The organism is Olivibacter sp. SA151 (assembly GCF_054130995.1).
The window spans coordinates 1,845,487-1,903,157 of the sequence record NZ_CP096391.1 but is presented as its reverse complement, the minus strand read 5'-3'; the positions used below and the strand labels follow the sequence as shown (position 1 = coordinate 1,903,157).

General features: G+C 42.9%; 53 protein-coding genes (1 of these 53 running past the window's edge). 23 read left to right on the top strand and 30 right to left on the bottom strand.

The genetic code is table 11. The annotated features are described in order from the left end of the window. The 3 genes in view from M1D52_RS07650 to M1D52_RS07640 are tightly spaced (at most 51 nt apart) and all read right to left on the bottom strand, a layout consistent with a single transcriptional unit that may run on beyond the window. Positions 1-328: the 5' portion of an arsenate reductase ArsC gene (locus tag M1D52_RS07650; protein ID WP_437365514.1), read on the bottom strand. The gene continues 110 nt to the left of window position 1, outside the view; the window shows 328 of its 438 coding nt (coding positions 1-328); the start codon lies at positions 326-328; its stop codon lies beyond the left edge, outside the window. A gap of 51 nt (positions 329-379) precedes the next feature. Next, positions 380-943 (bottom strand): DUF6428 family protein, encoded by a 564-nt coding sequence (locus M1D52_RS07645; protein WP_437365512.1) that lies wholly within the window; start codon positions 941-943, stop codon positions 380-382. Positions 944-980: 37 nt separating this feature from the next. Then, positions 981-1,310: an ArsR/SmtB family transcription factor gene (locus M1D52_RS07640; RefSeq protein WP_013667996.1), complete on the bottom strand. Its 330-nt coding sequence runs from the start codon at positions 1,308-1,310 to the stop codon at positions 981-983. A gap of 957 nt (positions 1,311-2,267) precedes the next feature. On the opposite strand from M1D52_RS07640, the gene M1D52_RS07635 reads away from it, so the two are divergent. Beyond that, positions 2,268-3,272, top strand: coding sequence for a terpene synthase family protein (locus tag M1D52_RS07635; protein ID WP_437365510.1), 1,005 nt, complete (start codon positions 2,268-2,270; stop codon positions 3,270-3,272). A gap of 165 nt (positions 3,273-3,437) precedes the next feature. On the opposite strand, the gene M1D52_RS07630 is transcribed toward M1D52_RS07635, so the two are convergent. From M1D52_RS07630 to vapB, 3 genes are all read right to left on the bottom strand, one after another. Then, positions 3,438-5,081 (bottom strand): 2,6-beta-D-fructofuranosidase, encoded by a 1,644-nt coding sequence (locus M1D52_RS07630; RefSeq protein ID WP_437392078.1) that lies wholly within the window; start codon positions 5,079-5,081, stop codon positions 3,438-3,440. 40 nt (positions 5,082-5,121) lie between these two features. Beyond that, positions 5,122-6,030 (bottom strand): carbohydrate kinase family protein, encoded by a 909-nt coding sequence (locus tag M1D52_RS07625; protein ID WP_437392077.1) that lies wholly within the window; start codon positions 6,028-6,030, stop codon positions 5,122-5,124. Positions 6,031-6,710: 680 nt separating this feature from the next. After that, positions 6,711-6,914: a type II toxin-antitoxin system VapB family antitoxin gene (vapB, locus tag M1D52_RS07620; RefSeq protein ID WP_149106057.1), complete on the bottom strand. Its 204-nt coding sequence runs from the start codon at positions 6,912-6,914 to the stop codon at positions 6,711-6,713. 392 nt (positions 6,915-7,306) lie between these two features. Between vapB and M1D52_RS07615 the strand changes: the two genes are divergently transcribed. From M1D52_RS07615 to M1D52_RS07605, 3 genes are all read left to right on the top strand, one after another. Next, on the top strand, positions 7,307-8,539 hold the full coding sequence (locus M1D52_RS07615; protein WP_437392075.1) for a thioredoxin family protein: 1,233 nt from the start codon (positions 7,307-7,309) through the stop codon (positions 8,537-8,539). 406 nt (positions 8,540-8,945) lie between these two features. Next, positions 8,946-9,821: an SDR family oxidoreductase gene (locus tag M1D52_RS07610; protein ID WP_437392073.1), complete on the top strand. Its 876-nt coding sequence runs from the start codon at positions 8,946-8,948 to the stop codon at positions 9,819-9,821. A gap of 72 nt (positions 9,822-9,893) precedes the next feature. Beyond that, the gene (locus tag M1D52_RS07605) at positions 9,894-10,820 is read left to right on the top strand and encodes a helix-turn-helix domain-containing protein (protein ID WP_437392071.1); all 927 of its coding nucleotides are present in this window, start codon (positions 9,894-9,896) and stop codon (positions 10,818-10,820) included. Positions 10,821-10,974: 154 nt separating this feature from the next. On the opposite strand, the gene M1D52_RS07600 is transcribed toward M1D52_RS07605, so the two are convergent. The 6 genes from M1D52_RS07600 to M1D52_RS07575 form a co-directional block, all read right to left on the bottom strand. Beyond that, positions 10,975-12,297 (bottom strand): sugar porter family MFS transporter, encoded by a 1,323-nt coding sequence (locus tag M1D52_RS07600; protein WP_437366431.1) that lies wholly within the window; start codon positions 12,295-12,297, stop codon positions 10,975-10,977. A gap of 11 nt (positions 12,298-12,308) precedes the next feature. After that, the gene (locus M1D52_RS07595) at positions 12,309-13,172 is read right to left on the bottom strand and encodes an ROK family protein (protein WP_437392070.1); all 864 of its coding nucleotides are present in this window, start codon (positions 13,170-13,172) and stop codon (positions 12,309-12,311) included. 37 nt (positions 13,173-13,209) lie between these two features. Beyond that, positions 13,210-14,367: a glycoside hydrolase family 130 protein gene (locus M1D52_RS07590; RefSeq protein WP_130856698.1), complete on the bottom strand. Its 1,158-nt coding sequence runs from the start codon at positions 14,365-14,367 to the stop codon at positions 13,210-13,212. Between the two features lie 38 nt (positions 14,368-14,405). Then, positions 14,406-15,887 carry a RagB/SusD family nutrient uptake outer membrane protein gene (locus M1D52_RS07585; RefSeq protein ID WP_130856697.1) on the bottom strand — a complete coding sequence of 494 codons (1,482 nt, stop codon included), beginning with the start codon at positions 15,885-15,887 and terminating at the stop codon, positions 14,406-14,408. Positions 15,888-15,983: 96 nt separating this feature from the next. Then, positions 15,984-19,100 carry a SusC/RagA family TonB-linked outer membrane protein gene (locus M1D52_RS07580; RefSeq protein WP_437392067.1) on the bottom strand — a complete coding sequence of 1,039 codons (3,117 nt, stop codon included), beginning with the start codon at positions 19,098-19,100 and terminating at the stop codon, positions 15,984-15,986. 141 nt (positions 19,101-19,241) lie between these two features. Next, complete coding sequence (locus M1D52_RS07575) at positions 19,242-20,279, bottom strand: LacI family DNA-binding transcriptional regulator (RefSeq protein WP_013668014.1); 1,038 nt, start codon at positions 20,277-20,279, stop codon at positions 19,242-19,244. Between the two features lie 215 nt (positions 20,280-20,494). Between M1D52_RS07575 and M1D52_RS07570 the strand changes: the two genes are divergently transcribed. From M1D52_RS07570 to M1D52_RS07550, 5 genes are all read left to right on the top strand, one after another. Beyond that, entirely contained in the window at positions 20,495-21,787 is a 1,293-nt protein-coding gene (locus M1D52_RS07570) for a sensor histidine kinase (protein ID WP_437392066.1), read from the top strand. 148 nt (positions 21,788-21,935) lie between these two features. Beyond that, entirely contained in the window at positions 21,936-22,784 is an 849-nt protein-coding gene (locus tag M1D52_RS07565; protein ID WP_165447005.1) for a transporter, read from the top strand. Between the two features lie 297 nt (positions 22,785-23,081). Beyond that, positions 23,082-23,297 carry a hypothetical protein gene (locus M1D52_RS07560; RefSeq protein ID WP_130856692.1) on the top strand — a complete coding sequence of 72 codons (216 nt, stop codon included), beginning with the start codon at positions 23,082-23,084 and terminating at the stop codon, positions 23,295-23,297. Continuing rightward, the gene (locus M1D52_RS07555; RefSeq protein WP_437392064.1) at positions 23,291-23,581 is read left to right on the top strand and encodes a type II toxin-antitoxin system RelE/ParE family toxin; all 291 of its coding nucleotides are present in this window, start codon (positions 23,291-23,293) and stop codon (positions 23,579-23,581) included. Before M1D52_RS07560 ends, M1D52_RS07555 begins: the two co-directional genes overlap by 7 nt. A gap of 461 nt (positions 23,582-24,042) precedes the next feature. Then, positions 24,043-25,131: a serine hydrolase domain-containing protein gene (locus tag M1D52_RS07550; protein ID WP_437392062.1), complete on the top strand. Its 1,089-nt coding sequence runs from the start codon at positions 24,043-24,045 to the stop codon at positions 25,129-25,131. A 28-nt stretch (positions 25,132-25,159) separates the two neighbouring features. Here the strand turns inward: M1D52_RS07550 and M1D52_RS07545 are convergent, their stop codons facing one another. The 4 genes from M1D52_RS07545 to M1D52_RS07530 all read right to left on the bottom strand — a co-directional run bounded on the left by M1D52_RS07545 (position 25,160) and on the right by M1D52_RS07530 (position 29,648). Further along, complete coding sequence (locus tag M1D52_RS07545) at positions 25,160-25,660, bottom strand: GNAT family N-acetyltransferase (protein ID WP_437392060.1); 501 nt, start codon at positions 25,658-25,660, stop codon at positions 25,160-25,162. Between the two features lie 549 nt (positions 25,661-26,209). Then, positions 26,210-27,022 carry a DUF4249 domain-containing protein gene (locus M1D52_RS07540; protein ID WP_437392058.1) on the bottom strand — a complete coding sequence of 271 codons (813 nt, stop codon included), beginning with the start codon at positions 27,020-27,022 and terminating at the stop codon, positions 26,210-26,212. Between the two features lie 17 nt (positions 27,023-27,039). Next, on the bottom strand, positions 27,040-29,364 hold the full coding sequence (locus M1D52_RS07535; protein ID WP_437392057.1) for a TonB-dependent receptor: 2,325 nt from the start codon (positions 29,362-29,364) through the stop codon (positions 27,040-27,042). Positions 29,365-29,423: 59 nt separating this feature from the next. Then, positions 29,424-29,648, bottom strand: coding sequence for a hypothetical protein (locus M1D52_RS07530; RefSeq protein ID WP_130856679.1), 225 nt, complete (start codon positions 29,646-29,648; stop codon positions 29,424-29,426). Between the two features lie 302 nt (positions 29,649-29,950). Between M1D52_RS07530 and M1D52_RS07525 the strand changes: the two genes are divergently transcribed. Together M1D52_RS07525 and M1D52_RS07520 are read left to right on the top strand one after the other, a co-directional pair. Then, on the top strand, positions 29,951-31,027 hold the full coding sequence (locus M1D52_RS07525) for a sensor histidine kinase (RefSeq protein ID WP_437392056.1): 1,077 nt from the start codon (positions 29,951-29,953) through the stop codon (positions 31,025-31,027). Then, the gene (locus M1D52_RS07520; RefSeq protein ID WP_437392054.1) at positions 31,024-31,740 is read left to right on the top strand and encodes a LytR/AlgR family response regulator transcription factor; all 717 of its coding nucleotides are present in this window, start codon (positions 31,024-31,026) and stop codon (positions 31,738-31,740) included. Before M1D52_RS07525 ends, M1D52_RS07520 begins: the two co-directional genes overlap by 4 nt. A gap of 104 nt (positions 31,741-31,844) precedes the next feature. Here M1D52_RS07520 and M1D52_RS07515 read toward each other — a convergent pair whose 3' ends face one another. Then, positions 31,845-32,942 (bottom strand): Fic family protein, encoded by a 1,098-nt coding sequence (locus tag M1D52_RS07515; RefSeq protein WP_437392052.1) that lies wholly within the window; start codon positions 32,940-32,942, stop codon positions 31,845-31,847. A gap of 574 nt (positions 32,943-33,516) precedes the next feature. Between M1D52_RS07515 and M1D52_RS07510 the strand changes: the two genes are divergently transcribed. The 5 genes from M1D52_RS07510 (at position 33,517) to M1D52_RS07490 (ending at position 39,265) form a co-directional block, all read left to right on the top strand. Then, on the top strand, positions 33,517-34,095 hold the full coding sequence (locus M1D52_RS07510; RefSeq protein ID WP_130856675.1) for a Crp/Fnr family transcriptional regulator: 579 nt from the start codon (positions 33,517-33,519) through the stop codon (positions 34,093-34,095). Between the two features lie 384 nt (positions 34,096-34,479). Further along, complete coding sequence (locus M1D52_RS07505; protein WP_149106072.1) at positions 34,480-35,169, top strand: hydrolase; 690 nt, start codon at positions 34,480-34,482, stop codon at positions 35,167-35,169. Positions 35,170-35,226: 57 nt separating this feature from the next. After that, complete coding sequence (locus M1D52_RS07500; protein ID WP_437392051.1) at positions 35,227-37,002, top strand: amidohydrolase; 1,776 nt, start codon at positions 35,227-35,229, stop codon at positions 37,000-37,002. Positions 37,003-37,045: 43 nt separating this feature from the next. Next, positions 37,046-38,410, top strand: a complete 1,365-nt coding sequence (locus tag M1D52_RS07495; protein ID WP_437392049.1) for an alginate export family protein — start codon at positions 37,046-37,048, stop codon at positions 38,408-38,410. Between the two features lie 99 nt (positions 38,411-38,509). After that, positions 38,510-39,265: a M17 family peptidase N-terminal domain-containing protein gene (locus M1D52_RS07490; protein WP_437392048.1), complete on the top strand. Its 756-nt coding sequence runs from the start codon at positions 38,510-38,512 to the stop codon at positions 39,263-39,265. A gap of 344 nt (positions 39,266-39,609) precedes the next feature. Here M1D52_RS07490 and M1D52_RS07485 read toward each other — a convergent pair whose 3' ends face one another. The 9 genes from M1D52_RS07485 to M1D52_RS07445 form a co-directional block, all read right to left on the bottom strand. Then, entirely contained in the window at positions 39,610-39,831 is a 222-nt protein-coding gene (locus M1D52_RS07485; protein ID WP_437392046.1) for a hypothetical protein, read from the bottom strand. A 55-nt stretch (positions 39,832-39,886) separates the two neighbouring features. Further along, entirely contained in the window at positions 39,887-40,108 is a 222-nt protein-coding gene (locus M1D52_RS07480) for a hypothetical protein (RefSeq protein ID WP_130856670.1), read from the bottom strand. A 172-nt stretch (positions 40,109-40,280) separates the two neighbouring features. Next, complete coding sequence (locus M1D52_RS07475) at positions 40,281-40,724, bottom strand: DUF5675 family protein (protein WP_437392045.1); 444 nt, start codon at positions 40,722-40,724, stop codon at positions 40,281-40,283. A 263-nt stretch (positions 40,725-40,987) separates the two neighbouring features. Next, positions 40,988-41,539 carry a DUF6266 family protein gene (locus tag M1D52_RS07470; protein WP_437392044.1) on the bottom strand — a complete coding sequence of 184 codons (552 nt, stop codon included), beginning with the start codon at positions 41,537-41,539 and terminating at the stop codon, positions 40,988-40,990. A gap of 50 nt (positions 41,540-41,589) precedes the next feature. After that, positions 41,590-42,234: a DUF6266 family protein gene (locus M1D52_RS07465; RefSeq protein ID WP_437392043.1), complete on the bottom strand. Its 645-nt coding sequence runs from the start codon at positions 42,232-42,234 to the stop codon at positions 41,590-41,592. A 429-nt stretch (positions 42,235-42,663) separates the two neighbouring features. Further along, complete coding sequence (locus tag M1D52_RS07460; RefSeq protein ID WP_437392042.1) at positions 42,664-42,972, bottom strand: MerR family transcriptional regulator; 309 nt, start codon at positions 42,970-42,972, stop codon at positions 42,664-42,666. Between the two features lie 46 nt (positions 42,973-43,018). After that, positions 43,019-43,615, bottom strand: a complete 597-nt coding sequence (locus tag M1D52_RS07455) for a hypothetical protein (protein ID WP_013668125.1) — start codon at positions 43,613-43,615, stop codon at positions 43,019-43,021. 4 nt (positions 43,616-43,619) lie between these two features. Next, complete coding sequence (locus M1D52_RS07450; RefSeq protein ID WP_437392040.1) at positions 43,620-44,438, bottom strand: LytR/AlgR family response regulator transcription factor; 819 nt, start codon at positions 44,436-44,438, stop codon at positions 43,620-43,622. Then, entirely contained in the window at positions 44,435-45,472 is a 1,038-nt protein-coding gene (locus M1D52_RS07445) for a hypothetical protein (RefSeq protein ID WP_437392039.1), read from the bottom strand. Before M1D52_RS07445 ends, M1D52_RS07450 begins: the two co-directional genes overlap by 4 nt. Before the next feature lie 512 nt (positions 45,473-45,984). Between M1D52_RS07445 and M1D52_RS07440 the strand changes: the two genes are divergently transcribed. Beyond that, positions 45,985-46,593, top strand: coding sequence for a Crp/Fnr family transcriptional regulator (locus M1D52_RS07440; protein WP_289552046.1), 609 nt, complete (start codon positions 45,985-45,987; stop codon positions 46,591-46,593). Between the two features lie 216 nt (positions 46,594-46,809). Beyond that, positions 46,810-47,085 (top strand): hypothetical protein, encoded by a 276-nt coding sequence (locus M1D52_RS07435; RefSeq protein WP_437392036.1) that lies wholly within the window; start codon positions 46,810-46,812, stop codon positions 47,083-47,085. Positions 47,086-47,148: 63 nt separating this feature from the next. Here the strand turns inward: M1D52_RS07435 and M1D52_RS07430 are convergent, their stop codons facing one another. The 4 genes from M1D52_RS07430 to M1D52_RS07415 form a co-directional block, all read right to left on the bottom strand. Next, positions 47,149-48,501: a RagB/SusD family nutrient uptake outer membrane protein gene (locus M1D52_RS07430; RefSeq protein WP_013668131.1), complete on the bottom strand. Its 1,353-nt coding sequence runs from the start codon at positions 48,499-48,501 to the stop codon at positions 47,149-47,151. Between the two features lie 23 nt (positions 48,502-48,524). Then, entirely contained in the window at positions 48,525-51,752 is a 3,228-nt protein-coding gene (locus M1D52_RS07425) for a SusC/RagA family TonB-linked outer membrane protein (protein ID WP_437392034.1), read from the bottom strand. A gap of 24 nt (positions 51,753-51,776) precedes the next feature. Continuing rightward, a complete protein-coding gene (locus M1D52_RS07420; RefSeq protein WP_437392033.1) occupies positions 51,777-53,684 on the bottom strand; it encodes a TlpA family protein disulfide reductase in 1,908 nt (635 codons plus the stop codon). A gap of 280 nt (positions 53,685-53,964) precedes the next feature. After that, on the bottom strand, positions 53,965-54,105 hold the full coding sequence (locus M1D52_RS07415; protein WP_437392032.1) for a hypothetical protein: 141 nt from the start codon (positions 54,103-54,105) through the stop codon (positions 53,965-53,967). A 319-nt stretch (positions 54,106-54,424) separates the two neighbouring features. Here M1D52_RS07415 and M1D52_RS07410 point away from each other — a divergent pair, with 319 nt between their 5' ends. The 5 genes from M1D52_RS07410 (at position 54,425) to M1D52_RS07390 (ending at position 57,629) form a co-directional block, all read left to right on the top strand. Further along, a complete protein-coding gene (locus tag M1D52_RS07410; protein WP_437392031.1) occupies positions 54,425-54,661 on the top strand; it encodes a helix-turn-helix domain-containing protein in 237 nt (78 codons plus the stop codon). A 176-nt stretch (positions 54,662-54,837) separates the two neighbouring features. Continuing rightward, positions 54,838-55,809 (top strand): hypothetical protein, encoded by a 972-nt coding sequence (locus tag M1D52_RS07405; RefSeq protein ID WP_437392030.1) that lies wholly within the window; start codon positions 54,838-54,840, stop codon positions 55,807-55,809. 12 nt (positions 55,810-55,821) lie between these two features. Continuing rightward, on the top strand, positions 55,822-56,316 hold the full coding sequence (locus M1D52_RS07400) for a hypothetical protein (protein ID WP_437392029.1): 495 nt from the start codon (positions 55,822-55,824) through the stop codon (positions 56,314-56,316). A 139-nt stretch (positions 56,317-56,455) separates the two neighbouring features. After that, entirely contained in the window at positions 56,456-57,280 is an 825-nt protein-coding gene (locus M1D52_RS07395; RefSeq protein WP_437392028.1) for a DUF2971 domain-containing protein, read from the top strand. 208 nt (positions 57,281-57,488) lie between these two features. Next, entirely contained in the window at positions 57,489-57,629 is a 141-nt protein-coding gene (locus tag M1D52_RS07390) for a hypothetical protein (protein ID WP_437392027.1), read from the top strand. Positions 57,630-57,671 lie beyond the last annotated feature (42 nt).

Genomic DNA, 57,671 nt, shown 5'->3' with positions numbered 1-57,671 from the left:
TGCCCACCGCCTTTGCCGGATCGGGAAAATTGTGATGAAACTGCTTCGCTTTGGTAGGGAAGTAAGGACAGCTTTCCTTTGCGTTGTCACACACGGTGATGACATAATCGAAATCAATATGGCTGTATTCATCTACATGATTGGAGGTGTGCCCGGAGATGTCGATACCGTCCTCTTTCATAACCTGTATCGCTTTCGGATTAACGCCGTGCGTTTCAATTCCCGCGCTGTATACCTCAGCCTTTCCTTGCGCAAAATGCCGTAAATAACCTTCTGCCAACTGACTGCGGCAACTATTGCCGGTACATAATACCAAAATTTTCTTCATTGTTTTTTACTTTATTGTTTTGATTCGAAGTTCCATTCATTTGATTTTATGCTAGCAGCATCCGGAACCGGGGGTACAACTTTGGACAGTCGCTAGATTGACCATTCTATTTTGGCTTTCTTCTTCCTGAACAGGCGCACAGCATGTTTCGTTCTGATCCTTCGGACCACAACTACTACCACGCCCAATCGCCTTGCATTGCGTAGCATCCGGAATAAGGTTAACCACGAGATTTTCACCTTTCAAAATCAAGTTTCCCGGAAATAGTTGACGGGTATCAAATTCCGAATTACCAAATTCAATCTTAACAATACCGGCAGGATTTAAAGGAAGGGACTTCTCTACCAATTCAATAATCGACAAGGCTTTACCCACCTTCATGGCTCTTTCCGAACCGTCCGAAGCCGGCTCCCAAAGCTGCACAATAATCTCCGTCCAAGCATTCATCACACCTCCACAATCAACCGAAGTAATAGGCGCTTGTTTAATCTCGGTGATATGGTATGAGGCATCCACCCATTTATCTTCGGCGTACTGAAATTGTAAAATAGCCTCTACATTCCTTGTCAATTGGGATTTGAAATCGCCCCAAGTCATTAGTTCCTTCGTATTCATAATATTGCAATTTTACGATATATTAGGTTAAATTTTTTTAACAGCACTCGTTGTTCGGCACGTATCCATTTAAAAAAGCGCCTACTGTTTCTTTCAGCAGCTGCCAATTTTCAGGGTGAATGCAATAGCAGACACTGACCCCTTCAATGGTACCCTGTATCAATCCCGCTGTTTTAAGTTCTTTTAAATGCTGCGATATAGTTGCTTGCGCCAAACCCAGCTCTTCCACCAGATCCCCATTGATACAAGTCTTTGAAGCCATGATGTATTGCAAGATGGCAATACGGGCGGGATGGGCCATTGCTTTCAAAAGAACAGCTATTCTGTTCTGCTCTTCCGTAAATATTTCTGTTCTGGTAACGCCCATGATCTTATTATTTATTGCAATATTACGATAAATATTTTTAAGATGCAAATAGTGCTAGCAGCTTTCGGATGTCGGCTTTCAGCTCTCGTTAGCCCGCCGGTAGCTTGACGCCGCTGCAACTGTTTTTGTCATTATTTTTCCAACTCAACTACTTAACCACTCAACTATTTAACTACTCAACCACTTAACTACTTAACAACTCAACTACTTAACCACTCGACTACTTAACTACTCAACTAGTCAACTATCCTCACAACTGAAATTCATCACTCATCATTTGTATCAGCTTTCGGATGTCGGCTTTCCTTCTAAGGATTTCATGATTATTTTTAATTAATATTATTTGTTGTTCTTTTTCTTGACAAAAAGAACCAAAAGTCAAGGCTGTCTAGGTTTCGCTAAAAATTCAATTGCCCCGCGCCGTTCTGCGGAGCTGCCCCAATCCTCATTTCTTTCCCTCCACTTCTTCGCATAACGTTTTTTCTACCCTTCTAATTGAATTTTCTTTACGCTCACCCTAGAAGGCCGTTTTGTACTATCCGCGAGAGCCCCGTGTGATTTCATCACTTGCAACGACAACTCACGACTCAACCACTTAACTACTCAACTACTTAACCACTCGACAACTTAACTACTTAACTACTCAACTAGTTAACTAGCCTCACAACTGAAATTCATCATTCAAAATTCCTGCCTACCGGCAGGCAGGCATCATTCATCACTTTTAAATACCTACTTAACCACTCAACTACTTAACTACTCAACAACTCAACTACTTAGCTACTCAACCACGGCTCTCACTGACATCGAACAAAATGAACAGAATGAACTTTCCTTTTTTAATAAATAGATAATTATATTTATTTAATATTATAAACGTAAGTTTCTTTATGGAATAGTAATCGTGCTGTTAACAGAGCAGCTGCGGCATGTTTAAATCGTTAAAAACTCGACACAATGACAAAGGAACAAGAATTCTACGCATTATTCCAGAACATGCAACGTCCTGAATACCCTTTCCCTAATCTAATTTCTCCCTTTGCACAAGAGATGCGGGAAATATATTATAATTGGATCGATACAGATTATACCTTTCATTCCGAGAAAGCACGCGAAACACACAAAAAGCATGTGCTGACAGATATAGCAGCCCGTGGTTTACCCTTCTTAAAAACGCTGGATGAACTGTTTCCGATCGCAAGTTTCGCAGCCAATGGAGCCATGATGGATGATTATTTTGACCATTGTAGCCACGAAGAAATGTGTCGTATAAGACAACGGAGTATAGCCATACTCAGTGGACAAGAGAAAGAAGAGCCTACAGACTTCGGCATATTCCGTCAGTTCTACTTAATAAGGCAGCGAGCCATTAAATGTGACATGCCACAGCGGCTGTATGATAAATTCATAGCTAGTATTCATACCCTGTTAATCGGTTATCAGGATGAAAAACGCTATATGAAGGCCGATACTATACCTCCATTCCCAGTCTATTTGGTACTTCGCGAAGATACCAGTGGCGGTTTACCTTTTTGTAAATATGTAGCCATGCAAAAAGATTTTCGCAATTTGCCCGATGAGGTGTTAGAACATCCCCATATTTTGAGCTTGCACACCTTGGCAGCCCTTATGATCGGCGTGCATAACGACATTATTTCGTTACCGAAGGAGTTGAGTCGGAAAGGCGATGTCATCAATATCGTAAAAGTTATACACAATGAAAATAACGTATCATGGGAAGAAGCCTATAAGATGGCCCTGGATTATCATGATAAGCTTCTAAACGAGTTTAAGATACTACACGAGCACTTACCAAATTTCGGGCGGTGGCAGGAACTTGCCTATGATTACGTATATACAATCGGGATTATGATACAAGGCGTATACGCCTGGCATACCAATGATAAATCCCGCTACGTTCCCGGTGGCTATGTAGAACCCGAATACCAAAGCCCGGAATAAAGCGACATTTATATTTAAGTATTAAGGGAATAGTAATGCCTGTCGGCAGGCATTACTAATTCCCTATTTTTGGTCTTCAGTGGCGCCGCAGTCACGTTATTAGCGCTATTTTACTACTTACCGACTGAACTATTTAGCACTACTAGCAAGTCACAAACATCATCCCTAATTCCAGATAGATCGAACGTTTAAGATCTCCAAATCAGTTATCTCAATATTATTTCCCCAGAAATGGAAGCCCTCTTTATTATTGTCTTCCGCTTTTCTAGGCATGGAATAAGAGTAGGCACCGCCATCAATAAATACTTCAACGCTGGTTTTATCGATGTAAATATCGGCCGAAATTTCCATACTGGTTGGATCGTTCGGCGAATAAAACAGACCATTCAGTTTATTATAATTCAAATCATAATCTACAATTCGTTGCCCAAAAAGATTAAGCCCGGCACTAGTGGCATGAGACAATTTAATGGTCGTCTTCACCCGCAAGCCATCCGCCTCCGAATATGATGCAAGCAATTGATTAGCACGTTCGGTTGTTAAGTTCGTTTCCTTCCGAACCGATGTAAAAAGCTGTTCTGTTTCTTTAGGGGGCCGACTAAAAAGGCGGGGACCCTCTTTCGTATTGCGCAGCGTTAGCTCCGTTGGCAATTGCATCATCCCTCTAAAAGGCATACCGGGATGTGTTATTTGTCCCCAGCCAATTTGCACACGTCGTCCGTCCGGCATATCCGTAAAGGTTTGTGCCGCATAAACTGATCCTGTTGTATAGACATATTTACCAGCTTCCGGCTTAAACACTTTCCCATCAAAAGACCCCAGCATATAAGTACCCGAAGCTCCATACATCACCCATTTGGTATTATTGATATCCCCGTCTACCGGCAGTTCGAAAAGTTCGGGGCACTCCCAAAAACCGGTAACATGACTTTCGTAGTTCCACTTTTTCAAATCGTTAGACGTATAGATAGAATGACCATCCCGCTCGTTAAGCACCATTACCCAGTGTTTTCCCGGCTTGTACCAAAACACCTTCGGATCGCGCGTATCCGGGCTATTCCACTTCGCTTTGGAATCAACGATTGGATTCGATTCGTATTTTGTAAACGTCCGCCCTTTATCGAGGCTGTAGGCAATACACTGCACCTGCTTATCCGGCCCGGCTGCCGTATAAGCAGCTACCATAGCGGGCGTTTTACCTTTATTATAACCAGCTGTATTGTTATAATCAATTACAGCCGAACCTGAAAACATCGTTCCCAGCTCATCCGGATAAAGTGCATCCGGCAACTCCGTCCAGTGTACCAAATCTTTACTCACTGCATGCCCCCAGTGCATATTCTCCCATTCATTCTCATAAGGATTATGCTGGTAAAACAAATGATACTCCCCCTCATAAAAAAGTAAACCATTCGGATCATTGATCCATCCCCTGCGGGTCGTAAAATGAAACTGTGGCCGATTTTTCTCTTTATAAAGGCTATCTTGTCCAGCCAGTTTATCATCCTGATAAATTTTCGCCAGTCCTGCCTCATCGCCCTCATAGCTTATCTTCAATGTTTTTCCTCGCAAATCCGAAACATCTTTAAAAACCCAATAATCAGGTGTAGCTTTAGTCAGTCTAATAACCACCGAAAGATCAGCTTTACCATCCACACTGAAAGTCATCTTCCGGCGCTCTTCCTTATGTGATACCGGAAAGTTAAGGTATTTCTTATTGATTTTGATTTCAATTTCACCTGCACTTAATGGAAGATAGTTAATCGACAGCAGGGCAATTGTTAAAAATTTGATCGCAAAAGTTCTCATCTGTTTGTTTTTTTATTAAATCAAATAAACATTTTTGATCTCATTGCCATTTGAGTTGCTCTAACTGCTTCTGCCACATAAAACGTACTAAATCGGAGCTTTTGTAATCCGGGTTGGCTCCTGCCTGCGAGGTAACATAAGCCCCCAATGCAGCCGCATAATCCAATATATCTTCCGTCGATTTCCCTAATAACTTTTGCGCTACAAAAGCAGCCAAAAAAGAGTCGCCGCTACCTACCGTATCTTTCACAATAACCGGATATGCTTTGAAATCATATCGCTCCATAGGTGTATAGTAAGAAGCACCCTCTCCACCTTTGGTTACAATGATCTCTCCGATCTTATATTTGTCCTGCAAACGATTTACGTGCTCGTGTTCCTGACCGCCTTCATCACCAAACCACGAGGCAATAATGCGTAGTTCATGGTTGTTCAGTTTTACGATGTCAGCCTTGTCCAGTAGGTATTCAATAGTAGCTTGTTCATAATGCGGTGCACGAAAATTAACATCAAAAAGTCTCAATTTAGCGTGCGCAATCAGATCATATAGTGTAGCGCGGCTAAGCTCACTGCGGGCGGCCAAACTACCAAACACCATTAAATCAGCGTTTTCAACCAAATTAGCTGTTTGACTATCGAAACGAATAAAATCCCAAGCCACCGGCTGTACGATCTCATAGCTCATCTCGTGATTAGCTCCTTCTGTAGCAATCACTTCACTGGTTTTTTGATCTTTATCCAGTTGAATGTATTCGGTAGGCAAACCCATTTTTTTCAAGAACATAGTCAGTTCCTGTCCCAACGGATCATCGCCGACCCGACTTACCATATAACTCGCTATCCCTAGCCGGTTTAGATGATAAGCTACATTCATGGGGGCACCGCCCGGTTTTTTCCCTTCAGGAAGCACGTCCCAAAGCACTTCTCCAAAACAAACTACTTTTTTCATCCAATTAAATTATCTATGAGTGTTAAATCTCAAATGTATAGGCGAGATCGTTAAACTCGGTTTGTTCTTTGTAAGACTAAGTTAAAGACATTATTACTAAAACCCTTCTTATATCGTGCCATTTTTCTTTAATTCCGTACCATGGGGCTTAGGAGCAGCCGTCAGCATTAGCTTTCAGCAATCGGAGGGCAGCTTTCGGCAGTCAGCGATCAATAAGGTGGAAGCTATAAGCTTTAGGGTATAAGGTTTGAGCTCGCGCTACCGCCTTGGCAACTGCTACTGCCACTATTCTACAACTTAATCAAGCTCCCTTGCAAATACTAGGCTAGGGGCGGATAGATCTGTTATAGAATACGTGAAATTAGGCCAATCTTTATATTGCCAGTTGTACATAGTGAGCCGATTCGTGTATATAATCGGCTCAAATATGTCATTTTTTTGAGCCGATTAAAAGAAATAATCGGCTCATACTCCCAGTAAAGGTATAAGCTGTAGACTTTAAGGTTTTAGGAATTAGCTTCCAGCTATCGGATGGCAGAGCATAACTAATAACTGCTATACTATACTAATATAAAGATCGTTCGAAGCGTCACTTAAAGCTTCTTTAATATGATCAGGAAGCTGATCATTATCATCTTGCATCCAAAGAAGTACATGTGTATCAAGAAGAAACTGTCCCATTACATGTAATCCTTGAAATCATCTAAAGGTGCATCAAAATCACTATCCATGCTCAGTTTGCCCTTCAACAAACCTAACTTGCGTTTAACTTTTTTCTCTTTAGCAACTTTTTTTTCTAAGATAAAATCAATAAAATCCTCTACTTCCTGCTGATAAGCAGGTGGTATCTTTTTCACTTTTTCTATCAATTGAAGCTGTTCCATTCCATTGAAATTTATGTTAAAGATACACAAAATCGATCTTCCATACAACCTACAACGCTAAACTTATCACCCGTTTCAGCAACCAGCTTTCAGCCATCAGCTTTCGGCTATAAGGGGCTAATCGGCTCATACTCCCAGTAAAGGTATAAGCTTTAGGGTATAAGGTTTGAGCTCGCGCTACCGCCTTGGCAACTGCCACTGCCACTATTCTACAACTTAACTACTCAACTATTCTACAACTCAACCACTCAACCACTCAACTACTTAACCACTCAACCACTTAACTACTTAACTACTTAACTACTTAACTACTCAACTAATCCCCAAAATTCCTTATATTCGTATCATTGCACTTCATAAGCGATATTTATTTTAAACCTGCTAATTATTGAATGATGAAAAGCATCCTGGCAAATACGCTCCTCTATATAGGTTTAATCCTTTCTCCCTTGCTCGCTAGCGCAGAAGACGGTGTACAATTCTTTGAAGGATCGTGGAAGGCCCTGTTGCAGCTTGCGAAGGAACAGAACAAGCCTATTTTTGTGGATGTTTATACCGATTGGTGCCCCCCCTGTAAACGAATGGACCAAGAAGTACTACCCCTTGCAGCCGTGGGCGCCGTTTATAACAAGGCATTCATCAATTACAAATTGAATGCAGAACGGGGCGAAGGTATAAAGCTCGCCAAGCAATACGAAGTACACGCTTATCCAACCTATCTTTACCTGACACCCAAAGGTGTGTTATTGGCACGGGTAGTGGATTACCAAGAGCCGGACACCTTTATGGCTTATGCGCATGACGCAGTAGCAAAAAATCGTGAGCAGGTATTAGCTAAAATGGATAAGCAATTTGAAGGGGGCAATCGGGATCCGCATTTTCTAAAAACCTATATCATCCAGAAGAAAGATTTAGGCCTTGATAACAGCTTGGCATTTGATGCCTATATCAAGGCCCAAAGCAGCACCGAGCGTGAAAACCCGGCTAACATTGATTTCATCCGTGACAATCTCAACCATGCTAAAGGCGCTGCTTTTGACCTATTACTAAAAACCTATCCTACGGTAGACCAAGCACGGCGGCAAAAACTGGCACCCGTGCTCTTTAACTTATTAACAGATGCAGCTAGCGCCGCGCTGAAAGAAAACCGCTTACAAGAGATACCCAGTTTTTTTAATCAGGTGGACGCACTCAAACAGCAGCTAAGTCCCAAGCAACAGAGACACTTCTATCTGTTGCAGTTACGCTACGCACAGCGCGCAAAAGACACCGAAACAGCTAAAAAAGCGGGTTATGCTTTCGTGGCCAACAGCATGGATATAGCAACAGACAGCATACAAGCAGAAGACAAACGGCGTTATACTGCGCTTATGCAACCCTATTATAGCGGAGAAAGGGATAGCACTGAAATTACAGCCGAAGACAAAGCCTTCGCGCAAAAAATCTACACCGGCGAGATCTGTGTTTATCTCTATGAGGCCAGCAATACCTTTGACATGGTATTAAACAATGGCGACCCGGCATTGAAAGACGCCCTACGCTGGGCAGAAAGGTTGAGTCAATTACGTCCCAACAACCCCCAATTCAATCAGTTGATTGATCGTATCAAACAGAAAATAAACTGAAATCTACTTGGCTAGCAGTAATGTGCTATAGGTTTTAGGATTAGCAACCGGCATTCGGCTTTCAGCTATCAGCAGTCAGCTTTCGGCTATAAGGGGCGGCAACAAAAATTCCTGCCTACCGGCAGGCAGGCATCATTCATCGCTTATAAAAAAACTCATCACCCAACATCAAATTGGCTAATTATTGACTTCAGCTTTAGGCTTTCGTTAGCCTACCCAACGACAAACAAGTGCCACTTCCACGGCTACTATTCATCATTCAACACTCGTAACTCATCACTTAAAAAAACCTACTCAACCACTTAACTACTCTCACAACTACCCTTTCGGCTACAGCAATCTGACGTTCGGCTACAGTATTATTTCGTTCATGGAAGAACTTTGTATCAAACAAAATAGTTAAAAGATGAACATATTTGTAACAGGAGCATCAGGCTTCATCGGCTCTGCAGTAGTGAAGGAATTAATCCGAGCAGGACATCAGGTCATAGGCTTGGCGCGTTCAGAAGCATCCGCGAAAATTATCCGTGATGCAGGCGCATCGGCTTTATTAGGAACACTTGAAGATTTAGAAATTTTAAAACAAGGCGCCTCACAGGTCGACGGCATTATTCACACTGCTTTTATCCATGATTTTACGCAATACCAAAAAGCAGGTGAAGTGGATAAAACCGCTATCCAGACTATGGGAAATGTCTTGGCAGGCACCAACAAGCCTCTGGTGGTAACCTCCGGCATGTTAGGATTAACCCCTATCAATGGCTTTATTACAGAAGAAAGTCCGGTTGGAAATTCACCACGACCTTCAGAAGCCACGGCCTTGGCACTGGCAGAAGCAGGCGTTCATGCATCGGTAGTTCGTTTACCACCATCCGTTCATGACAAAGGCGATAAAGGCTTTATTCCGTTTATTATTGCACAGGCACGCAAAAATGGTGTTTCGGCCTATCCGGAGGAAGGGAAAAACCATTGGTCGGCGGTACATCGTTTAGATGCGGCCAAAGCTTACCGCTTGGCTGTAGAGAAAGCAGCGAAAGGAGCCGTGTATAATGTTGTAGGCGATCAATCCATTGAAATAAAAACAATTGCCACGTTAATCGGCAAACAATTGCAGTTACCTGTTCAATCCGTTTCGGGAGAAGCCACTGTAACACATTTTGACTGGATGGGCCGTTTCATTACCTTTGAAGGCGCCGCTATCGGAAGCAAAACACAAGAACAGCTGGACTGGAAACCCACGCATATTGGTTTATTAGAAGATATGCGGGAAAATTATTTCTAAATTTAAACATCAGTTTGTCATTGTCGGTTCGCTGCAATGACAAACTTTTACACCCAAAAATTAAGCTCGATCATGGAAAACCAGTCACCCATCCGGTTAAAAACCATCAGCGAATTTCATAAATCACGCGGTTTAGCACAACCCGAACATCCGCTCATCAGCGTCATTGATTTTGGTACCATTCCACGTTCGGCCGATATCCGTGGCAAAAGTTGGATATTTGATTTTTATCAAGTATCGCTAAAAAGAGGCATCGATTTCAAAATGAAATACGGACAGCAGGCATACGATTTTGATGAAGGCGTTTTGGGATTTATTGCACCAAATCAAGTTTTTAAAATCGAACACGAACCTCATGCTACGCAAAACCAAATTCGCTCCGGTTGGATGTTGCTAGTTCACCCCGATTTTTTCTGGAATACACCCTTAGCAAAAGCCATTAAACAGTATGAATATTTTGATTATGCGATAAACGAGGCGCTATTCCTATCAGAAAAAGAAGAGGCGACGTTGAATCCCATCATCGAGAATATCCGTCAGGAATACCATGCCAATATCGACAAGTTCAGCAAACAGATCATTATTTCGCAAATTGAAACTTTATTGAGTTATTCCGAACGGTTTTATCATCGTCAGTTCCTCACCAGAGAAAAATCCAACCATCAGGTGTTACATCGTCTGGAAGAGCTTTTAAATCATTATTTCGATCAAGAAGATTTGATTTCAAGAGGTCTACCCTCCGTTCAGTATGTTGCCGATCAGCTGCACATCTCGCAAAAATATTTAAGCACCCTACTCAAAGTGCTCACCGGGCAAAGCACCCAACAGCATATTCACAACAAACTGATCGACAAGGCCAAAGAAAAACTTTCGACCACCAATTTATCAGTTTCCGAAATAGCTTACGCCTTGGGTTTCGAACATTCACAATCGTTCAGTAAACTGTTCAAATCCAAGACCGATCTATCACCGGTCGAGTTTAGGCAATCGTTTAATTGAACTGCCGTCAGCTTTCAGCCGTCGGTTTTCAGCTTTAGCTAGTACTCCTGCCACTGCTTCTGTCGCTTCGATAATCCCGCATCACTCCGCTACACCAACAACGAACAACCAATAACGAATAACCAATAACCAACAACCAACAACCAATACGGAACTACAAGGCTTCTTGAATTTCCTCCAGTGATTTCCCTTTAGTTTCCGGCATAAATCTCCAAATGAAGAAAAAAGAAACAGCCATCATCAGACTGTAAAAGATAAAAGAATAATAACCGCCATTAGGGCTACCTTCGGCGATAATCGGAAAGAGCCAAGAAATAACGGCAGCCATGATCCAATGGGTGAAACTACCGAGCGAGCTACCCTGAGAGCGAACGCTATTCGGGAATATCTCCGAGATAAAAACCCAGATTACCGCACCTTGCGAAAAGGCAAAGAATGCAATAAAACCGATCAAATAAATCAGCACCGAAGAAGCGGCTGCGATACCCTGACTAAAAGCATGGGCAACCAAGCCCAAAAACACAAACATTCCTAAACTACCGATCAACAGCAGTCGTTTTCGACCAAACTTATCGATGAAGAACATCGCCAGGCAGGTAAACAATAAATTAGCACCTCCTATAAATACCGGTTGCAGATAAGCCAACTTTTGATCAAAACCCGCCAATTCAAAAATGCGAGGAGCATAATAGAGAATGGCATTGATACCACTTAACTGGTTAAACATCGCCAATATAACAGCATACAAAATGGGCTTCAGATATTTCTTTTGAAATAAACGGTCGTGCGCTCCTTTACCCACTTGATCAGTCTGTAATACGCTGTTCATAGCTCCCTCCTCTCCCAATTTACGAAAGACAGCATGCGCCTTATCGTTATAACCATTGATAGCCAACCACCGTGGGCTCTCCGGAACAAGCTGCAGAAGGCAAAAAAAGAGTACCGAAGGCACCACCATAATACCCAACATCCAGCGCCAAGCTTCATCGCCCAGTCCCACAAAAAGAAAATTTGTCAGATAGGCAATAAATATTCCCAGCACAATCATAAACTGAAAAGAGGCTGTCAACCGACCCCGGCGCTCAGCCGGAGCAATTTCCGAAATATAAATAGGCCCAACAACGGAAGATACACCAACGGCCAGCCCACCGATGAATCGGAATAAGATGAACAATAACCAGGTGTACGATAAAGCACATCCCACGGCTGAACATAAATAAGCAAGGGCAACCACGATCAATACTTTTTTACGTCCAAATTGCTGCGCCGGTATACTGGCCACCATCGCGCCTATAACCGTTCCAATCAAACTGGCCGATACGGTGAATCCCTGCCAAAACGAATTAAGTGTCCAGAGTTGCTGTATGTTTTTTTCCGCACCGGAAATAACGGCCGTTTCAAAACCAAAAAGAAAACCCCCTAAAGATGCAATGAGTGAGCATCGAATGGCAAAGCCATATTTGGAAATAGCGTTCATTTATGCTATGTTTAACTATTAATCAATGAAGCAGCGCCGAGAAGAGCAGCCTGCTCTCCCATCATCGCTACTTTTATCGGAACAAGAATTTTTTGTGCAGCTAGCCTTTCAACAACCTCCGGCAGAAATAAGTGGTAAGCTTTACTGATATTCCCGCCTATAATCACCGCATCGGGCTTTAGTGCTATCAAATGAATTAAAAGGAAATCGGCCAACCAATGGGCCAATTGGGCCATTGTCTCTTTTGCCTTACGATCTCCGGAAATCACTTCAGCCAATGATTTGACATCATCAATTCCGGCACCGCCTAAAGAGCGATAATAAGTTAATAAGCCACGGGTTGATATATAATCTTCCGCTATCCCATCCAGAAAGCGGGAGGAACCGAGATTCAGATCTTTTACTACTCTTGAGTTGAAAAATGCGGCTCCCAGGCCAGTTCCCATTGTCAACCCCAGAACCCGGCTTTTCTCCGCCAAGTTACTGCCTATAATCTCGCCACGGAGAAAAGCTTCCGCATCATTCAAAAAGCGGACGCGACTGGGCGGTAGTTTCACTCGTTCAGCAAAGACCTCTTTCACGTTAAAGCCATACAGCGCCTCATATTTATTCATGCCTTTGATCAATGAGATTCCGTTTTCGTAGTCGAAAGGACCGGGCATCGACACCGCTAGGTCTGTACATTGCTTGCCAGAGGCCTCTTGCGCCTCAATCAAGGCACAAGTCCAGGCCTCCAGAATAGTGGAGGCCGGAGCATGCGCATCAATTTTTTTGCGGATTAATGTATCATCGACTATCGATTGCGTTACCGGATGAATGACGGCCGCAGTAATATGCGAGCCTCCTACGTCTGCACTAAGGACAGTTGTTTGCATATAGAATTAAAATAATTTTTCACCTTTTAAACGTATATCAAGGCAACGGGTCGGGCTGTGCCGGATTGGCCGGATCATAAACGGCAACCCCTACTTTTGAATCCGCGCAACCGTAATACAGATACCATTTTTTCCCGAAATAAACCAACCCTTCAATAAACACCGTTCCATCTCTATATTGCCCACTCTTCTCAAACGGTTCCATTGGTCTCAAGAACGGCACATCCAATCGGCCGATGACCTTTGTTGGATCATTCCGATCAAAAAGCACCTGGCCGGCACTGTAAGTTCCCCGGTTAAAACGCTTATCCCCACGTTCCGGATTATTTTTTCCATTGTATAATAGCAAAATACCCTTTTCTGTTAACACCGCAGGCGGGCCACATTCCGTTAAATCGCTATCGAAGTACCCTGCTCTCGGCGAAATGAACGCCTTCAGGGCCCCGTTCCCATCCACAACAGGTTCCCAGTCTATCAAATTATCCGATGTCGCTCCGAAAACTCCATTTTCGCCCCAATACATCCAGTACTTGCCATTCACTTTGGTAATTACCTGCTTATCATTTTTCACCGTTGTCACAATGGAGGCTGATTTATGGAATTTATCCACAATCAGCGCCGCGTTTTTCGCTTTCGCAAAAATTTGCCCATGCTTTTCCCAATGCACTAAATCCTTCGAAGTAGCCACGCCCAATCGCGCGATTTTTCTGTTCCATTGGGTATAAAACATCACGTAAGTACCATCCTCCGTAACAGCCACTCGCGGATCTTCCGTTCCCCCCGGCCATTCGAAATCTTTCTGTCCATCATTCGCCGGATAAAAAACGGGCTTATCCTTTCTCGTAAAAGAAAGACCATCTTTACTAACTGCATACCCCAGACGCGAGGTACGATGGCCTATTTTCACACCGAACTTATCTTCGGCACGGTACAGGACAACAACTTCACCATCCTTTACGGCCGCTGCCGGGTTAAACGTATCATTAGATTCCCAAGCAACATCCTTCCTACTCATCGGGTCAAGAAACGTGGTATTTTCGCGCGGAGAAATAACCGGGTTTACACCAGCCGGGCGGACAAAACCGCCGAAGGCCCAATCAGGTAGTTTATTTGTTTTATGCTGCGCCTGTGAAGGAAGAACTCCGGCAACGCATATTCCCATTGCCATTATCACTGGCAAAAATCGCTTCTTCATATTCGTACTTTAATTAATAAATCATTTTCGTTGAAAAGTTAATATCCACTGTTCTGCGTAATCGTACCACCCGACAAATCGATCTCCCGCTGCGGCACCGGATACAGATAATGATTGGGATTAAAATTCTTACCCATAGCCTTCAGCACTTGTTCGGCCACTCCCCATCGTCTCAAGTCGCTAAAGCGATGATGTTCAAAACCTAACTCCGCTCTCCTTTCCTGCATAAGCCAAGCTTTGATTATGGCCGGATCTGTCACCTGTAAATTGCGGTCCGGTAGTGTTCCACTTGGTGCTGTTCCGCCCGTAACCGTAGAGGTGTTCCGAGCACGAGCACGTACCTCATTTATCAGACGAATAGCCTGCTGATAATCGCCTGTTTCCAGATAGGCTTCCGCCTTCCAGAGAAGAACATCTGCCCAACGTATCAGAATTTTGTTGGTCGGCGAGTCGCCATTTCCGCGATTAGCAGCATTCAGTTCCCCCATTAATTTATACACTAAGCGATCCGCTACATTAACCGTATAATCCAAACGCGGGTCGTTCGGTTCAAACGAGGCGACAAAGTCATCCGTAGGCGCAAGAAAACCCCAACCCAAGAGCGAACCAATGCCATTACCATTTTTTGGCAAAGTCCCTTGCGTGTGGTTATACGCAAAAATCACTTCCCGGTCGTTAAACTTTTTACTATTGCTAAAGCTATCGAAATAATTGCTATTCAGGTTGAAATACCCCTTCTGCTGCAACCTATCGATCTTAGTCAACACTTCTTGCCATTGTTCGTTGAATAAAGCTACCTTGGCCTCAAGAGCCAATACGGCACCCCACGAAACACGCCAAGGCTCATTTTCAGCAGCGCGCCTCGTATCCGGAATCAATTGCGCTGCCTGTTGTAGATCAGCATTTATCTGTTGCCAGATCTGTTCTTTCGGTACCCGTACCGCCACTTCATAAGCTTCGTCAAAGTCGGTCAGCGGTTTTGTCAAAAGCGGCACATCTCCGAAATTGGTCACCAGCTCGAAATAATAATAAGCACGAAGGAAAAGCACCTCTCCCAACATACGTCTCGCCAGATCCTGCGAAACACCGGCCTGCTGCACCGTTTCCGGATTACCCAGTTTATCGATTGCCAGATTAGCTCTCGACACGCCCTCAAAAGCATAAGTCCAGAGGCCATTAAACGCGGGGTTATCCGCCGTGAACGAAAAGCGCCCCACCTCATCCATCCAGGCCTGATCACCGTCAGACACCCATTTTTTATTCATATCACCTCCGGCGATATCCTCCATCACAAAATCAGGACGAATAAACAGCCCGCGCGTCCAACTACCATCACCCAGAAAGCCCGTTGTATTACGGAGCGGTTCGTACGTACTATTGACGGCCGAGGTCAACGTTGCCTCCGACGGACTGTCGCTGATCTGATCCGGCGTAAGCAGACCGATCGGGTCTTTTTCCATATTACAGGCCGCGAGCATTAAGCCCAAGCCCAGCAAACTGCTATAAATATATGTTTTCATTGCTATTATTTTTTAAAGTAACGAAAGTTGCGCATCACACACTATTTGTTCTGTTAGGAACCACCGAGGTAGGCTTTCAGTTACTTGTATTTAAGGTTAAAAAGTTACATTGATACCGAACAAAAAGGTTCTGGAAGATGGGTATGTTCCCATATCGATCAGATCGGTCGATTCCGGATCCAGCCCCTTATAATCTGTCCAGGTCAACAGGTTTTGCCCCGAAACATACACGCGCATATTTTTCAGCACCTTTGTATCTTTGATCAGCGATCCAAAAGAATAACCAAGCTCTACGTTTTTCAATCGTGCATACGATGCATCCTCTAAAATGATGCTCGAAACCCGGCTGCTGCCGTTGTCATTGAAAGTCACCCTCGGAATGGTGTTACTACTTCCTTCACCATCCCAGGCGCCAAGCACATCTGTCGTGTAGTTGAACGGTCGCGTATCAAAATCCAGTATCTTTCTACCGTCGTTATAGCGATCAACACCCTGCACACCTTGTATCAGCACGGCCAGGTCAAAGCCCTTGTATGCAGCAGTAAGGTTAAGTCCGTAGGTTAATTTAGGAATAGGGTTTCCCATAAAATCACGATCCTGATCATTGATCATACCATCACCGTTTAGATCTTTAAAACGGATATCGCCCGGTTTTTGCGTCGGATTCGAAACACCGGACAAATGACTGTTCACTTCCGCCTGGTTTTGATAAATTCCCTCCACCACATAGCCGAAATAGGCATTCAAAGGATTACCTACCTGCGTACGCGTTGCCGTACCACTGATATAAGGTACATTCGGATGTAACTTCACCACTTCATTCGATAGGGTTGCGAGGTTTGCGTTCACTCCATAGCGGAAACCACCGGCCGTACTATTCCGGTATCCCAGTGAAAACTCAAACCCTTTGTTCTTTACCTGCCCTGCATTAACGATGGTAGGTTGCACGTTCCCCACCAAACTGGGAAGCGAAATTGGCAAGAGGATGTCGCGTGTATCCTTTATAAAATAGTCGGCCGAGAAAGAAACATGATCTCCAAAGAACGACGCATCTAAACCGATATTATGCTGTACAGTGGTTTCCCATTTCAGATCGGGATTTCCGTAACGATCAATCAGGTAGTTCTCACCCACCCGTTTCATCAAGGTCAGATACGCATAATTATCAATCTCCTGATTTCCCAGCGTACCGGTACTCGCGCGCAGACGAAGATCGCTAATCCACTTCACGTTTTGCATAAACTGTTCTTTGCTGACCGTCCATCCAGCAGAAACCGACGGAAAATAACCCCAGCGATGGTTTTCACCGAAACGCGAAGATTCGTCCGCCCGTAGATTCGCTGTCACCATATATTTACCCTCATACTCATAACTTGCCGATCCAAAGATACTGAACAGCGCATATTCTGATCCCGATCCACCGTTCCATACATCGAGCAAGGTACTACCATAATCCAGGTAGCGGAAAGTTGGTAAGGTATAATCGTAACGCCGACGAGACCCATTGATTGAAGCTCCATTATTCTTAATATATTCCGTTCCCGCCAGCGCGCTGATATGATGCGATCCAAATGTTTTATCATAAGAAAGCACATTATTCCAGGTCAAGGTGAAATCAGTTCCACGATCTTCATTTAAACCCTCTGGCCGATTAATCCGTCCCTTACCAAGGTCATTAGGGCCCGCGCTCCCATCATCGTCACCATAATTTTCAAAAAAGGCTTTGGTATGGTTTACATTGAGATCGATCCCCACATTTGTTCGGAACTTTAATGATTTATCCGCAAGCAACGCATACTCGCCAAACACGTTGCCGAAGGTCTTGATCCGTGAGAATACATTATCGGTAAAATAAGCTGCCGCTACCGGGTTGCGGGTATATTCGTATTTATTGCTCTCATAGCCCGTATTCACTTGGTTATTTCTGTAAAACGGCAAATCGGTAAAGGGATCAGTGGCAGACCAGGTTGGATCAGATGGATCTTTATACACGCTCAATAGCGGAGGTCTTAATAAAGCGTGCCTTATAATGCCCGGCGCATCACCTTTTGCCGATATCTGATCCCGCTTCGAATAGGTCATCTGCATGTTCGTACCAATTTTGAATCGGTCTGACAATGCACTGTTAACATTTACCCTAAAGTTAATCCGCTCGTATTTATCGTTATCGAAAATGACAATACCATTCTGCCGATAATAACCGCCCGAAATCAAGTACTGCGTTTTTTCCGTTCCTCCGCTGGCCGATAGCTCGACACTATTCGTCTTACCCGTTTCAAACAGCTCGTCCAACCAATCCGTATTGGCCAGATCGGTACGCGATTTATCTGCTGTATAGGGGTTCGTGCCCGTAATCCCCGAATTGTTCCATGCTTTTTCAAGCACATTCAGGTATTGCTGCGTGTTCAGCAACTTAGGCAGATTCGTAGCCTGTTGCAGCCCGCCAAAGTAATTTATATTAATAGAACTTTGCCCGATCTTACCCTGTTTGGTAGTAATCACCACCACACCCGCTGACGCCCGCGAACCATAGATTGCGGCAGCCGAAGCATCTTTCAGTACAGACATCGACTCAATATCAGAAGGATTCAGAAAAGTTATATCCCTAGAAGGTACACCATCTACCACATAAAGCGGGTTATTATTGCCAATGGTACCTTCGCCACGGATTCTCACATTGATGCCGTCCCCCGGGGCACCACTGCTTTGCGTAATTTGCACACCGGCCACCTGGCCCTGTAGCGACTGCGCCACATTAGGCACCCGTCTCGACTCAACGTCCGTCATATTAACCGAAGCTACAGCTCCGGTAACCGAAGATCTCCGCTGAGAAGAATAACCTACCACCACTACCTCATCCAGGGCAGCAGCATCCTCCTTTAAGGTAATCACCAAATTGCCGTTGCCGGTAACCGTTATTTCGGTGGATAAGTAACCCGTAAAGGACACGGAGATTTGCTGTCCATTTTCAGCCGGCAAGGTAAATTGTCCGTTCACATCGGTAGATGTTACGGCCGTTCCGCCCTTTACGCGGACGGTTGCCCCTGGCAGTGGTTGACCGGCAGCATCCAGCACTTTTCCACTAATGCGCTGCTGCTGTCCGATTGCGCTAACAAGCTCGCCCTTCCCCTCAGCGGCGGTTGAAAGCGCCGGGTGCAGTACACAAGGAAGCGCAGCCAGGCATAGTTTAACCCATAAGTTTTTACTGTTCATGATACAATTAGTTAGGTGTAATTCATAATTTATTAGCAATAAATCGTAAAGTCTAGGAAAACCGGTTTTTCTGATTGGCTAAAAAAAAGGTTAGTCCGAAAGACGTTTCAAAACTAAATTAAAAAAACCAGTTTAGCAAGGTTATTTTCGAACTTTTTTTGGTTTAATGCTCGATTCGCGGATAATCAATTTCGAAGGGATTACCTGTACGTTCGGTCCATGCGTGGAAGATTTGCCGTTGATCCGCTTCAATAAGTTGTCAAAAATAGCAGCGCTTAACTGCTCCAAGGGTTGTACAATCGAAGTAATGGAAGGTGTAAACAGCCGAAAGAGGTCGTGTTCATCGAATACAACAATACCAATTTGTTCCGGTATCTTCAAGCCCAGTTCACGGATAGCCTCCAGCCCACTGATACATAAATAATTCGTTGCAAAAACAATCGCATCTATCTGTGGATGTGATTGAAGAAATTTAATAATCTCTTTTTTCCGACTGTCTCCTTCGTCATTATAATCCATTTCCAGTACGATAGGCGATTGGCCGCAAGTGCCGACACAGCTAAGGTAGCCATCCAGTCTTTCTTTCATCTGGCTTTGAGAAGAGGCCAGCGAAACAAAAGCAATATGTTGGAAGCCCTGCTTCAGGAGATGCTCACAGGCCTCCACCACCATTTCGCGGTTATTCGTCCCCACGTAATCCGTTTCCACTCCTTCCAGCATCCGATCGAAAATTACCACCGGTACACCATCGTCTATGATTGTCTTGATCTGTTCTTCTATATGTAAAGGGGGGGCGACGATAAAACCATCTACCTTCGTATCACGAAACAAATCCAACACCGAAAGTGCGGCTTGGGTATCGCCCAGCGTACTACTATAAATGATCCGGTAACCACTTTTTTTCGCCTGCTTCTCAATCATTAGCGCAATCGGCCCAAAGAAAGAGTCCCCAATATTTTCCACAATCAGGCCTATGCTGTTCGATCTACCTGTTGCGAGGCTTTGCGCCATATAATTGGGTTTAAAACCGATTTCTTTGACATAGTTAAGCACCCGCTGCTCCTGTTCTTTACTTATCCTATGAGCTTCCGCTTTCCCATTGATGATAAAAGATACCGTAGATTTGGCAACTTTAAGATGTTTTGCTATGTCATTAATCGAGGGTTTCTTCTCCGCCATATCGCATTATATACGCCCTAATTGAGAAAGGCTTGAGCGAATGTCTCAATTTTTGGAGATATTTACAAGCGACACAGTCATTTTTAGCTGGAGGCAGTGAGCAATAGGCTGTAGGCTTTAAGGCATAGGGTTTGTGCTACTATTTTCTTATTCATTGTATTTCAGTACATATTTATTTACATTTGTTGCAACACCTTCTCCAATACGACCAACAGATGATACATACCTTCACCGCCTTGAATCTTCAACATCTTTTCTCTAAGATTGTTGGTAACCCAAAGCAATTTACTTTACAACATCGCCTATTTAACGCCTTTACTTTCATCGGCTTTGTTCTGGTATTGGGCACACTTATATTTAACAGTTTATCCGGCCTCTACTATCCTGCGTTAATTTCGCTCGTCGCCGCAGTACTTCTTGGCGCGGCCTATTATCAATCAACCATCAAGAATCGATACTTACAGACTTTTGTGATCATAGCCGTTTGCCTTAATCTGCTATTGGCCATCAATTATTTCTACAATGCAGGTGTCGCCGGCCCCACCCTCTTTCTTTTATTAGGTGTTTATCTGGCAACCATGATGATATCGCCTAAGCATCAATACATTTTCTGGACTATTCTTCATAATACCTTAATAATTCTCTTGCTAATAATCGAATTTAATTTTCCCGATAGTATAAAAAGCACCTATACGAGCCGCTCAATTTATTTTTTAGACAATCTTATTACTTATCTTGTTGTGTCGTTATTGGTTGCGGCCGGTGTAATAACCTTCGTTTTTCATTACACAGTTGAACGCAAAACTGTAGAAAAACAATCCAAGCTTCTCGGCTTACTCAACGATGAAAAAATTCGCTTGATATCAATTCTTTCACACGATTTACGCTCACCGATCTCGGGCATACAATCCTACCTTGATCGTCTTTTTTATGAGAGTTTGACAACAGAAGAGAAAGAAATAATCGAACAACATCTTCTCGATTTAACAAATCGCACACAGCAGCTACTGAACAGTGTATTGCATTGGTCTAAAGATTACTACCATGTAGATCAAATGCAGCTATCTACCGTTGATCTCACCAAAAGTTTACGACATAGTTCAAAACTATACACACATCTCGCCCAGCACAAGCGAATAAAGCTTGTGCTAAATAGTAGTTCTCCATTGCATATTATAAGCAACGAAGCGATCACACAGCTTATCATCCGAAACTTAATTGATAACGCCATAAAATTCACTAAAGAAGGCGGAGAAATCCATCTAAAAACGCGTAAAGAAGGTAAAACCGCCCTTATCTCCGTCGCCGATAGCGGATCGGGAGAGAGTCAATCGGTCGCTGAAAAGATATCCAAATCCTTTGAAAATTCTGCAGACACGTATCGAATCAATAGTGGTTTGGGCCTGATGATGTGCAAACAATATACCGAGGCGTTAGGAGGCTCCATTCATTGTAACACAAACGCATTGGGAGGAACCACCTTTGTAGTACGACTTCCCCTGTCCTAGTCGATAAGCGTCTTCATCTTTCGGTATATCCAAACAGATTGAAAAGGCCCGCAAAAAATTCGGGGGAAAGAATCAGCTATGCCGTACCAATATCTGTAAAACCTTTAGTCAACTTAAGTGTTTTAGGAAGAAACTTATGCATTTCCTTGTGAAAAAACGCTTCATCATACTATTACCGGCAATATTTTTTGTAATCAGCGCTTCGGCTCAGCAAGACACCGCTAAGCTCAAAAACCAATTTTCTATTTTCAATCCGACACCCGAATCGCTCTTAAGAGACGAAATCGGGGCAGACCGTCCGGATGAAACCGAATCGCCTTATACCATAGATGCAGGACACTTCATGTACGAAGCGGATCTGTTCAACTATGAACGTCAGCGAACCGATGAAGCCATTCAATCCACTTATCTTTTGCACCAGGCAAATTTGAAATTTGGCTTAACGAATACGATGGATTTTCAGATCAAGGTACAAAGTTATGGCCGCCAACGCAGTCGCTCCATCTCTTCAGGAAACGTCCAGTCGAAGAGTGGCTTTGGTGATGTGATCTTGCGGTTAAAGCAAAATCTCTATGGGAACGATCACGGAAATGTCGCTTTCGGATGCATGGCCTATGTTAAACTACCCACAAACAACTATTCAGACAATAAAGAATATGAAGGGGGAATTATTATCCCGTTAGAATTAAAGCTGCCCGGTGAGTGGAAACTCGGTCTACAGGTAGAAGGCGATCGCTTGAAGGATGACGTTGGCAATGGTATGCATACGGAGTTTTTACAATCAGCCGTTATCAGTCATAAGGTGTTCAAAAATCTCAAAGGATTTTTGGAAACCTATTATACCTATGATTTCAAAGGGCATGAATGGCGTAATTTTATTGATATGGCTCTACAATATGAAATATCGAAAAAAATCATGGTTGACGGTGGATTGTATTATGGCCTACAGACTCAGGCAAGCAAAACGTACTTCTTTGGACTGCTTGTCGAGATATGATTTGGATGGCCCTTAGGGGTTAGTTTTCCAGCTTTCGGCCATTAGCAGTCAGCACTAGCCCCTCTCATCATCAAATTGGCTCATCATCACATTGGCTAATTATTTCAGCTTTCAGCCATCAGCAGTCAGCTTTCGGCTATAAAGGGGCGGGAAAAATTCCTGCCTACCGGCAGGCAGGCATCATTCATCATTTGCGTCGGCTTTCAGTCGCACTAGCCCTTCTCATGCTGAGCAAATTTTTATACGCTTGAAAAAACGATCAGGAAAGTGTATTTTTGTTTTAGAGGGATTACACAAATGGAACTGATAATAGATATAGATAAAATTAAGGATGCTTCCAAAAGAGAATGGCTTTTAAGCACTCTAAAATTAATGGGTATAAGATTTCAAACAAGCGAAGGAGCTCAGACTTTAGCAGAATATAATGAAGACCTTGAAAATGGAAATAATGAAATAGAACGTGGCGAATTTATTTCTGCGAAAGATCTAAAAGATCAAGCAGCCAAATGGTAGTTATTTGGAGCAAACAAGCCCAGGAAGAACTAAAGAAGGTTTTTAAAAAAATTTCTTTAGATTCATTGCAGAATGCTGAAAAAGTCAGGGATACGATTATCGATCTGACGCTAGCACTGCCATTACATCCAAAAAGGTTTCCTCTTGATAAGTACAAAACCGATAATGATGGATCTTGGAGAGCCTTCGAAAAGTATCATTTACGCGTTTCATACCGGGTAATGCCTGACGAAATTAGAATCGTAAGGTTAAGACATACCAAAAGAAATCCAAAGTTGTATTAAGCACTTTCACCGCTACTTATAAAGCAGTAAGCGATAGGCTCTAACCTGTAGCACTAACGAATATAGCTGCTGGTAAGGCCGTAAGCTATAAGCCTTAGGGTGTAAGGCTTGTGCATCACATTGGCTCATCATCAAATTGGCTAATTATTTCAGCTTTCAGCCATCAGCAGTCAGCTTTCGGCTATAAGGGGAAGCAACAAAAAAATTCCTGCCTACCGGCAGGCAGGCATCATTCATCACTTATTTACGTCGGCTTTCAGTCGCACTAGCCCTTCTCATTATCAAATTGGCTCATTGGCTAATTGGCTACTCAACAACTCAAAATAACGAAGACCAAAAGCGAACATTTGCTGTTCGAAAACGTGCAATGAAAAGGAGCAAAAACACAATCAAGACACTCAAAAACAATCAATTATAATTATGGCATTTAATTCGTGTGCGTTTAGCAAAGAACACAAATTATGCTAAACACGCTATCTATTTTTAATACAGTGAGAACTTTTATATGGATTGCTTATTTCCTGCTTCTGACAACCGACTCATTAGGCCAGTGGAAGCATACCGAAAAGTTTATCGATAAATATGCAAAAGCGAACCATTACAATGGAACCATTTTAGTAAAACAGGCAAACAAAACCTACCTGAAGAGTTTTGGAACGGCCAATTGCCAATTTGACGTACCCAACCAACCGGATACGAAGTATAAGATTGCTTCCATTACCAAGCTGTTCACAGCTGTTCTGATTATGCAATTATACGAAGCAGGTAAATTGGACCTACATGCTACGATAAAAACGTATTTACCCAATTACACCGGAGCAGCCGGCGATAAGGCAAGCATTTTTCACCTTTTAACCGCCACCTCCGGTATAGAAAACAGCGAGGCCGGCGAAAACCCGAATGAAGTACCTTCCATGTTTTTGAAGAAGTACACCACCGACGAAATTTTACAGCGATATTGTAGTGGCAAAATGGAAAATGAACCCGGCAAACATTATAGTTACAATAATGCAGATTATGTGATCTTAGGCAAAATTATTGAGGCAATTTATGATAGGCCTTATGAAGAAGTATTGAGAACCCAACTATTGCAGCCCTTGAAAATGCATCATTCGGGCATGTGCTCCTATCAGCAAGTAACAGAAAATCTAGCCGCTGTTTATAGCATAGATGAGAGCTCCAAAGAACTAAAAAACGATCCATTTTATTATATCGAAAACTTCTATTCAGCCGGAGCGATGTACTCCACCGCCGAAGACCTTCTATTGTTTTCAGAAGCGTTATATAACGGTGGATTACTGGCTGATTCCAGTTTAAAGATGATGCTGACGCCCTATTTAGAATCTTATGGTTTCGGTTTATGGATCCGAAAATTACAGATCAATAATCGCGAAGTTGTTATGAATGAGCGGCAAGGTTCCATTTGGGGAACAACAACACGGCTACTATATATCCCACAGGAGAAAATTACGATTATACTCCTTACCAATATGTATACCACCAGCCTCAACACCTTTCAAAACGAGATTATAAAGACCTTAATTCATTAGTCAGAACACATTAACCGGTTATTATACATTACCGTCGCGCGCTACGCAACATCGGCCGTAAAACCGGTGAATTGCCTGATTGGATTTCGCCAATAACTTCAAAACCATGTTGCTCATATAGTGGTATATTCTTCGGGTTCGAAGATTCAAGATAGGCGATCAATCCATCCCTGTCGACGGCCTTGAGCGCCTCCGCCATCAATGCGGAGCCCACTCCCGCCCCTTGAAAGGCCGGATCTACACCTATCATCGGCAAGTACCAATGCGGCTCGGTTGGATGAAATTTCTCCATCTGCTCAAAAATCCCCGGCATGTCTTTTTTCACCTCCCCTTCCACATTTTCATCGAACAGCTTCATTAAAGTTTCCTCATCTGATCGGGCACAGGGTCGCAGCCACAAAGCAACACCGGCAAAGCCATTAGCCAGGTAGGCTGTCCCCTCAGTAAATGAGTTTCCGCCAAAGGCCTTGGCTAAGGCGGGAAATACGGCTAAATATTTTGCAGGGCTGGGTAAAGACCAGCGCGCCATCGGATCAGCGCTGAAGGCTAAAGTCAATGCAGCGAAGGCGCTTGCTTCGTCCGATATTTGAGCGATCTTGATCTCCATAGGCCATTTCTTATTTCCAAGCTTGTTGGTCCATCCAATAATAAACACCGTTCTCCCCGGTTTGTTTCTTTTGAGGTTTTTATTGTTATCCCTTGCTATTGTTTACGCTGTTTCTTTTCCTCACTATGCAAATTTTTCTTAACGCTCATCTTATGAGGCCGTTTTGTCCTACGCGAGAGCCCCGTGTGATTTCATCACGTGCAACACACAACAGGCAACTCAACAACTCAACCACTCCCTACTCAACTATTTAACTTCTCAACAACTTAACTACTCAATAACTCAACCACTTCCCTATCCAACGGTTCAACGCCATTGACTAATTGACCAATTAACTAATTGGCTCATCGGCTAATTGGCTCATCATCACATCGGCTAATTGACTCATTAACTAATCTCACAACGAATAACTAATAACTAACAACGAATAACCAATAACGAGCAACCAATAACCAACAAACTCAATCAATATTATTTCACCGTTATACTTTTTCTTTCCATGGTATGTGCACTAAAATATCCCAATGATGTGGGTGTGATATTCGTAGGTGGGTCTGCCGGGGTTACGCTTCCACCCGGGCCATCGCTTCCCTGCTGCGAGGCCAATGAATACCAATAGGTGTAAATTGGCTTATCGATACATTGCATCTCCACCTCAACACGGTCGCCCGGAAGTACTTCTAAATCATCGTCATCATCGCCTAAAGGTAGATCCAATTCAACAGAACGTCCGTCGCTAAACCGATCGTCATTCACAAAATCGCGTTTAACAAGTACGCCGTTCAAGTATAAGACAAACCGGTATTGATTAGAAACGCCCAGAGGATCCTGATAATGGACACTGATTATCCGCGCATTTTCATTATCTCCGAATTCATCCTTTCGGGCGGTTATCGAATCCAATTTTACCGGGGAAGGCATTTTTGAGTGGGCACTAAACGTTGTATCTCCCGTAAGCACCTTCAACGAATAAGTTCTTCCATAAGCACCGGCCACCGTATCGGTTGTATATATACCGGCGGGGCCCTCCTTAAATATATAAGTGTTACCCGCGTCGTCTTCCACACTAACTTGCGCGCCCGTCACAGGGGGATAGGTATTTGGTTCCGAGAAACGAACGTTGGTGCTAAGCCGAACAGTTTGCGCCCCCTGTTGATCATGAAAGTTAGCCTCTATCACCAGGCGTCCTATATCATCGCGTAGCTCGAGTTCAATCACCCTTTCGCAGGAGCTTAGAAAAGAAACGATAAGGAGATAAATGATGCAGTTTATTGAATTTTTCATCCGTGCTTGTATAAATGTTAAAATTTAAAGTTCCAGGTTACAGAAGGGATCGGTATGGGAAACAGACTCGTCCGTACCGCCTCAGTAGTATTTGGATTGGTCTTGCTATCCCGAAAAGTAATTGCATAAGGATTGTGGTAGCCATATACGTTGTAAATACTAAAAGTCCAGCTCGAGTGATAGCGCTTATGCTCTTTTCCTTCCAGGGTAGCCCCTATGTCCAGCCGGTGCGTAGCCGGTAGGCGATACCCATTGCGTTCCGAATAAGAAAACCTGGTTCGATCGCCGAGGCTATACTTGCCGGTAGGATAAGTAACCGCATTGCCCGTTCCGTATATAAACGTACCGGAGAAAGTCCAGCGATCATTTAATTTGTAAATTCCCACGATTGAAAGATCATGCGTTCTATCCTGCCGTGCAGGGTAATAATTGCCTTGGTTTATCGCATCAAACTTTCTTTCCGTGCGTGATAAGGTATAACCGATCCAGCCATTGAGTCGGCCGTGTCTCTTTTTTACAAATAACTCCATGCCGTAAGCCCTTCCCGTACCATAGGTTAACTGTGATTCAGCATCCTGATTAACCATCAGTTCAGCACCGTCTTTATAGTCAATCTGGTTTTGCATCCATTTATAATAAACTTCAGCAGAGAACTCGTAATTATTATCGCTGAAATTCCGGAAATATCCGGTTGATAGCTGGTCGGCAATTTCCGGCTTAATATTATTACTACTCATCACGTACAGATCAGTAGGCGTACTACTGGTAGAGTTGCTGAGCAAGTGTATATTTTGCGTATTGCGATTATAAGACAACTTAACCGAAGTCCGATCGTTCAACAGATAACTAGCAGAAAAGCGTGGCTCCAGCATAAGGTAGGATTTCACCAGATCGCCTGAGCCAACCACTGTAGTTGTTGAGACCGTCCCATCCGGATTGTATGTTTTAAACGTTCCGGGGCCCATCACAAACATCCCATTCAAGCGTAGCCCATAAAGCAATGTAAGCTTATCCGTTGGCTTCCACTCGTCGCTCGCGTAAATTGCAGCCTCATAACCGTACCGATCTTCAACATGAAGATCATTAAAACTGGAATTAGCGCTAGCACGGACATCACCCGGCGATATTTTGTGATGTACCACATTTGCGCCAAATTTGATGGCATGATTACTATTTAGTGTGTACTGAAAATCCTGTTTCAGATTAAAATCCCGTATACGCGAGGTAATCTTAACATCCTCCTCATTTTGAAACTGTTGAACGGCGTACCGATAATTACTGTAAATCAGGGAAGTATTAGAAAACAGCTTACTGCTGAACAAGTGATTAAACCGTATAGTAGCCGTGCTGTTGCCCCAATCCGTCCCGAAGATATCCTGCACGCCCAATACGTCCTTACCGAAATACCCCGATAAATAGAGTGCGTTCTTGTCGTCAAAATGATAATTGGCTTTGGCGTTCAGATCATAAAAATATAAGGTACTGCTATTAACCGTAGAATCCGAGGAAGCCTTCAGAAATAGGTCCACATATGTTCTGCGGCCGCTTATCATAAAAGATCCTTTATCTTTCACAATCGGCCCTTCCACCTTTAAACGCGAAGCAATCAATCCCAGGCCACCCTCAACGGTAAATCTTTTATTATTACCCTCATTCATCTTTACATCAAGCACAGATGATAAGCGCCCTCCGTATTCAGCGGGCATCCCACCTTTATAAATACTCACGTCTTTGATGGCGTCCGAATTAAAGGTAGAGAAAAAGCCCAGTAAATGAGATGCGTTATAGACAGGCGCTTCATCCAGAAGAATAAGGTTCTGATCGGCAGCACCACCCCGAACGTAGAACCCCGTGTTCCCTTCTCCTCCCGATTTAATGCCGGGCATCAGCGTGACTGTCTTTAAAATATCCCGCTCGCCCATTACCACGGGCACCATATTGATCTGTGCCATATTGAGTTTCTCTACCCCCATCTGTGGCGATCGGATTTGATCATGATCTGAACGATCTGCCCGGATAACCACTTCCTCTAATGTACCCCTCGGTGTAAGCGATACGTTCAACGTTTGATTGCCATGCAATGAAACCTTTTCAACAACCGTTTCATAGCCTATATAACTAAACAACAAGGTGTGTTCTCCTTCCGCGGGGGAGAGCGAATAAAAGCCATAGCTATTGGTGGTAGTACCTAAAGCACTAAAGCCCTGCACCCTTATGGACGCCCCGATAAGGCTCTCCCCTGTGCTGGCATCTTTGATCGTTCCATGGATCGTGAATTTCTTTTGCGCATAGCTACTTAAGCCTGGAAGTAGCAGGATAATTAAAAACAGTGATCTACTCATTAAATATAATTGATGTCGGTGAATGTGATACGTTGCTATTAGCCGAGGGTAGTTACTCGTTATAATTCATAAGCCATATTTTCGCAGCAGATCCCTTCTGCTCGTAATAATTTTTCAATTGTTCGCGGATGCAGATCGGTTGAGACAAGCCGCAAGACTCTGTCGCAATCCGTAAGATCAAAACTCCATTGCCTAACCTTACCGGTTGATTCTAAAAGAGCTGCTAGCCTATTTACATCGTCCATACAATCAACGTCTGTTTTAAAAATTAGCACCTGATCCATAATCTCTTTTTTTATTTGAAAAATCCCGCCTGTTGTTCGGAATTAGTGTGGGACAAATGTATATGGCGGTATCATGGCCGGCTGTTTTTTTATACAAAGGGGGGTGGTTTTTTATACCAAATCCGGCTATCGGTCTTATTTGTATATGATCCCCGAAAGGCCGGTCAGAAGCATCCCCTAATACGGTGAAAATGGTAGGTTTATATAAAAAAAAGGTACGTTTGTATAAAAATCAGTTTACGACAACAATCTTTTACCTTACTTTGGTATAGCATAATTGGGTGTGCTCACGAATATTGTAAATGAAAGACAATTCCTCCCGACAACACTGGTTTGTAGATTTTCTTGTCGAAGACAAGTATCGGATTTATCGGCATTTACTGATCTGGATTTACATCATCTTAACTGAAATTCCGAATTTCAATGGAACAAAGAAGTATGCAGGAAATTACGACCTATTTTATGGTGCTACAAAATTATTGCTATTTATACCGATGGTGTATATGAATATGTATATTCTTGTTCCCAAGCTATTGTTCAAAGACCGTTATTTCGTTTACTTATTTACAATCCTGATGATGATCCTGATCATGATATCGATCATGCAGGTGCTGTCAAACGGTATCTTCGACTACTTTTTCAAAACCTATCGATTGGCAAACGATCAGGAGAATTACGGCCCACTTGCTACCATCATAGATAATTTGAACATATTGGGCATAGCCGTAATAGCCTCCACCTCAATTAAGCTATTGCAGCGGTGGAAAAAAGACTCCACACGGATTAATGATCTGGAAAAAAACACCTTACAGATTGAGCTTCGTGAACTAAAGAACCAGATTAATCCACATTTTCTGTTTAACATGCTCAACAACGTCAATGTACTGATTTCAAAAGATCCACAAAAAGCCTCAACCGTTATCAAGAAGCTATCCCAGTTTTTGCGTTATCAACTCTATGAAACTCGTGGACAGACCGTATCGTTACAGTCAGAAATTGAATTTTTACGGGATTTTTTAGCACTGGAAAAAATTAGGCGTGACGAATTTAGCTTTGAAATTACCAACGAACAACCTGCCGATTTATTGGACACTTCAATACCCCCCGGTCTTTTTCTTACTTTTGTAGAAAACGCCGTGAAACACAGTGCAGATACCGAAGCGCCTTCGAGCATTTCATTATGTTTTAAAAACATCGGAAAAAGGTTGATCTTTACCTGTGTCAATACAAAACCGAATGAACCTTTTTTTATACGAACAGGTGGGCTGGGACTTGCCAACATCATTCGTCGATTAGATTTATTATATGGAAAGAGCTACAAACTTGACATCGACAATGGGGACGATTTATATAAAGTAATCTTAAGTATACCGATATGAATTGTATTATCGTCGACGATGAGCCATTGGCCAGGGAAGGGATACTATTGCACCTGCAAGGAATTCCGGATATCGTCATATTGGGCAGTTTCAACAGTGCAAGAAAAGCCCATGATTTTATCAGCAACAATCCCGTCGATCTTATTTTTTTAGATGTAGAGATGCCTGGAATAAACGGGGTAAATTTTGCTGCATCACTTCCAAAGGAAATATTGGTGATTTTTGTTACCGCCTACTCCGAATATGCTTTAGAAAGTTATGAAGCCGATGCGATCGATTACCTCGTAAAGCCGGTTGAAAGAGAACGATTAGAGCGGGCCATCGCTAAGGCATTTTTCTATCGCGGTCTTTTAGACACGCAAGGGGTTACAGAAAGTATCGAAAGTGATTTTATCCTTATAAAAGCCGAGCGGCGCTACCACAAAATTTTCTTCGACGATATTTTGTATGTTCAGGGACTAAAAGATTACGTCGTGATCTTTACAGAAAATAACAAGATCGTCACCGCCATGAACCTGAAGACAATTTCCGGTTACCTAAAGCCCGGTCGTTTTGTCAGAGTGAGTAAATCTTACTTGGTAAACATCAAGCGCATCGATTCGTTTGATGTGCACACCATTTACATAAAAAATGCCGAAATCCCGATCGGCGAAGTTTTCAAGCGGGCTTTTTTTGAAATATATCTAGGTAAAAATCTCCCCGATAGCTTGTGATTAGCTGTCAGCCATCAGCAGCCAGCTTTCGGCTATAAAGGGCAGCAACAAAAAAATTCCTGCCTACCGGCAGGCAGGCATCACTTATTTCCACGAACGCCTATTTACAAAACCAATTCGTACCTAACAGACCGCCCGGCACCAATTTGATTTAAAATCCCTATAGCATGCAAATGCTGTAAATCTCGCGTAGCAGTTGCTTTAGAAGTTTTGGCTATCGCCATGAACTTTTTAGCCGTCATTCCACCTTCAAAGCCCTCCAATCCGTTTTCGAGCATTCGTTTAATGACCTTTAATTCCCGCTCATTCAGAAGAGCGGTAAACCGATCAAAAAATTTGGCCTTTTTTACGGTGAATTCAACCAGCTCTCTCGCATTCCGTTGTGCCTCTACTATAACCTGCGTAAAATAATGAATCCATGCTGTTAAGTCTAAGCCCGCTTGTGCCTGCTTTAGTGCATCGTAATATTGCTTTTTGTCTTTTTCAATGGTTTTAGATATGGATAGCAAAACAGGGCTCCCGAGTGTGTTGGAGAGTGTATATTCGGCCAAGGCTCTTCCAACGCGTCCGTTTCCATCTTCAAAGGGATGGATAGATTCAAAATAAACATGGGCAACTGCAGCCTTTAACAAAGCCCGAATGATGTCGTCTTTTACGTCAAAATGATCGCGGTGAAACCAATCCATAAACTGTTCCATCTCTTTGGGCACTTGGGAAGATGGAGGTGCCTCGTAATGTATAGTCTCTTTTCCATAAGCGCCCGAGACAACCTGCATCGGCTCTTCCCCTTTACGCCATTCGCCTCCACTAATTTTTGGAAAGCCCTCCATTAAAAGTTGATGCCAATGCCGGATCATATTGAGAGACAACTTTTCCGCAGCATTTGTTCTAACAGTGGTCATCAATTTAGCTATCCCGGTCGCTCGCTTATCGCGAACGGGAGCTTCATCATTTAACCCTAAATTTCTCTTGATAGAAGACATAACATCTTCACGGCTCATATATTCTCCTTCGATTTCAGATGTTTTGATGGCCTCTGCTATCAGAACCTCTATTAGAGCCTCCTGCCTCAACTCATCATTCAAGCCGGTTATAAGACCACCTATCAAGCCGAGTTCCTTCGCAAATGCAACACCGGTAGATGCCAGGTGTGTTGTTGAATAGGTAAAATTGGGCCAATCTTTATATTGCCAGTTGTACATAATGAGCCGATTAGCATAATTAATCGGCTCAAATATAACGTTTTTTTGAGCCGATTAAAAGAAATAATCGGCTCAGGTCTTTGCTTTTTGTTAGACTTTCGCACTCATCATCACATTGGCTAATTATTTCAGCTTTCAGCTTTCGGATGTCAGCTTTCGGCTTTACTTGGTGTTACTGCTAATAAGGTTTATGCTATAAGCTCTAGGCTTTAGGCAGCACCAGCCATCATCAAATTGGCTAATCATCACATTGGCTAATTATTTCAGCTTTCGGCCATCAGCAGTCAGCTTTCGGCTTTACTTGGTGTTACTGCTAATAAGGTTTATGCTATAAGCTCTAGGCTTTAGGCAGCACCAGCCATCATCAAATTAGCTCATTGGCTCATTGGCTAATCATCAAATTGGCTAATCATCACATTGGCTAATTATTTCCAGCTTTCAGCCATCAGCTTCCGGAAAGAAAATTAAGCCGTATATTTACACGCTCATAGAAGCGCAGACTGGATAAGCAATTACAGCAGCGGAAACATTTTAAAAAAGCAATCGGCCAAAATTGAACTGCTAATACAGATTTATGTATTCAAATATTATTAACAATGTAAGCAAGCATATTACATTAACCAAAGATGAAACGCAATTCTTCACCGAACTGCTAACTTTCAAGAAAGTACCTAAAAAAACTATTCTGCTTCAACAGGGTGAGATCTGCAAATTTGAAGTTTATATCCAGAAGGGCTGCATCAGGTCCTATTATATTGACGAAGATGGCCTTGAAGTAACACTTTTATTTTCAGTAGAAGATTGGTGGGTAAGTAATATGGCCTCGTTTCACGAACAAACACCTTCACAGATGATTATTGAAACCATGGAGGACTGCGAGCTCTATATAGTGACCCCCCAAACCAAAGAAATACTTTTAAAGAAGATCCCTAAATTCGAACGATTCTTCCGCATCATCGTACAGCGCCATTTATGTACGTTTCAAAATAGAGTGCTCCATACGATCTCCAAGAGTGCAACAGACCGCTATTTAGACTTTTTGAAACTATACCCCGGCATCCCCACAAGAGTGGCACAACACTATATCGCCTCCTACCTAGGCATATCGGCTGAGTTTCTAAGTAAAATAAGAAAGCGTCTTTCCGGAAAATAATTTGGCGGGCAACATAGCAGAATAAGCTCGAAATTCCGGTTTTTGCTGAAATTAACGTTATATAAAAAACACCTGCGGCGAATACTCCACGTAAAGCAAAGCTATTTGTTTTGAATTGATCCCATACCATCTTCACCTGCCATCCTAAAGCGAGGTCGATTTTTCGAAAATAAACATACCGCATTAAGCGGAAAGCGCCCTACTCCAAAGTGTCACATAAAAACTTTATGGACTTATCATTTCTTGAACCAGTTCAATGGAAAGCGCCCATAGAGTCCCTAGTTTTGCTTAACAAAAAGCTTTGTACACAAACCTCTTAAAAAACATATCAAACACAAGGCAGAAACACAATTAATTATAGCAATCACAACAACAAAAACTAAAATGAAAAAGTTACTTTCCACATTCGCTGTCGTATCATTTTCAATAGCGGCATTTGCGCAAAAACCAAGCCCCGAGCTACTAAACCCTACCAACCATACGTTGGTAATGATTGATCACGAAGGGCAAATGTCTTTTGCCACGAAGAGCATTACAATGGATGAATTGAGGAATAATGTCGGTATTGTAGCCGGTGCCTCCAAAATATTTAAAGTGCCCACGGTGGTCACCACTGTGGCCGAGAAATCATTTAGCGGACCGGTATTTCCCGAGATAGAAGCGTTCTATCCACAATCTACAAGCGGTTATATAGACAGAACCACCATGAACACATGGGAAGATACAAATGCACACCAAGCAATTACCGGAAAGAATAAAAAGAAAATTGTTTTCGCCGGGTTGTGGACCAGTGTTTGTATCGTAGGCCCCACATTATCCGCCATCAGCGAAGGATATGAAGTGTACGTGATTACAGACGCTTGCGGCGATGTCAGTAAAGAGGCGCATGAGCAAGCTGTTACCCGTATGGTACAAATGGGTGCAAAACCCATAACCGCTATTCAGTATCTGTTAGAATTGCAACGCGATTGGGCAAGACAGGAAACCTACAAACCCGTAACCGATCTAGTAAAAAAATATGGCGGTGCGTACGGCCTCGGTATACTATATGCCCACGATATGCTAAAACACTAATTCTATCAATCGAAGCAGGCTTAGTTCCTGCTTTTGAATTAAATAACAGTTCACAACATGAATATATTTAAAACGCTACCTCTCTTATTTCTACTTTTCAGCTCTATTGCGGTACACGCTCAAAAAGCGGACATCGTTATCATTAACGGAAAAATCACGACGCTCAGCGATGAAAACGCAGAAGTACAGGCAGTGGCCGTCGCCGGCAACAAAATTCTACAAACCGGAACCAACGCTCAAATACTCAAACTCAAAACAAGCAGAACAAAGGTACTAGACGCCCGTGGAAGCCGTATTATCCCCGGTTTATTTGACAGTCACTTGCACGTTATCCGTGGTGGCCGCTTCTATAATACCGAACTACGCTGGGATGGTGTTACTTCGCTAAAAAAAGCCCTGCAAATGCTCAAAGAGCAGTCGGCCCGCACACCCGAAGGGCAATGGGTTCGCGTAGTAGGTGGTTGGAACGAATACCAGTTTGAAGAAAAACGATTACCCACTTTGGCAGAAATCAATGAAGCCACTGGCGATGTACCTACCTTCATTCTTTACCTGTATGGCAAGGCCTGGCTCAACAAGGCAGGATTGAAAAAATTAGCCATCAATGGCGACACCCCTAATCCCTTCCAGGGTTTGATTGAAAAAGACACCGAAGGTAACCCCACCGGGCTCCTAGTAGCAGAGCCGAACGCATCGATCTTATATTCTACCTTGGCAAAACTGCCCGAGCTTTCGCACGATGAAAAGGTAAACTCAACGCTGCAATATATGACGGAACTCAACCGCCTGGGGGTAACCGGTGTAATGGATGCCGGTGGCGGTTTCCAAAATTTTCCGGATGATTACGGCATTACCGACGAGCTGAATAAAGAAGGAAAAATAACGGTACGTTTGCCTTATTACCTCTTTGCCCAGAAAAAAGGTACAGAGCTTGCCGATTATAGCAAATGGACAGGAATGGTAGAAATAGACGATCACGGGCACAACGGTTTTAACGATGTAGATTATTATGTAGAAGGCGGCGGTGAGAATTTGGTAATGGATGGGGCCGATTTCGAAAATTTTCTTTTTCCCCGCCCCGAACTACCACCTACCATGGAAAAAAACATGAAGGAAGTACTCTCCTTATTGGTAAAAAAACGGTGGCCATTTCGTATTCACGCCACCTATAATGAAAGCATCACCCGCTTCCTGAACGTGATTGAAGATATTGACAGGGAGACACCACTCAATGGGCTGGTTTGGTTTATTGATCACGCAGAAACTGTAACAGATGAAAACCTCAAACGTATAAAAGCGCTGGGCGGTGGTATAGCCGTGCAACATCGAATGGCCTATCAGGGCGAAAGCTTCATCCACCGTTATGGCAAAAAAGGTGCATTGGCAGCTCCGCCCGTGAAACGTATGTTAGCACTTGGGCTACCAGTAGGTTTAGGCACAGATGGAACCCGCGTAGCAAGCTACAATCCGTGGGTGGCCCTGTATTGGATTACCTCAGGTAAAACCATTGGCGGCACACAGGTAATGGCAAAGGATAATACACTGGACCGAAAAACCGCATTGCGTCTTTTAACCTACGGAGGGTACAAGTTGATTAAAGACACGTTAAAAGGAAAGATTGAAAAAGGATATTTCGCCGACCTGGCGATCCTCGATAAAGACTATTTCACGGTAAACGAAGAAGAAATCAAAAACATCACTGCTAAGCTCACCATTGTAGACGGAAAGATAGTATACGGAAATGAAGAATACAAAACCGTAGCACCCGCTACACTTCCGGTTATCCCCGCCTGGTCGCCCGTGAATTATTTTGGCGGATACCAGAAAAATTAAGGTTTTAGCACCGTCCGAAGTTAAGTATTCTGAAAGTCAACGTATGAGGCCTGTTTTATTATACTTGTTCTTATTGTCTGTACCGATGCATATGCTGGCGCAGCGTTTTCAGCTGATGCGGTATGATGAAGATTATTCAGCACTGAAAGACAGTACAAGAACTTTTTACAACAAGATAAAATACATCCCTCTTTCCCAAACCGGTGCTATTTACCTTTCACTTGGAGGGGAAGTACGCGAAGAATTGGATTACTCCGCCAATGAAGACTGGGGAGAAATGCGCGTTGGCCGAGATGTTTTTTTGCTTCAGCGTTATCAAGTCCACGCTGATTTGCATGTGGGAAATCGCATTCGCTTTTTCGGGCAATTGCGGAGCGGTTTAGAAAATGGACGCAAGAACGGTCCGCGCCGTATTGACGAGGATAAACTAAATGCCGAAAATCTTTTTGTTGATTTTGTGGCCTATCGTAAATTGGATAAAGCGCTTACACTTCGCGTAGGCCGGCAAGAAATCCAATATGGCAGCGGTCGTTTGATTGACGTACGAGATGGTCCTAATCTTCGTCTTTATTTTGATGGAGCTAAACTTGCTTATGCATCACCAAGCTTAAATGTTGACGCTTTTGTTATGGCGGAGGCCAAAATAAACACCGGTTTTTTTGATAATAGCTCCACACGTGAAGCCAACCTTTGGGGTATTTACAGCACGTATATTATTCAGCAAAGTGGCAATTTTGATTTTTATTACCTCGGCATTAACCGTGCCGATGCTACGTTTGATGAAGGTGTAGCCAAAGAATCCCGGCATACACTTGGTGCCCGGTTTTGGAGAAGAGGCGGTGGTTTTATATATAATTTTGAAGGAGCCTATCAGTTCGGAAAATTCGGTATCGGCAATATAAAAGCGTGGACAGCATCAGCGGAGGTAGGCTATATGTTTGAAAACATACCGGGGGCTCCTACCATAAACCTTCGCCACGATTACATTTCAGGCGACAAAAGCAAGGGCGATGGTACATTGGGAACATTTAATCCCTTGTACCCAAAAGGAGGGTATTTTGGATTCAACCCCCAGGTGGGCCCGGTAAATTTAATAGACCTTCATCCTTACCTTGCATGGAATGCCGCTAAAAACGTAGCACTCACGTTGGATGTTGTGTTCAACTGGCGCTATTCTTTGCAAGACGGCGTTTATCGTCCCGATGGATCGTTCAACATGTCGTCTTCAAACTCCGCAAAAAGATACATCGGAACGGCATACCTCACAAGTGTATCCTGGGATATGAATCGTTTTTTAAATTTCAACATCGGCGTACAATACTTTAAAACGGGAGATTACATAAAGGACGTAATACCGCAGTATAAAGACGGCTTCTTTGCAAGTTCCGTCATCGGATTTAAATTTTAACCAAAATGAAAGATAAACCGCCCCTATCTCCGCCGTTCTAATACACAGAGTTAACATGCCTGTATTGCTGTTATTAACAATAATATTAAATCGTATAAAATGAAAAATCAACAACTCAGCTTTATTAAAGCAATGACTTTACAAACCCTATGGATGGTATTTTTCGCTGCAGGGAGCATGGCTACCTTTGCGCAAACCGTTTCCACAAAAACCACACAAGCAAGCCCCGTAGGGACCTCAAAAGAGTGGGGCAGTGTTGATGGAATTTCATTAATTGGTTTGGTACAGGGGCCTTCCGCTGCCGTGGCCGATTTACAAATAGCCTGTGTGTTTGAGTACACAGAAGGAGATATTTTTAATTCTCCACCTGCATTACCTGCTGCTCTTAACGGGTTAGTTCACCTTGACGAAGCACTGAAAGGTCAGCTCACCGAAATTCGTAAAACAGGTAAATTTGATGGGCACTTTCTGGAAACTTTTCTCATTACCCCAGACGAAAAAGTGCTAGGCGCAAAAAAACTATTGCTGATAGGGCTTGGTAACCGAAATAATTTTAACGAAGACATTATGATTTCCGTGGGAGCAATTGCCGCTCGTGAAGCGTTGAAGCTTGGTGTTACCAACATGGCATTTGCCAGTGATTTGAAGGATGCGGGTATTGACAGTAAAACAGCCGTGGTATCCGGAAATGTGGTAAAAGGCATCATCAACGAGTACCGCACACAAAATGGTTTAAAAACGCAAAAACTCGCTCAATTTAAACCATTGAAAAAAGTATACCTTCTTGCCGGGCCCTCGTTTTTTGAAACAGCAGGTAATGGCATCCAGGAAGCCATCACCGCTTTCAAGAATTGATAACCCTTGATTTTCTCTCACAGAATCTTTGCCGGGCGCACTGCTCGGCAAACTTAGCAGACAGTAAACTATAGTCTTTAGCTATCGGATTTCGGCTGTCGGATGTCAGTCAGCTTTCGGCTTTACTTGGTGTTACTGCTAATAAGGTTTATGCTATAAGCTCTAGGCTTTAGGCAGCACCAGCCATCATCAAATTGGCTCATCATCACATTGGCTCATCATCACATTGGCTAACCATCACATTGGCTCATTGGCTCATTGGCTAATTAAACCTCAACGACTTTTGCACCTGTTAATTCATAAAGAAAGTCCCCTCATATAATTCTATACAAGGGGACTTTCCGTTATTTATCAACTCGCGTATCATCTTTGGCCACCGTTGAGATGGCTGATGCTACAATACCGGCCGTTGCGAGGTAACCGGCGATGGTAACTACCGTTGCCGGTAAAGTAATCGGAGCTGTTAGTAAAGCTCCGCCTATGGCACCCAAGGCTAAACCGATGGTTCTTATTTTTTTAAAGAACTTCGGTGTGGGTGATTTGATTCTATCTGTTATTTCGTTCATTTTCGTTATTTGTTGTTCGTTATTTGTTGTTCGTTATTTGTTATTGGTTATTGGTTTACGGCTTATGGCCATTTTCCAAAAACTCCATCCGCTGTCGCAGTAAATTATAATTCGCTTTTAAATCTGCTTTCAGCAATTGTATACTCGCTTTCATGATGGACACATCCTGCTCCATTTTCCGGAAGTTACCATGTAACTGTTTTAAAAAATAAGCGATGATTGATAGTAATATGGAGATAAGGGTTCCTAATAAGGTTATTAATTCTAATGATTTCATTGTTATTTAGCTTTTAGGGGTTAGAAATTAAGTATAAGCTATCGGCTTTCGGATGTCAGCTATCAGCGATCAATAAGATGTAAGCTTTAAGGTATAAGCTCGCACTACTACCACAGTTACTTATAAGACCGTAAGCGATTAGCTTTATGTAGCCAAAACATTATCATATTGGCTAATGATCACATTGGCTAATGATCAAACTACTCCCCGCGGCAGCACATTCAGCTAATAAAGGATACACCCTCTTATACGCATCCGCGGAATGCAGTACCCGATAATCGCCGTCAATAAGCTGATAGTAACTTCCGGTTAAGGGGCAACCACGGGTATCCGTATGGTAATTTCCGATATGGAAAAACACCAAACTGAAATTGGGAATACCCCTGATTTCCACCATTCCTTTGTGCATGGAACTGTACCGACTTTGGTATTTGGCATTCATACCCGCCAGCTTATTCAAGCCGAGTTGATAGGTCCCGGCCGGGATGGCCGTTTCTCCCGGGATTTTTTCATCCCGTATCTTATCTTCCAATATATAGCACTGAAAGAGATTATTAATGTATAACTGGCCGAGGGTCGTGTTCACGCCTTCGGCGATTCTTATTAGTTTAATCATATCATTTAGTTTTTAGGGGTTAGGGATTAGGCGTTAGCTCTCAGCCATCAGCGGTCAGCTTTCGGATGTCAGCTATCAGCTTTATGCCGTAGGCTATAAGCGGTAGGCACTCACTCAAAATTCCTGCCTACCGGCAGGCAGGCATCACTCATAACTCAACACTAATAAATCTACTCAACCACATCCCTACTTAACTACTTAATCACTCAACTACTCAACCACTTCCCTACTTAACAACTCAACCACTCAACTACTTAACCACTTCACCATTCCCCCAGATAAACGCTTCGTGAAAAATGTTTCCAATCGCGCGTACGAAAGAGGATATACACAAGTACCTCCTGATCTTTCAATTGCGGAGGCAGTGTAATACTGACCTTTCCATCCGCCCGAATGGATGGTTCTTCATTGATTCCCGCAATACGCAAAGAAGGACTATAGGCACATAAGAGCACGCCATCGTCCGGGTTACCAAAAATGTAATCCGATCTTGCGTTAAACGTTGCTGTCAGGGTGTTTCCATCTCTCTTCAGCGCTATTTCGCGAGCGGACATTAAGGTTCCCTCACTGAGCAGCACCTTAGCCGGATTCACGTATTGATTGGGATACGCCCCTTCAATCGCTCCGCTAAGCACCTTTGACATTGCTCTTCCCATGGCCGATTTTCCACGCTTCCTGGTACTATAGGTGCTTTGCAGGAGTTTTCCCAAGGGCGCCAGAAATTCCATTGCGATCTTAAAACGTTGCTGTACAGCCAATCGTCCATTTGGTTCTTTTTTAACTTTCGGTAATTCAATTTTTGATATCCATTCCATTCTTTCTGCGTTAAGCGGAGGGCACGGTTACCCGTACCCTCTGTCACATACTAAGCAAGGTTCACCGTTCCGAGATACGTGCTTCTCGACACTTTCCTGCCCTGCCTATCGGCAAAGAAAGTCCACACATGCCCCTCACCTCCCAGGAAGTGATTGGGCAGCGTGATATCCACACTTCCATCGCCCCGTAAAGGTGGTGTCGGTGCCGATAAAAACTGATCGATCTCCTGTTGATATAACAGAATGTATACCCGATCGTCATTGTTGGTATCGTATAACGTATTCTGCGTAGTATCCCAGTTCACCGTCATAACACCGGCGTCCACCGTGACACTTTCAGAACCACCACCTGCAAAGAAGCCGTCGCTGATACGGATTTTACTATAATCCAGCGAATAATCGGGATAGTCACCCATAAGCGCCAGCACCAGGTTCTCCCTGAAAGCCGTGTTCATGGGGGTCATGCTGTCCACTCGCTTCTGGCCGAAACCGATACGAATGAACGCTGTGATGGGGAGCAGGAAGCGCATCACTGTACGGAATTTAGCCTGTTGCATCAATTGCTCTTCCGTTGCAGGTTTCGTGCGTTTTTTGTAGAGGCCCTTGATGTAGTCAATGCTCTTCCAGCTGCTGCCGATCACACTTCCCGCTTTACCTTTGAAGCCACCATTTGCTCCATTTCTGATAGTTCCCATTTTTTTCTCTTTTAAAGTTTAACCATACATTCCGCAATCATTTATACCGGTATCTCATGCGTCATGAGGCAAACATAAAGCGTAAAAAAGGGCTTTCATAGGCACCGAAGCGCATTGAAGGGAGGATGAAGGGGATATATCGAAAAATTGAAGGGATCGTGAAGGGAGCGATAAAGCGTGTCTTTAGGTCTTTTGTCTTCGCAGAGGTGCTGTGCCCACCGCCAACTAGTTAACTATTTCCCTAGGTAATATCTCCACAACCGGCAACCAACTCTCCTCTTTTTTCTAAACGTTATCGGGATTTTATCGAGGTGGTATCGGGACCTGATCGGGAAATTGCCGATAAAAAGCCGATCAGGAGTAAGTAAAAAGCAAGTAACCGGCAGCATTTGGTCAGAAATTGGCAGGTAATTAGCTTGCAACACACAACTAAAAACCCCAATACATCGTCCTCAAGCGTTCCACATCGGCATCCCGAAAATACTTCTTACCCTTTTCCACTTTAGCCACTTTGATCAGGCCCTTATGCTGACAGCGAAGTAAAGTGCTGTCACTAATCCCCACCCGATCCATCGTATAAGCCGCATCACGGTAAACGGTTTCTTCCTTTTCCTTTTGGAGAATGAAGCGTTGAATTTCGAGTGTATATTCTTTAAGCCCTCTCACTTCATGATAAAGTAAGCGAAGGAGATAAGCACACTGCGGGCATGGCGCAGGCCCTTTAGGTCTTGCGTTCATGATGATTTGATTTAGGGTTTATTGGTCTATGCTAAGGAGCTTTAGCTCATAGATGTTTGGTGTTGATTAGGTTTACAAGATCCATCAGCAATCTTCTCACTTTCATAACGGTTTTACGATCAATGGTATGGTACTTTTTCCGCAAGCTTTCGAAAGACAGTTTATCCTGCTGTGCTGTACCAATATGCTTACTAATAAAGAGGAAAAAGTTCCCTTTTTTTGGTGTTTCAATAATCTTAGCTTCGTGCATAATATGCAACAAGAAAAGGAGCTGCATGGCCGTTATCGACACCCTGAAATAAAGATCGTCCGCCGGTGATTCCTTTCTCACCAGCACATTCAGCTCTTCCCATATGTGCAGATAAAACTGGTATTGTTCCATGCCGAACATGGCACGCGTTAGCGGCACATATTCCCGATCATCATCCCACAACTCAATTAATTGCGCCCTTGCGGCCAGGCGATCCTGCATCCCTTCGAAGGTTTTCTGAAGTTGATTCAAGAGATCAGAAAATTGCTTTTGCAGCTCTAACAGATCGTCTTTACGCCATTGATCTTCCAGTTTTTCTTCTTTGAAATTAGCTAAAAAAATTCCGAGGCGTTCCAATACGGACGCCCAATCTTGACTTGCGTGCTGCTTCATGCAATTACTTATTTATAATAGCTTCTATATTCTCTTTATACTTGGCACCGATCTTAATAACGGCCCCGTCTGAGAGGATCACCTCATTCGCTTTGATTACGTTGATATGTGCAACATTAACAATATTGGATTTTGCGATGCGCACAAAATGATCCGACGGCAGTCGTTCCTCCAATTCCGATAGCGTATCGTCTACAAAGATTTCGCGCTCAGCCGTAAAAATTTTCGTACGCTTTAGGTCGGTACCGATATGTAAGATATCTTTTAAACTAACCTTTAGGTGTTGCAACTTACCATATTTTACAAAAATATTGCCACCTAAATCTAGTGCAACGTTGATTGGCTTCCCAAGCATCGAATTCTCTTTATTTACTTTAGAAAAAGCTTTCTTGATCGCAAAATATAAACCCGAAGCAAGCAGCCATAAAAGTAAAAACCTATTTACCATACGGCCTACGAAATCCCAATCAAGGAAAGCTTTTGCGGCTGAATAACGGATTCCCAAAGGATAAAGGCACTCGTATAAGTACAGGTAACTAAAAGGAACGGATAAGAAGAAAAACACCACTAAAAAGGTCAGTCCCCGGTACCAATTGTTCCGATTGAGTAAAAGCGGCAGAAAATAGAAAATCCCGTAAAAGATCGGAACCTTGAGGACAAAGGCAGCCAGCACGTAAACAACGTTGTGGTGAGGAAACTTGATGGCATTTCCGATCCAAAGTACCACGAAATAGACAAACCAAAAAAGCAAATGCCACTTCAAGAGCGGCCTCTCCCCCATTTGGAAGAGAAACCGCAACCCTAATTTTCCGAGCTGTTTCATGCGTACCACTCTCCATAAAGTTCGCGATAGGTCTTCTCTTTCAGCTCAAAAGCCCGGTAAGAAGTTTTATCCAGCAGGAAAAACTCATCACCCAGGGCAAGCAAGGCATGGCTTTCAGGCCGTGGCTGTGCGAATGTACGTACAGGATGATTCGATTTAGGAAAGTGGAAATCGCTATGCTGCGCATAGAGGTGCAGTGTCGACCAGTTTTGCCATTGTGCCGGGTAATGCTGCAAATAAGCAGCAAAAGCACCATAAATCTTCATAATGGCAAATTCAATAAAAAGGTGTAGTGGCATCTCTTGACGTTCGATCGCATCCAAGCAAATGAAACGAAGTTGCTCGTCCGAATCGCGAAAGCACATCACCGGATAAATGGGCACATTAAAACGATAAGCCATATACGGAATGCCTTTGCGTACCAGCTGATGCTGTGCTAAAAAATCCAAACGGACCGTATTTTCGCGGTTGAGCGCCTGTGCACCTTGATAGCCGTCCATGTACGTTACTACACTCTTACCCATTTGCAATTGTGTTTTGATATTGAACAGGATTTTCGGATCATTGGCACTCAATATATCTAAAGGCGTCGGCCGGCCAACCCGCCTAAAATCAGTAACCAATTGCCGAATAAATGCACCCTGTTCGCGTTGTGCCTGTTCGCCTATCAAAACCGCTAAAGGGACTGCCGCGCGGTGTAACAGGTAGTTGATGAGCCGATAAGAGCCCGTATGGAACGTGCAAATAATACCAGGTTTTTCCTTTAAGCGGACGGGTAAGTCTTCATCCCAACCATTGAGCTGAAAAGGGTGTTCGCGCTTAAAAAATTGCTGATCCAGCGCATTCCATTGGCGGTTCAATGTTGCTTGGCGAAAGAGTTTGTCGTGCTCCGCATACGGTATAGCAGGCATAAAATTAGTGAGATTGGCACTGAAAAATGCAAAGGCATTGAGTTGCTGTTTCGATTGTATACCAGCGCCATTACCTAACCGAGCTTTTAGCTCGGCCAGCTTGATTCTGTAATTGTTTGGCATCTTCAATAAGTTTTGGTTCATAAAATGGAAGCCACCCGCCGAGTTTTGCGGACGGCTTCCCGTTTTTAATTTAGATATCCCAGAATTCACATTCGGTAATTAGCACACCGAAGCCATAACGAAAGCACAGGTCTTTGAACTCAATTGGATTTTCCTGGATAAGGTTTACATTGAATGACATAGTTAATGTTGTTATTTAAGAGTCGGTTTTTACTATTAGGCACCGACAATTAACCCACTCAATAGCTATGAGATTTTATGATCACGACCCAAACATCAAACTTTTAATTTAAAAAAATAAATTAAAGTGCCATAATGCGTTTTATAATGACCGAAATATAATTTTCAGGGGGCGAAATATTACAAGTACACCCAAAGTCACCCTATTTCATCGTCAAATAAGCCATTGGCGCAGCTTCGAAAATATCGGTATATTCCAATGTCACCCGCGTCACTTGACGAAAGGCGAAAAAGGCTTTTCTTTGTCGGTTTCTAATTAAACAAACCTGAACATGTATGAACAAAAAATTAGACACATTGGAACAATTTTAAAGGATTTAAGTACGCTCATTGATATTCCACAGGGATTTGAAGAGAAGCTTATCCAGGTTAGTCGTTTAGTACATCAACAGCGACTTATGTATATTGAATATCCGGGCGAGGTAGGTGACGGCAGCTTATGGTATCTGCTGAGAGGTGTGGCAAGAAGTGTCGTAGCCAATAAGGAAAGAGGCGAATTTTGCACCATCCATTTGTGGAAAAAGGGAGATGTAATACTGCACACGGAAAGCTTACTTGGCAATGCTGACCGAGACGAAAGTATTCAGTTATTAGATGAGTCTATTTTGTTACAAATCCCCAACAACCAAGTGCAGCAGCTTCTGGGGGAATGGCCCATACTTTACGGCTTGATAAATCGCCTGGCGGCTTATCGTCGCAATAGCCTCATGCGTTATGCATTGTCGTTACGCTATCCAGCCATAGAGCGTATTCGCTTATTCCTAAAAAACAATCCGGCTATGCATCGGCGAGTAAGTCAAGCTTACCTAGCAGACTATCTTGCAATGGACCGCAGCACCTTTAGCAGTCTGCTCAAACAAATTCAAACGGCATCCGGATAGTGTTCCCTGCACAACAGGCAACTGTTCCGCGGAGAACATCACACACGTAGCGTTCCTACTAAATTTGATTTGTGAACGCGATGGTGCAACCAAAGCGAACATGCAATAAATCTAAATGTTTCACTAAACAGTTTTGGTACCCTTTTTTCGAATGGTTAGAAAAAAGTTCCTCCGATGAAAAAAATCTTTTCAGTATTCATCTTAGCTGTGGCGATTATGACCAGTGTCAGCGCCGCCGAAAATGAACCCAATCAGCCAAAGCGCGCAAATGTTTGGTATGAATTCACGCAAAATGTAGATGACGATCCCATGAATCCGAATAACTACACCAACCGTGGAGCCACCAATCCAACCGGATGTAGTGCTGGCAATCAGCTTTGTTCTGTTAATTTACCGGATAGCGGTGAGCATCCCAGTCAGGCAGATTTAGATGCTATCCAGGGTCAAATCGAAACCGGGCAGCAAACTGATGAGGTGACGTTCAAAAACTAAACAAAGCTCCTGTTCTGTGTTCTGTAATGAAGCCGGTAGCGTTCCCTGCTAACCGGCTTCTTTTTAATTCTGTACAATATCACTATTCTCCAAGGCCTCCACGGGGATGAGAAAGGTGTAAGCATCCATATCAGCAGCAAGTAAAGTGAAGGTTTCGCCTCCCAGTTGTCTCTTCAGATCTTTCTTAAATTGATCCTCCTTGCTCAAACGCCTTAGATCCGTCCAGCGAAGCCCTCTAAACAGCAATTCCTTTCGCCTTTCATCAAGTATAAACGCTAGTAAATCATCTCCCACTTTATCTACCAAAAGCATATTTACATCACCCTTATATCTATTCGGCAAAAGCTGTTCCATCCTTGCCTTTGCCTCAACTGGCCTACCTGTTCTTATAGCACATTCCGCACTCGTCAATAATAGTTCCGCCGTTGAAATTCCATTGAATTGAGTATATCCGTTTCCCACATAGCTTCCAGTAAAAGACATCGTACCGTTATCATTAGCGGTAAAAAACAATTGTTTTCGCATGTCATTTTCGCTATACGAGCCATACAACACTGTATCCACTATTGCATTATTAGGGAGTAAATTGGTTTGCCCATTCAATTGAGAAAAAAACAATACTTCTTCATTGTACGGTTCAAAAGGGTAAGGCCTGCCCGTTGGGATACTTTTATAGTCCAGTATTTCCCCGTGTAGCTGCAAAGCAGAATCCGCATACAGACCGGCACGTTCGTAATCACGCATGCTTAAGAAAGTTCTTGATAGCACGGCATAGGCAGCTGCCCTGCTTGGTCGCGTGGCATACATGGGCCGTTCGGGTGCAAGAAGCTGTGCTGCTTCCTGCAAATCTGCTATAATGCGATCATAGCTTTCCTGTACCGTTGATCGGCGCGATCGAGTAGTTATATCTGGGTTTAAACGTAATACAATACCCAAGTCGCTCGCGGCTGTGCCGGGGTCATAGGCTTTCGCAAATATTTGTACCAATTGCAAAAAGGCATAGGCCCGAAAAAAAAGTGCACGCCCTCTTAACTCAGTTTTCAATAGTTCATCTTGCGCCGTACCGGCTTTGATATCGTTCAGGTGAAACAAGGCCGTATTTGCGCAGAAAACGGCACGGTAGGCCGATGTCCACTGCAAACGGTAAACGGGTGTTCTTTTCCAAATGTAATTATCGCGGTATTCAGGTACGGAGAATGACTCATAAACAGCAAGCGGAAGGAAATAATTGTCGCCCGCGATTTCGCCCAAGCCGGGATAACCGCTATTCATATCTTCCGGTCTATCCAAAATAGCCTGCACATCCTGCAACGTACTTGGAACCGCCATGCTTTTATCAGGCTTTACATCCAGGTATTTTTGGCAGCCTGTTAGTACGAGGAAACCCATGAGTAAATTTAATATCGTTCTTTTCATTTCTTTTCGTGTTAATCAGTTATTTACAAAGACAGGTTTAATCCAAAAGCAAGGCTTTTCGGTTGTGGGATAAATCCGTTCACTTGTGGATCGAGTCCGCGTTTATTTGCGCGCCACAATACGCCCAAATTACTTGCATACACAAAGGCCTTTAGTTGTTTAACGGTACCTTGGAGGAACCGCGGTTGGACGGTATAATCCAAACGGATATCCTGCAAACGTATATGGTCGCCTTTTTCAATCAATGTTGCCGAACCCAGGTAAAAACTGTTGCGATTGGTATTATTGGGATATTGAAAAGAAGGCACATCCGTCCTATTTTCATCTCCCGGTTGTTGCCAGCGGGCGGCATAATCGCCATGCCCACTTCCGGTATTAAGCAGCGAATTGTAGTTCAGACCGGTACGACGGAAAAAGTAATCAAAAAAGTACGCGATATTGAACGATAGCCCCCATTGCTTATATTGAAAATTATTGCGGATAGAACCAAAATAACGCGGGCGCGAAGAGCCGTGATACTCCATCTCTTCGAGTGGTGTATTCCGCACGATATTGGCATAATCTTTACTCAACTCACCGTTCCAATAACCCAAGGGGTCACCCGTTTCGCCATCCAAGCCACCCCAGCGGTAACTGAATACCGGAAAAGCATCGTATCCGGGTACGGCAATCAACCCCGTACTGATATACGAATTACTGCTTGAGCGCCTCATGAAATATTCGTCTACCCGGTTTTGGTTGTGGCTAAAAAGCAAGTTGCTTGACCAGCCGATCAATCCTTTTGTATTTGTAGTGTTCAATTGCAGGTCAATACCCTTCGTAGTAGTAGAGGCTACATTCATGGTTAGCGTGGCTACACCCGTGGTTGGTTCTAAGGTAAAAGGCCCGAACAGATCCGAAGTACTTTTGCGATAATAATCGATGGAGCCGTTCAAACGGTTATTCAGCACGGCGAAGTCCAGCCCCAGATTTAAGGTGGACACTTTTTCCCAACGGAGGGTCGGATTTGGCGGACTGGAAATATAAGCATTCAACAAATTAAGATTGAAGGAGCTACTATTGGGCAGGTAGCTAAGCGTTGTATAAGCTGAAACGCCCGAACCAATATTTCCGCTGTAACCGTAGGTCGCCCGCAACTTTAGCTTATCCAGCCAGTCCACCCGCATAAAGGCCTCTTCCATCACGTTCCATGCCATGCCCAGCGACCATAATGGCGTCCACTTTTGGTTAGTAGCCACCCCAAAAAGATTGGAAGCATCCCGTCTGGCACTTCCGGATAAGGTATATCTACCACTGTAAGTATACGAAGCGTTTGCATAAACAGATACGAAGCGATTCATCGATTCGCTAAATGATAGCGGGTTGGGAATTGTAGTAGGTCCACTCAGGTTACCATAAATCGGAAAGCGACTAACGAAATCCATATTCGATGTATAGGTAAGCAAATCATCGTCAAAGCCGTAGGTACGATGACTGTGCGATGCGCTTGCCGTTTGCCTGATTTCGGCACCGGCCAATGCTACCAGCTGATGTACATCCTGCCAGCTATGGTTGAAGTTTGCCTGTGCCCGCGCCTGATGCGCGTTCACTAGCATATCCTCCTTATTCAGAATCGCTCCCATCGGTACCGGATAAAGCACCTGATTACCATTGATCTGCGTATAGCGGTTAATCAGGTCTCGCGTAAAGTAACGATCCAGATCGGCAAGTTCCTCCCGACTGCCCATATTACGCTGATATTGGTATTTCAGCTCGAGCGAGAGTGGCGTAATCAACTGATAGCGAAGCGTAAAATTGGCCAACAGATCATTATCGGTACTCTTACGCCCATCCATCCTTGCCTCTGCCAGCGGACTAAAATTCCAGTCCAACAGCTTCCCATTACCGGCTGTATCAATATAGCTTTGCCGAACATCCCGTGCAAAGTATAAGGGATTACCCTGTTCATCGGCCAAAGAGGTGTAAGGGGGAAGGTCCCTACTCCCCAAACGAGCTGATCCGTAAGTAAAGGCGCCTGTGCTACCCGGCGCATAAGCATTGGAGAGTGTATATAAAATACTCGTAGTCAGTTCCAGCTTTTTGGAAAACCTAAACTGCTGATTGGCCCTAAGCGTTAACCGATCATACTGATTGCTGATCATCGATTGCAGGTTTTTATCGTAACCAAGCGAGAAGTTGAAATTATAGTTACGGCCACCCCCTGTCGCACTGAAGGCATGTTGTTGATTAATTGCCTTCCTGTACATATAATCCATAAAATCGCGTCGTACATCTTTTCCGCGCAGTGCATCCAATTCAGCTTGTAGCGCATCGGTTTCCAAAAAACCGTCCCGATGCTTAATGAGCAATTCCACTACCGGCGATAAAGAAGGTTTAGACGCACTTCGCTCCTGGTTATTGTAAAAGCCTTTGTCAAAAAGGTAACGCTCCAATTCAATAAAATCAGCGGAAGAAATCACATGGTCGGCCATCAAATTGGGTTTCTCCGTAATATTGACATTGCTGTTGAAAGTAAACTGAATCGGTTTATTGTCACGCCCTTTTTTTGTAGTAATCACAATAACCCCATTCCCGGCCCGCGCTCCCCAAATAGAAGAAGCCGCCGCATCCCGCAAAAGCGTGATGCTTTCGATATCATTTGGGTTGATGTTGCTGATATCACCTTCGTAAGGAAAATCGTCCAGCACAATAAGTGGCCCTCTCACGCCGGCCTGCAACGTACTGATTCCACGAATGGTTAAATCGGACGAAGGCCTTCCACCCTCATTCATTGATAAGTTTGAGAAACGATCAGCGAAATAAGTACCCGCCGTAACGTCTTTCAAACGACTGATGATATCCGTACCTACTGCCCGATTAAACAGGCTGCTATCTACTTGCTGAAAAGAGCCCGTTGCCCGTTCTAAAGGAATTCTTTCGTAACCGGTACTTACCGTCACTTCCTTCAATTCGTTAACGTCTCTATCAAGCAATATGTGCAGCACACTAGAGGCCGACAAAGCCATTTGTTTAGGTGCGTACCCCATATGCTTTACATACAGTGCCGTATCACTGGCAGAAACGTCCATGCGAAACCGCCCCTGCTCGTTGGTTTCCACCCGTATCTTACTCGGCAGTGCCTGCAAGGTCACGTGTTCTATCGGCTTAACCCCATTTCGGCTAAGCACCGTACCTTCTATTGTTCTTTTTTGTTGGGCCCAGCCCATCAAAGGTAGGGCCATGCATACATACGTAAAAAAATAAAGCTTCATGTGTTTGGTATAGGTTGGTTGTAATTAATTTTTGCTAATCACCAGTACTTCAATACGTTCTTCGCATGCTTGCAAAAGCAAGCCGTGCCGCATTAACTGTTCATTCAATTTGTTTATATCCGAGACATCATCCAAGTGCAAGGTTAAATGCAGTTTCCTTTTGAAATCCGTTCTATTCAATATGGGGGGCATGTTTGCCATTTGGTTTAAGCTTGCTACCAATCGCGACGGTGGTGCAGCAATAAGCTTCTTTATAGGCGCAGTCTTATCCAACAGGGTATTGCTATACTCCGCATCTTCAGCAGCTTCACGAAGCCGCTTAGCATCCGTTAAAACCAAGCGAAAACAAGGCATTACCCGTTGCTCCAAACGTACATTAAGAGCGAGGTAGCTATTCAGATCGCTCAGTAGTTTCGCTTTTACCGCGCTAAAAGAAGTCTGCAATGGCAGCTGCGTTTCGTAGGATACCGCATGTTTTTGATACCATGCATCGCGATTAAGCCCTGCCTGATGCGCATCGAATAAAACTGTATCAGGCGAAATCCCTTCACAGATAATGCGGTTCCTCGGAAAATCATTAAACCTACCCAATGCCTTTAGGTAAAGACTGCGTATTGAATGATTAATAAATTGCCATCGAACGGTACCGGAAACCGTATCCGCGAGCTGTTTGACATGATAGTTATTGATTCCCTTTTGGTATGGCGTTAGCACGGAATAATAACAATTCGCCTTCGATGTAGAAAGATTTTCGTTTGGTACCAGCAGCGGTAAGTCATATAATTGCCTCAGCTCCTCTTTAACCGGCCATCGATAAAGTTTACCATCCAATGCCTCCTGAATGTAGGTGGATGTCAATAAATCGGAAGACGTTGCCGCACCGAATTTACCATCCGGTGTAATCCACACCACGTGTGGCAGTATCTGATGCGGAAAGGCTTGCTGCAAGGATTGATCTTCCACGATGGAGAACATCGGGATCGACTTTAATATCTTGTTATAATCATAACCTTCGCGCATCTTTTGAGTGGTTTGAAAGGATACCGGTAGCACCTGTATCGATTGATAAAAAGTCTGCTGCAGATGAAGCAATTTGGGCATCGCCGCAATACAAGCGCTGCACCAGGTTGACCAAAAATCCAGAATAATAAGCTTGCCTCTGTAATCATTGAGCGTTACGGTAGTACTTTCCTCCTGCCCTGCTTTTACCATTTGCAGAGGCATGTGCCATAAAGCTTCCGGAATGGTGTCTCCGATTTGTAACGGCCTAATAGAATCCGTGGATAAAGCCACGCCGTGGGCAGCCTCTGGGGAGGAGGACTGCCGGGCGTGTGCCAAACAAACACAGAACAAGATCTTTAGGGTTATAAGGTATACGGTGTAAGGTTTAAGGACACGCAGTCGCCTCCCGATTCTTATAGTTTCGTAGGCCCCATTTTGCGACGAAAAAAGGTATCTGCACCTAAATTCCCACCACTTTTTTATGCAAATTTTAACGGTAAAAAACCAACAAAAAGTGCCTTGAACACTTCTTAAACCCTGTTTTCCTGTAACTCGCGAGTTACAGGTAGTTTTTTCAATATTTTTTTGTATACGCAATGGTCGTAGCAGGAAACCGCTCATACTGCAAAAAACTGGCCTCCAAAATTTCTGGTAGCGTATGCTAAGTAGTCGCTGTAACTTACATAGAAATTTTTCAATGACGTGTTTATTTCTATAGGCATTGAAGCTTGCTTTGCAGGTTGCAGCCAGAAGGTTTGGGTACCTTTTGCGGAAAAAGGTACAAGAAGTATTCATCACTAATCGCTCATCATTCATCGTTAGTGAACTCTTGCGCGCTGTATTTAATATTTTATTCTTTCGAGAGATGGCTTGAACTAATAACTTCCCAACAGCACACACCCCTCCCATTAAGCGTAAAAATGCTTTCATTTCGGTCGATTTAATTCGATTTAGGTTTGAAAAATTTTAGAAAAACCGACCCCATGTCACTAACAAGGCACAAATTATTTGCTGGTTTGAAAGAAAGCCACTATCTTTAGAGGTAATTGCAATAACCAAAAGATCTGACCTACTCCAAGCCTAAGCGAACAATCGTTTTCTTATTGGAATAGGATCGGTGACAGACTGGGATATGGCTTTTGTCAACCTCGGGTTGAGCTTCTTTGCTTCTCCCCTATGCTATCCACAGCCTGTTTATCTTTTGGCGACCTTATTCAGGCGACGCAATTACGTTCTTTAATGATGATTGAAGAGACTTGGCGTTCACTTGTGACTGACTTAGCGTCAGAATCAGAGGCGCAAATGATTTGCGGCTTAAATAGTTGGTTGGTTTGGTCTTTTTCGTTCTCATAATGTTTTGGTTATGCGAACGAGCATAAACTCAGAAGGCTGGAACTTGTATCCTGCCATCATCCGGGAACTAGCATCCCACAGCGCGACATTCAACAAGCCCAGCCTAAAGATTGTGCAAAGTTACACAATATCTTTAGACGTGGGTTAAACTTGTTGCCTCACGCTGAATTTTCAATTGCTAGTTTCGGATTCAGAGGCTCATTCAACTCACGGTCTATATATAGATAGACACAGTTATCATATTTCGATGCCGATCCTAGATCGACTGCACAAATATAAAAACTAAGTTATTACTAAGCAAATATTTTTCGTATTTCATGCAAAAAAGTAAAATAGAAGAAGTAATAGTAAAGAATACTATTCTGATGAGGAAGAAAAACAAGAAAACCCAAAGGGATATTGCCGCTGTTTTAAATGTTTCGCCAGGTTATATTGGTCAGGTTGAATCTACAAAATCGCCAAGCATGTATACCTATGATCAGCTTAACGAACTAGCAAGGTTTTTTAATTGCAGTCCAAAGGACTTTATGCCTGAGAAGCCGACTGAAGGATAAAGAATTGATATCGACAAGTGTAGTACGCAAAATCTCTTTATACGTAAAAAGTACGTTGAAGAATATAAAAGTTGTCATAAGAAAGGAATTACTAAAGTTGATAACCGATCAAAAAAAGCATAGACAACGCAATTAATGCAAAGGATAAAGACAAATTTCGACTTAAATAAAAACTTATGGGATATGATTTGAAATTACATATATTCACGATAACACTAAGAGAACGTAACAAACCCAATACATCTTTTTTTTGGGGTGACTTAAATACTATTCTAGAAGGCGATGACGATGTACAAAAGTTTACCAATTTGTTCAAAGCTTACGTTAAGCATTTTGATAATAAATTTATTGTATATAAAAACTGGAATAAAGGGATCAACATCACAGAAAATGGCTTGTCTTTTGGCTCCCAAAATAGATATATTATAGGAATGATCGAAGGTGGGTACACAGATATAGTGAGTAAGATAAAAGATAAGGATGATGTATTGGATGAGGGATTTCCCGTAACAAGAAACCACGTCACGGCGATACCATTTTATTTCATTCTTTGGTTGCCAAAAGACTCCAATAAAGGATTGCTAATAGTACAAAGCATCAGTGATAAAAGTGTGCATGAACCTTTGAAATTGGATTTCAAAAAGTTTATTGAGAACTTAAATGAAAAGTACTTAGTTTCATATAGTGAGCATATTACAGAAAAGGCGATAAAAAAAATGAGCACTGGAACGGTTAAACAGCTGATTTTAAGAAAATCTGGCTTGTCTACAGATAAAGCTCAGAAGGTATTCAATAAAAGATACAATATATTAGATAACATTAATATCGACATAAAAATTACAGGTTTTGGGAATTCTACAGCCAACGCTATCAAGGATTTTATGCTTGGAAAATACCCAGATCTTTTAGAGCTAGAAAACTTAAAAGAGATCGGCTTAGATAACGATGTTGAAGTACTTGCCACTTTTGAACATAACAATAAAAAGGCAACAGCAAAATTTGAAAAAGATTTTAAAATAGCTCCGGTATATTATATAGATGCCAATGATGTCCCTTTAAATGATGGAAATCATCCGGATGAAGAAAAAATTAAAGATTATCTACTTTCTTTTCTTGAAGGAATGAAAAAAGAAATCGGTCTCAGTTAAAAGATAAAAGACATGTCATACAAAATTGACGTTAGCGCCATTGTCAAAGATCATATTAAAACTTTGATAAATGCGAAAACCGGAAAACCCGATTTTCGAGATTATTTCTTTTTTCTTATTATACCTCTAGGTTTAAGTGTTTTTTTAGTCTATGAGAAAATTTTTCTAAAAGGAGATTTTGTGAATTCCATAATTGGTGGCTTATCGATATATGTAGGGCTTTCACTTAATTTTATTGTTCTCTTATTCGATCTCTCCGCAAAAGAAATTTTTAAGGAGCAGGATAAAAGGGACATTATTAAAGAAAGCGTCGCAAACATATCTGTCTCGATATTTTATTCTATATTAATTATTCTTTTTTCATTGTTAGCAGATATCAAGGCTCTAGAAAAGATCAGCAATGCAGTTTGCTATTTCCTAATTGTAGAATTCATCATGACACTGCTGATGATTTTGAAAAGAGTATATATATTATTAAGTGAACAATTGGACTCCACAAGAGATTAAACCTGTGATCTTGTGGCTTTCATTAGCTGATTCCACTTACTCCTGGTCTTCTTTTAGCTAGGTGACGTTCAAAATTAAAAAATGCCAATCAGAGGTGGTATTTATGTACATTTAAACGAGTTATTATAATTTTAGACTAATGCAAAAAGGTATTGCTCTTCCAGTTAATCAATTAAAACTGCCGGATACATTGTACAAATTTAGAGACTTCAACAATCAATATCACAAAGACGCGATTCAAAGTTGCAAAATTTATATTCCTTCCGCTAAAGAATTTAATGATCCATACGACTGCAATCTACCTTTCAGATATCGTAAAGAAGATCTTACCGAGGAAAATATCATCATCAAAGCCAATAAAATTGTCAATAAGAATTATCCAAACGCCAGAACCGAAGAAAAACAGCAATATGTTTATGATATGGTCAATGAAAGGTTTTTTGAAAATCCAGATCATTTAAAAGCCGTAGATGAAGATTCATATGATAATATAAACCGTGAATTCGGAGTATTTTGCCTGACCCCAAAAGTTGATAATTTATTAATGTGGTCTTATTACGCTAATTGCCATCGAGGGTTTGCTATTGGGTATAATCCCGCAGTCCTATTAAATACGCGTTTATTTAATATGGGCGGAATGGTCGACTACACCGCTCATTTTCCGGAATTCCCATTTTTTTATGATAACGCCCCTGAAGGACAATATTTTGCCAATGTCTTTTTTAAAAAATCAGATGTTTGGAAACACGAAGTCGAATATCGGCTCTTACATATTTATAATAAAGGAAAATTGCATCCCATTCCTGTAGATGCGGTAAATGAATTAGTATATGGTGTCAAATTTGGCGATAAAGAAGAAATACGATTCACAGAACTTTTGATAAAAAAATATCCTCACATCAAGGTGTATAAGATGGAACTTGACAACAATCAATTTGGATTAAAAAAAACAAAAAGATTCTAGTTGTTATTTTTTAGTGCATATTCCGGGGCAAGTTGACCCTACTATTCCGTCCTAGTTTTAGGAATGTAATCGGCGTTTAAAGTTTAAAAACGTCTGCCATTCCGGTGGATGCTGGCTTCTCTGGATAAGGAAAAGCAGATCGTTCCGGAGCAAACTGACCCCCTGTGTTTTTTTGGTTTATTTAGGGATCACCAATAGAAAGACCCCTATGGCCGAAAAAAACGAGACCCATGAGTCAGATAAAACAATTGATCAGGTTGCACCAGCATGGCTACGGCATCAAGACCATCGCGTGTATAATCTTCCATCCACGGAGAACAATGTAAGTGACTCACCTTTATTTTTCTGATTTTGGACAAAAGACTCTTAACATTATAATCTTAGTTGTCCG

Coding starts and splice junctions, on each gene's coding strand:
- M1D52_RS07645 (WP_437365512.1), bottom strand. CDS start 943: ATGAATACGAAGGAACTAATGACTTGGGGCGATTTCAAATCCCAATTG.
- M1D52_RS07640 (WP_013667996.1), bottom strand. CDS start 1,310: ATGGGCGTTACCAGAACAGAAATATTTACGGAAGAGCAGAACAGAATA.
- M1D52_RS07635 (WP_437365510.1), top strand. CDS start 2,268: ATGACAAAGGAACAAGAATTCTACGCATTATTCCAGAACATGCAACGT.
- M1D52_RS07630 (WP_437392078.1), bottom strand. CDS start 5,081: ATGAGAACTTTTGCGATCAAATTTTTAACAATTGCCCTGCTGTCGATT.
- M1D52_RS07625 (WP_437392077.1), bottom strand. CDS start 6,030: ATGAAAAAAGTAGTTTGTTTTGGAGAAGTGCTTTGGGACGTGCTTCCT.
- vapB (WP_149106057.1), bottom strand. CDS start 6,914: ATGGAACAGCTTCAATTGATAGAAAAAGTGAAAAAGATACCACCTGCT.
- M1D52_RS07615 (WP_437392075.1), top strand. CDS start 7,307: ATGATGAAAAGCATCCTGGCAAATACGCTCCTCTATATAGGTTTAATC.
- M1D52_RS07610 (WP_437392073.1), top strand. CDS start 8,946: ATGAACATATTTGTAACAGGAGCATCAGGCTTCATCGGCTCTGCAGTA.
- M1D52_RS07605 (WP_437392071.1), top strand. CDS start 9,894: ATGGAAAACCAGTCACCCATCCGGTTAAAAACCATCAGCGAATTTCAT.
- M1D52_RS07600 (WP_437366431.1), bottom strand. CDS start 12,297: ATGAACGCTATTTCCAAATATGGCTTTGCCATTCGATGCTCACTCATT.
- M1D52_RS07595 (WP_437392070.1), bottom strand. CDS start 13,172: ATGCAAACAACTGTCCTTAGTGCAGACGTAGGAGGCTCGCATATTACT.
- M1D52_RS07590 (WP_130856698.1), bottom strand. CDS start 14,367: ATGAAGAAGCGATTTTTGCCAGTGATAATGGCAATGGGAATATGCGTT.
- M1D52_RS07585 (WP_130856697.1), bottom strand. CDS start 15,887: ATGAAAACATATATTTATAGCAGTTTGCTGGGCTTGGGCTTAATGCTC.
- M1D52_RS07580 (WP_437392067.1), bottom strand. CDS start 19,100: ATGAACAGTAAAAACTTATGGGTTAAACTATGCCTGGCTGCGCTTCCT.
- M1D52_RS07575 (WP_013668014.1), bottom strand. CDS start 20,279: ATGGCGGAGAAGAAACCCTCGATTAATGACATAGCAAAACATCTTAAA.
- M1D52_RS07570 (WP_437392066.1), top strand. CDS start 20,495: ATGATACATACCTTCACCGCCTTGAATCTTCAACATCTTTTCTCTAAG.
- M1D52_RS07560 (WP_130856692.1), top strand. CDS start 23,082: ATGGAACTGATAATAGATATAGATAAAATTAAGGATGCTTCCAAAAGA.
- M1D52_RS07555 (WP_437392064.1), top strand. CDS start 23,291: ATGGTAGTTATTTGGAGCAAACAAGCCCAGGAAGAACTAAAGAAGGTT.
- M1D52_RS07550 (WP_437392062.1), top strand. CDS start 24,043: ATGCTAAACACGCTATCTATTTTTAATACAGTGAGAACTTTTATATGG.
- M1D52_RS07545 (WP_437392060.1), bottom strand. CDS start 25,660: ATGGCGCGCTGGTCTTTACCCAGCCCTGCAAAATATTTAGCCGTATTT.
- M1D52_RS07540 (WP_437392058.1), bottom strand. CDS start 27,022: ATGAAAAATTCAATAAACTGCATCATTTATCTCCTTATCGTTTCTTTT.
- M1D52_RS07535 (WP_437392057.1), bottom strand. CDS start 29,364: ATGAGTAGATCACTGTTTTTAATTATCCTGCTACTTCCAGGCTTAAGT.
- M1D52_RS07530 (WP_130856679.1), bottom strand. CDS start 29,648: ATGGATCAGGTGCTAATTTTTAAAACAGACGTTGATTGTATGGACGAT.
- M1D52_RS07525 (WP_437392056.1), top strand. CDS start 29,951: ATGAAAGACAATTCCTCCCGACAACACTGGTTTGTAGATTTTCTTGTC.
- M1D52_RS07520 (WP_437392054.1), top strand. CDS start 31,024: ATGAATTGTATTATCGTCGACGATGAGCCATTGGCCAGGGAAGGGATA.
- M1D52_RS07515 (WP_437392052.1), bottom strand. CDS start 32,942: ATGTACAACTGGCAATATAAAGATTGGCCCAATTTTACCTATTCAACA.
- M1D52_RS07510 (WP_130856675.1), top strand. CDS start 33,517: ATGTATTCAAATATTATTAACAATGTAAGCAAGCATATTACATTAACC.
- M1D52_RS07505 (WP_149106072.1), top strand. CDS start 34,480: ATGAAAAAGTTACTTTCCACATTCGCTGTCGTATCATTTTCAATAGCG.
- M1D52_RS07500 (WP_437392051.1), top strand. CDS start 35,227: ATGAATATATTTAAAACGCTACCTCTCTTATTTCTACTTTTCAGCTCT.
- M1D52_RS07495 (WP_437392049.1), top strand. CDS start 37,046: ATGAGGCCTGTTTTATTATACTTGTTCTTATTGTCTGTACCGATGCAT.
- M1D52_RS07490 (WP_437392048.1), top strand. CDS start 38,510: ATGAAAAATCAACAACTCAGCTTTATTAAAGCAATGACTTTACAAACC.
- M1D52_RS07485 (WP_437392046.1), bottom strand. CDS start 39,831: ATGAACGAAATAACAGATAGAATCAAATCACCCACACCGAAGTTCTTT.
- M1D52_RS07480 (WP_130856670.1), bottom strand. CDS start 40,108: ATGAAATCATTAGAATTAATAACCTTATTAGGAACCCTTATCTCCATA.
- M1D52_RS07475 (WP_437392045.1), bottom strand. CDS start 40,724: ATGATTAAACTAATAAGAATCGCCGAAGGCGTGAACACGACCCTCGGC.
- M1D52_RS07470 (WP_437392044.1), bottom strand. CDS start 41,539: ATGGAATGGATATCAAAAATTGAATTACCGAAAGTTAAAAAAGAACCA.
- M1D52_RS07465 (WP_437392043.1), bottom strand. CDS start 42,234: ATGGGAACTATCAGAAATGGAGCAAATGGTGGCTTCAAAGGTAAAGCG.
- M1D52_RS07460 (WP_437392042.1), bottom strand. CDS start 42,972: ATGAACGCAAGACCTAAAGGGCCTGCGCCATGCCCGCAGTGTGCTTAT.
- M1D52_RS07455 (WP_013668125.1), bottom strand. CDS start 43,615: ATGAAGCAGCACGCAAGTCAAGATTGGGCGTCCGTATTGGAACGCCTC.
- M1D52_RS07450 (WP_437392040.1), bottom strand. CDS start 44,438: ATGAAACAGCTCGGAAAATTAGGGTTGCGGTTTCTCTTCCAAATGGGG.
- M1D52_RS07445 (WP_437392039.1), bottom strand. CDS start 45,472: ATGCCAAACAATTACAGAATCAAGCTGGCCGAGCTAAAAGCTCGGTTA.
- M1D52_RS07440 (WP_289552046.1), top strand. CDS start 45,985: ATGTATGAACAAAAAATTAGACACATTGGAACAATTTTAAAGGATTTA.
- M1D52_RS07435 (WP_437392036.1), top strand. CDS start 46,810: ATGACCAGTGTCAGCGCCGCCGAAAATGAACCCAATCAGCCAAAGCGC.
- M1D52_RS07430 (WP_013668131.1), bottom strand. CDS start 48,501: ATGAAAAGAACGATATTAAATTTACTCATGGGTTTCCTCGTACTAACA.
- M1D52_RS07425 (WP_437392034.1), bottom strand. CDS start 51,752: ATGAAGCTTTATTTTTTTACGTATGTATGCATGGCCCTACCTTTGATG.
- M1D52_RS07420 (WP_437392033.1), bottom strand. CDS start 53,684: ATGAAAGCATTTTTACGCTTAATGGGAGGGGTGTGTGCTGTTGGGAAG.
- M1D52_RS07415 (WP_437392032.1), bottom strand. CDS start 54,105: ATGAGAACGAAAAAGACCAAACCAACCAACTATTTAAGCCGCAAATCA.
- M1D52_RS07410 (WP_437392031.1), top strand. CDS start 54,425: ATGCAAAAAAGTAAAATAGAAGAAGTAATAGTAAAGAATACTATTCTG.
- M1D52_RS07405 (WP_437392030.1), top strand. CDS start 54,838: ATGGGATATGATTTGAAATTACATATATTCACGATAACACTAAGAGAA.
- M1D52_RS07400 (WP_437392029.1), top strand. CDS start 55,822: ATGTCATACAAAATTGACGTTAGCGCCATTGTCAAAGATCATATTAAA.
- M1D52_RS07395 (WP_437392028.1), top strand. CDS start 56,456: ATGCAAAAAGGTATTGCTCTTCCAGTTAATCAATTAAAACTGCCGGAT.
- M1D52_RS07390 (WP_437392027.1), top strand. CDS start 57,489: ATGGCCGAAAAAAACGAGACCCATGAGTCAGATAAAACAATTGATCAG.